The 57671-nt window shown below is 67.9% G+C and carries 48 protein-coding genes (2 of these 48 only partly in view); 20 read left to right on the top strand and 28 right to left on the bottom strand.

Features of this window, described 5'->3' with window-relative positions; all coding sequences use genetic code 11:
- From AB0L82_RS11945 to AB0L82_RS11935, 3 genes are all read right to left on the bottom strand, one after another.
- Positions 1-1958: the 5' portion of a DUF4153 domain-containing protein gene (locus AB0L82_RS11945; protein ID WP_364634139.1), read on the bottom strand. The gene continues 322 nt to the left of window position 1, outside the view; only the first 1958 of its 2280 coding nucleotides appear in the window; the start codon lies at positions 1956-1958; its stop codon lies off the left edge, out of view.
- Positions 1959-2299: 341 nt separating this feature from the next.
- Positions 2300-3334: an ATP-binding protein gene (locus AB0L82_RS11940; RefSeq protein ID WP_364634137.1), complete on the bottom strand. Its 1035-nt coding sequence runs from the start codon at positions 3332-3334 to the stop codon at positions 2300-2302.
- A 59-nt stretch (positions 3335-3393) separates the two neighbouring features.
- Positions 3394-4083 carry a response regulator transcription factor gene (locus AB0L82_RS11935; RefSeq protein WP_364634135.1) on the bottom strand — a complete coding sequence of 230 codons (690 nt, stop codon included), beginning with the start codon at positions 4081-4083 and terminating at the stop codon, positions 3394-3396.
- 156 nt (positions 4084-4239) lie between these two features.
- Here AB0L82_RS11935 and AB0L82_RS11930 point away from each other — a divergent pair, with 156 nt between their 5' ends.
- The 5 genes from AB0L82_RS11930 (at position 4240) to AB0L82_RS11910 (ending at position 8059) form a co-directional block, all read left to right on the top strand.
- The gene (locus AB0L82_RS11930) at positions 4240-4791 is read left to right on the top strand and encodes a hypothetical protein (RefSeq protein WP_364634134.1); all 552 of its coding nucleotides are present in this window, start codon (positions 4240-4242) and stop codon (positions 4789-4791) included.
- Between the two features lie 193 nt (positions 4792-4984).
- Positions 4985-5545, top strand: a complete 561-nt coding sequence (locus AB0L82_RS11925; protein ID WP_364634132.1) for a copper chaperone PCu(A)C — start codon at positions 4985-4987, stop codon at positions 5543-5545.
- Positions 5538-6773, top strand: a complete 1236-nt coding sequence (locus AB0L82_RS11920; RefSeq protein ID WP_364634130.1) for a Dyp-type peroxidase — start codon at positions 5538-5540, stop codon at positions 6771-6773. Before AB0L82_RS11925 ends, AB0L82_RS11920 begins: the two co-directional genes overlap by 8 nt.
- A gap of 124 nt (positions 6774-6897) precedes the next feature.
- Positions 6898-7701 (top strand): class I SAM-dependent methyltransferase, encoded by an 804-nt coding sequence (locus tag AB0L82_RS11915; RefSeq protein ID WP_364634129.1) that lies wholly within the window; start codon positions 6898-6900, stop codon positions 7699-7701.
- Positions 7702-7723: 22 nt separating this feature from the next.
- Entirely contained in the window at positions 7724-8059 is a 336-nt protein-coding gene (locus AB0L82_RS11910; RefSeq protein WP_364634127.1) for a YnfA family protein, read from the top strand.
- A gap of 115 nt (positions 8060-8174) precedes the next feature.
- Here AB0L82_RS11910 and AB0L82_RS11905 read toward each other — a convergent pair whose 3' ends face one another.
- On the bottom strand, positions 8175-8807 hold the full coding sequence (locus AB0L82_RS11905; protein WP_364634126.1) for a TetR/AcrR family transcriptional regulator: 633 nt from the start codon (positions 8805-8807) through the stop codon (positions 8175-8177).
- Between the two features lie 108 nt (positions 8808-8915).
- Between AB0L82_RS11905 and AB0L82_RS11900 the strand changes: the two genes are divergently transcribed.
- On the top strand, positions 8916-10361 hold the full coding sequence (locus AB0L82_RS11900; protein ID WP_364634124.1) for an MFS transporter: 1446 nt from the start codon (positions 8916-8918) through the stop codon (positions 10359-10361).
- A complete protein-coding gene (locus AB0L82_RS11895) occupies positions 10358-11110 on the top strand; it encodes an SGNH/GDSL hydrolase family protein (protein ID WP_364634122.1) in 753 nt (250 codons plus the stop codon). The genes AB0L82_RS11900 and AB0L82_RS11895 overlap by 4 nt, the downstream gene beginning before the upstream one ends.
- Before the next feature lie 85 nt (positions 11111-11195).
- On the opposite strand, the gene AB0L82_RS11890 is transcribed toward AB0L82_RS11895, so the two are convergent.
- Positions 11196-11546, bottom strand: coding sequence for a hypothetical protein (locus AB0L82_RS11890; RefSeq protein WP_364634120.1), 351 nt, complete (start codon positions 11544-11546; stop codon positions 11196-11198).
- Between the two features lie 183 nt (positions 11547-11729).
- On the opposite strand from AB0L82_RS11890, the gene AB0L82_RS11885 reads away from it, so the two are divergent.
- Positions 11730-12719, top strand: coding sequence for a glycosyltransferase family 9 protein (locus AB0L82_RS11885; protein ID WP_364634118.1), 990 nt, complete (start codon positions 11730-11732; stop codon positions 12717-12719).
- 43 nt (positions 12720-12762) lie between these two features.
- Here AB0L82_RS11885 and AB0L82_RS11880 read toward each other — a convergent pair whose 3' ends face one another.
- Entirely contained in the window at positions 12763-13089 is a 327-nt protein-coding gene (locus AB0L82_RS11880) for a metalloregulator ArsR/SmtB family transcription factor (RefSeq protein ID WP_364634117.1), read from the bottom strand.
- A 215-nt stretch (positions 13090-13304) separates the two neighbouring features.
- On the opposite strand from AB0L82_RS11880, the gene AB0L82_RS11875 reads away from it, so the two are divergent.
- Both AB0L82_RS11875 and AB0L82_RS11870 read left to right on the top strand, forming a co-directional pair.
- Positions 13305-13961, top strand: a complete 657-nt coding sequence (locus AB0L82_RS11875; protein ID WP_364634116.1) for a M23 family metallopeptidase — start codon at positions 13305-13307, stop codon at positions 13959-13961.
- 129 nt (positions 13962-14090) lie between these two features.
- A complete protein-coding gene (locus tag AB0L82_RS11870; RefSeq protein ID WP_364634114.1) occupies positions 14091-15134 on the top strand; it encodes a hypothetical protein in 1044 nt (347 codons plus the stop codon).
- Here AB0L82_RS11870 and AB0L82_RS11865 read toward each other — a convergent pair.
- The 3 genes from AB0L82_RS11865 to AB0L82_RS11855 all read right to left on the bottom strand — a co-directional run bounded on the left by AB0L82_RS11865 (position 15085) and on the right by AB0L82_RS11855 (position 17049).
- Positions 15085-15438: a hypothetical protein gene (locus tag AB0L82_RS11865; RefSeq protein WP_364634112.1), complete on the bottom strand. Its 354-nt coding sequence runs from the start codon at positions 15436-15438 to the stop codon at positions 15085-15087. The genes AB0L82_RS11870 and AB0L82_RS11865 overlap by 50 nt on opposite strands.
- A 73-nt stretch (positions 15439-15511) precedes the next feature.
- Entirely contained in the window at positions 15512-16036 is a 525-nt protein-coding gene (locus tag AB0L82_RS11860) for a flavoprotein (protein ID WP_364634110.1), read from the bottom strand.
- Positions 16037-16065: 29 nt separating this feature from the next.
- Positions 16066-17049: a zinc-binding dehydrogenase gene (locus tag AB0L82_RS11855; RefSeq protein ID WP_364634108.1), complete on the bottom strand. Its 984-nt coding sequence runs from the start codon at positions 17047-17049 to the stop codon at positions 16066-16068.
- A 246-nt stretch (positions 17050-17295) separates the two neighbouring features.
- Between AB0L82_RS11855 and AB0L82_RS11850 the strand changes: the two genes are divergently transcribed.
- On the top strand, positions 17296-17631 hold the full coding sequence (locus AB0L82_RS11850; RefSeq protein ID WP_364634107.1) for an RNA polymerase-binding protein RbpA: 336 nt from the start codon (positions 17296-17298) through the stop codon (positions 17629-17631).
- Between the two features lie 117 nt (positions 17632-17748).
- On the opposite strand, the gene AB0L82_RS11845 is transcribed toward AB0L82_RS11850, so the two are convergent.
- From AB0L82_RS11845 to AB0L82_RS11805, 9 genes are all read right to left on the bottom strand, one after another.
- A complete protein-coding gene (locus AB0L82_RS11845) occupies positions 17749-18528 on the bottom strand; it encodes an ABC transporter permease (protein ID WP_364636012.1) in 780 nt (259 codons plus the stop codon).
- Positions 18529-18605: 77 nt separating this feature from the next.
- Complete coding sequence (locus AB0L82_RS11840; RefSeq protein ID WP_364634105.1) at positions 18606-19598, bottom strand: ATP-binding cassette domain-containing protein; 993 nt, start codon at positions 19596-19598, stop codon at positions 18606-18608.
- Positions 19595-33259 (bottom strand): amino acid adenylation domain-containing protein, encoded by a 13665-nt coding sequence (locus tag AB0L82_RS11835; protein WP_364634103.1) that lies wholly within the window; start codon positions 33257-33259, stop codon positions 19595-19597. The genes AB0L82_RS11840 and AB0L82_RS11835 overlap by 4 nt, the downstream gene beginning before the upstream one ends.
- Before the next feature lie 344 nt (positions 33260-33603).
- On the bottom strand, positions 33604-35220 hold the full coding sequence (gene lnt / locus AB0L82_RS11830; RefSeq protein WP_364636009.1) for an apolipoprotein N-acyltransferase: 1617 nt from the start codon (positions 35218-35220) through the stop codon (positions 33604-33606).
- A 321-nt stretch (positions 35221-35541) separates the two neighbouring features.
- A complete protein-coding gene (locus tag AB0L82_RS11825) occupies positions 35542-37137 on the bottom strand; it encodes an amidohydrolase (protein WP_364634101.1) in 1596 nt (531 codons plus the stop codon).
- 124 nt (positions 37138-37261) lie between these two features.
- Positions 37262-38044, bottom strand: coding sequence for an alpha/beta hydrolase (locus AB0L82_RS11820; protein ID WP_364634100.1), 783 nt, complete (start codon positions 38042-38044; stop codon positions 37262-37264).
- A 49-nt stretch (positions 38045-38093) separates the two neighbouring features.
- Positions 38094-38588, bottom strand: coding sequence for an FxsA family protein (locus tag AB0L82_RS11815; protein ID WP_364634098.1), 495 nt, complete (start codon positions 38586-38588; stop codon positions 38094-38096).
- A gap of 120 nt (positions 38589-38708) precedes the next feature.
- Entirely contained in the window at positions 38709-39371 is a 663-nt protein-coding gene (locus tag AB0L82_RS11810) for a response regulator transcription factor (protein WP_364634096.1), read from the bottom strand.
- Between the two features lie 43 nt (positions 39372-39414).
- Positions 39415-40632, bottom strand: a complete 1218-nt coding sequence (locus AB0L82_RS11805; RefSeq protein WP_364634094.1) for a histidine kinase — start codon at positions 40630-40632, stop codon at positions 39415-39417.
- Positions 40633-40692: 60 nt separating this feature from the next.
- Here AB0L82_RS11805 and AB0L82_RS11800 point away from each other — a divergent pair, with 60 nt between their 5' ends.
- Positions 40693-41460: a TSUP family transporter gene (locus AB0L82_RS11800; RefSeq protein ID WP_364634092.1), complete on the top strand. Its 768-nt coding sequence runs from the start codon at positions 40693-40695 to the stop codon at positions 41458-41460.
- A 36-nt stretch (positions 41461-41496) separates the two neighbouring features.
- Here AB0L82_RS11800 and AB0L82_RS11795 read toward each other — a convergent pair whose 3' ends face one another.
- Entirely contained in the window at positions 41497-42468 is a 972-nt protein-coding gene (locus AB0L82_RS11795; protein WP_364634090.1) for a helix-turn-helix domain-containing protein, read from the bottom strand.
- Positions 42469-42646: 178 nt separating this feature from the next.
- Here AB0L82_RS11795 and AB0L82_RS11790 point away from each other — a divergent pair, with 178 nt between their 5' ends.
- The 3 genes from AB0L82_RS11790 to AB0L82_RS11780 all read left to right on the top strand — a co-directional run bounded on the left by AB0L82_RS11790 (position 42647) and on the right by AB0L82_RS11780 (position 46698).
- Complete coding sequence (locus tag AB0L82_RS11790; protein ID WP_364634088.1) at positions 42647-44182, top strand: TldD/PmbA family protein; 1536 nt, start codon at positions 42647-42649, stop codon at positions 44180-44182.
- Between the two features lie 21 nt (positions 44183-44203).
- Positions 44204-45598, top strand: a complete 1395-nt coding sequence (locus AB0L82_RS11785; protein WP_364636006.1) for a TldD/PmbA family protein — start codon at positions 44204-44206, stop codon at positions 45596-45598.
- Between the two features lie 284 nt (positions 45599-45882).
- Entirely contained in the window at positions 45883-46698 is an 816-nt protein-coding gene (locus tag AB0L82_RS11780; RefSeq protein WP_364634086.1) for an alpha/beta fold hydrolase, read from the top strand.
- 91 nt (positions 46699-46789) lie between these two features.
- On the opposite strand, the gene AB0L82_RS11775 is transcribed toward AB0L82_RS11780, so the two are convergent.
- Positions 46790-47617 carry an alpha/beta hydrolase gene (locus AB0L82_RS11775; protein WP_364634084.1) on the bottom strand — a complete coding sequence of 276 codons (828 nt, stop codon included), beginning with the start codon at positions 47615-47617 and terminating at the stop codon, positions 46790-46792.
- 13 nt (positions 47618-47630) lie between these two features.
- Positions 47631-48242, bottom strand: coding sequence for a TetR family transcriptional regulator (locus AB0L82_RS11770; protein ID WP_364634083.1), 612 nt, complete (start codon positions 48240-48242; stop codon positions 47631-47633).
- Positions 48243-48392: 150 nt separating this feature from the next.
- On the opposite strand from AB0L82_RS11770, the gene AB0L82_RS11765 reads away from it, so the two are divergent.
- Both AB0L82_RS11765 and AB0L82_RS11760 read left to right on the top strand, forming a co-directional pair.
- Entirely contained in the window at positions 48393-48782 is a 390-nt protein-coding gene (locus tag AB0L82_RS11765) for a hypothetical protein (protein ID WP_364634082.1), read from the top strand.
- A gap of 118 nt (positions 48783-48900) precedes the next feature.
- Positions 48901-50130 (top strand): trypsin-like peptidase domain-containing protein, encoded by a 1230-nt coding sequence (locus tag AB0L82_RS11760; protein WP_364634080.1) that lies wholly within the window; start codon positions 48901-48903, stop codon positions 50128-50130.
- Between the two features lie 53 nt (positions 50131-50183).
- Here AB0L82_RS11760 and AB0L82_RS11755 read toward each other — a convergent pair whose 3' ends face one another.
- A complete protein-coding gene (locus AB0L82_RS11755) occupies positions 50184-50459 on the bottom strand; it encodes a helix-turn-helix transcriptional regulator (RefSeq protein ID WP_364634078.1) in 276 nt (91 codons plus the stop codon).
- Between the two features lie 77 nt (positions 50460-50536).
- Here AB0L82_RS11755 and map point away from each other — a divergent pair, with 77 nt between their 5' ends.
- A complete protein-coding gene (gene map / locus AB0L82_RS11750) occupies positions 50537-51304 on the top strand; it encodes a type I methionyl aminopeptidase (RefSeq protein ID WP_364634077.1) in 768 nt (255 codons plus the stop codon).
- 83 nt (positions 51305-51387) lie between these two features.
- Positions 51388-52680 (top strand): hypothetical protein, encoded by a 1293-nt coding sequence (locus AB0L82_RS11745; RefSeq protein WP_364634075.1) that lies wholly within the window; start codon positions 51388-51390, stop codon positions 52678-52680.
- On the opposite strand, the gene AB0L82_RS11740 is transcribed toward AB0L82_RS11745, so the two are convergent.
- The 6 genes from AB0L82_RS11740 to AB0L82_RS11715 form a co-directional block, all read right to left on the bottom strand.
- Complete coding sequence (locus tag AB0L82_RS11740; RefSeq protein ID WP_364634074.1) at positions 52677-53867, bottom strand: TetR/AcrR family transcriptional regulator; 1191 nt, start codon at positions 53865-53867, stop codon at positions 52677-52679. The two genes, AB0L82_RS11745 and AB0L82_RS11740, sit on opposite strands and share 4 nt — an antisense overlap.
- Positions 53868-53920: 53 nt before the next feature.
- On the bottom strand, positions 53921-54751 hold the full coding sequence (locus AB0L82_RS11735) for an SDR family oxidoreductase (protein ID WP_364634072.1): 831 nt from the start codon (positions 54749-54751) through the stop codon (positions 53921-53923).
- Positions 54752-54783: 32 nt separating this feature from the next.
- Positions 54784-55194 carry a MaoC/PaaZ C-terminal domain-containing protein gene (locus AB0L82_RS11730; RefSeq protein WP_364634070.1) on the bottom strand — a complete coding sequence of 137 codons (411 nt, stop codon included), beginning with the start codon at positions 55192-55194 and terminating at the stop codon, positions 54784-54786.
- Positions 55191-55649, bottom strand: a complete 459-nt coding sequence (locus tag AB0L82_RS11725; protein ID WP_364634068.1) for a MaoC family dehydratase N-terminal domain-containing protein — start codon at positions 55647-55649, stop codon at positions 55191-55193. Before AB0L82_RS11725 ends, AB0L82_RS11730 begins: the two co-directional genes overlap by 4 nt.
- A gap of 1 nt (position 55650) precedes the next feature.
- Positions 55651-56838 (bottom strand): lipid-transfer protein, encoded by a 1188-nt coding sequence (locus AB0L82_RS11720; protein WP_364634066.1) that lies wholly within the window; start codon positions 56836-56838, stop codon positions 55651-55653.
- Positions 56839-56959: 121 nt separating this feature from the next.
- Positions 56960-57400, bottom strand: coding sequence for a hypothetical protein (locus tag AB0L82_RS11715; protein ID WP_364634065.1), 441 nt, complete (start codon positions 57398-57400; stop codon positions 56960-56962).
- A gap of 6 nt (positions 57401-57406) precedes the next feature.
- On the opposite strand from AB0L82_RS11715, the gene AB0L82_RS11710 reads away from it, so the two are divergent.
- Positions 57407-57671: the start of an enoyl-CoA hydratase/isomerase family protein gene (locus tag AB0L82_RS11710; RefSeq protein ID WP_364634063.1), read on the top strand. It continues 455 nt past the right edge of the window; only the first 265 of its 720 coding nucleotides appear in the window; the start codon lies at positions 57407-57409; its stop codon lies beyond the right edge, outside the window.

Below are 57671 nucleotides of genomic sequence, written 5' to 3'. Positions count from 1 at the left end.
AGCGCGATCCAGAGTTCGAACACCTCCACCAGCACACGCAGCACGGTGAAGCCGTACGCCTGCTGATAGGTCCACATGCGATGCAGCGCCGAAGCCACGATCACCATGGTCAGTACGCTCACCGCGGACACCGCCACGCGCAGCCACAACCGGTCGCTCGGCGTGCGCTGTGCGGCGGTGCGCTGCACGATCGCGATCACCCCGAGGGTGAGCAGGCTGACGATCGACAATTGCCAGAAGCCATTGCGCGCGTATTCGGCGTAGGTGAGATCGGCGGTGCGCTGCACGTAGCCGTCCCCACCGAACAACACCGCCAACTGGGTGCCGACGAACACCGCGAACAGCACCGTCAGCGCGCCGAGCGGCAGACCCCATTCGGCTTTGGAGAAGCGTCGGACACCTTGCGCGCCAACGGTATCGGGACCGGAGAGCAGATCATCGAGCACCTCACCGGCCACCGAATCGCCCCGCGCGGCAGGCGGCGGTCCCGCCAGCAGGTACAGCGCGCCCGCCACGCCCAGCCCCGCTAGCACGAACAAGAACCCCCACGACCACACATCGGCCGGATCGAGCGAAGGGATCAGACCCGAGACCAATCGCGCGAAGACCGCGTCCGCTCCCGCCAGCAATGGCACGAACACCACCAGCAGTCCGAGCGTGACCAGCACCGACCAGCCCGCCCGGCGACTCCCCGCGCGCCGTGCGGACTCCCGCCGGCCCGCCCATCGATACAGCCACGGCAGTGCGGTCAATGCCCCGTACGGGACAGCCAGCACATCGAAGATCGTCCCGTAGGCCGTGCGCCGCCCCACCACCGCGAGCGATGCCGCCATCGCCGCGCCCAGCAGGCACAGCACGAACAACCAGTTCGCCGCCCGGAACGTCCCGACCGCCACCAGCAACACAGCCAGCAGCACCCACCACATACGAGCCGACCGCAACACCCGATCCGCCGGCCATCCGCCGATCACGGGCATCCGGCTCCATATCCCGGCAGGCTGCGGCGAGTCCCCGTGCGAGACGCCGGGATTCTCCTGCGACACTCCCCGGTTCGCAGCATCTCCGACACTCTCGCGCGACGCTCCGGAGCTGGCGTGTCCGGAATTCTGTTGCGGCGCAGCAGTGTTCGCGGCACCGCCGGACGCACCCGTCGGATCGACAGCAGCAGCGTTCGTGGCACCGCCGGACGCACCCGTCGGATCGGCACTCGAATCCGGTACCGCGGCACGCGCCTCCGATGCCGTATTCGACACCGACTCTCGCGCATCGGGACTGGCCTCCTCCGCGGCCGCCTCTCGCCGTGCCCGCCGATCCACCGCGTACACCGCACCACCGGATGCGAGCACCGCGAACAGCCATCCGATCCCGGGCCGATCCAGCGGCACACACACCGCCGCGGCCACGCCCGCCCCCGCAATCGCGGTGAACGTCCCGCGCGGCATCGGAATCACCGCGGACCTGGGCGGCCGCTGCACCGGCGGAACACGCCGCGGATACAACAGCGCCTCGGTTCCGGACATACCCCACGACGCTCCCGGAGCAGCGCCCATCTCACCCGCCACGGGAATCCGCCATCCGGGCGCGGCGGCCGCCGCATCCCAATAGGTCCCCGGATCCACCGCAGGAACGGCCCCCGGGTGCGCAGTGTGCGACGGCCGACCCCACGCGGCCGTGTCCCCTTGCGCAAACCCCTTCGAGCCTGCGGACACGAAATCGGAGACGGGCGCGACCGAATCCGGCGCGGTGGGCACGGGATTCGGGGTCGGAACGGCGGACGGTTTGGGCCGGGCCCAGTTCGAGTTCACCGGCGGTGCACCAGCATTGGCAGGCCGCGCATCCGTTCCACCGTCCGCGCCCTCCCGATCGCCCTCGGTGGGTACGGCCCCGGGAACCGCTCCTGCGGCTGCCTCGGCACCGGAGTCCGGGGTGGCCGGATCGGCGTCTGCCGGTTCACTCATGTCGCCGATGCTCTGTGGTTCAGGGTGCTCCGCTGACGGAACATCGGCGGGGGCATCGGTATTCGCGCCAGATGACTCGGCATTCGCGCCAGGTGACGCGAATGGGGCGGTGGCGGGAGGCGCAGACGCGGCGGTGTTGGCAGACGCGGGTGGAGTGTCGGCGGGATCCGGGGTCGGGTCGGCGGGGGTGGGTTTGTCTGGCATTCGGGTGCCTCCGATGGGCGTGCGGTACCCGCCCGGGCACCGTGGGTGATCCGGGTGGGTGGTGAATGGAGTTGGGTGGAAACGGTGTGCGGGTGGGTCGGATGGGCGCGGCCGGAGGTGCCGGGTGGCGCGGTGGGTCAGGGGTTGGGGAGGGTGAGGCGGATGCGGGAGCCGGGGGGCGCGACGGCGATGGTGCCGCCGTGCAGTTCGACTATCCAGCGGGCGATGGCCAGGCCCAGGCCGGTGCCGCCGCCGTTGGTGCGTCCGCCGCGGGTGAAGCGTTCGAAGGCGCGGGCGCGGTCGGCGGGCGGGATGCCCGGGCCGTCGTCCTCGACCTCGATGACGGTGTGATCGCGCAGGGCGTGGGCGGTGACGCGGACCTCGCCGTGGGCCGGACCGTGCCGGGTGGCGTTGTCCAGCAGGTTGAGCAGGACCTGGTGCAGGCGGGCGCGATCGGCGTGCACGGTCAGGCCGGGGGTGGCGGCGATGGTGAAGCGGACGGGCCGGTCCACCGCGGCGGCCATGACCTCGGCTTCGGCGACAACGTCTTTCAGCAGCGGTTCGAGGGGTAGCGCTTCGCGATCCAGGGAGACCGCGCCCGCTTCGACGCTCGACAGCGCGAGCAGTTCGGTGACCAGCAGGCTCAGGCGTTCGGTCTGAGCCAGGGCGGTACGCAGCGTCTCCGGATCCGGTTCGGCGACCCCGTCCACCAGGTTCTCCAGCACCACACCCAAAGCCGTTATGGGAGTGCGCAATTCATGGGAGACATTGGCGATGAAATCGCGGCGCTGCTGATCGGCGGCGGCCAGATCGGCGGCCATCTGATTGAACGCCTCCGCCAGCTGCCCCACCTCATCACGGGAGGTGGCGCGCACCCGGCGCGAATAATCGCCCTGCGCCATGCGTTTGGCGGCCGCGGTCATCTGCCGCAGCGGCAGCGTCATCCCGTGCGCGAGCACCTGGGACAGCACCAGCGCCAGCAGCATGGAGGCCACCGTGGTCTTGGGTGGCAGCCAGCCGATGCGCAGTGCGAAGAACGCGAACGCCACCGCACCCGAGCACACCATCACGATGGCGAGTTTGAGTTTGATCGAGCGCATGCGATCCAGTGGCCGCGGTAATCGCGCCGATAACCAGTCCGCGCGCTCACGCATGGTCGTACCGCTGTCCATCACACCTCCCCCTGTTCGCGCGGCGTCGACCGCCGCACCGCGCACCCCCCGTGCCCGGATCATCGTGCCTCGAGCGCGTAACCGACGCCGTGCACGGTACGAATCAGATCCGAGCCGAGCTTGCGGCGCAAGGCTTTTATGTGACTGTCTACCGCGCGGGTGCCGGACGCGTCGGGCCAGCCCCAGATTTCCGAGAGCAGCCGATCGCGGGCCAGCACCGCGCGCGGGCGGCGCGCCAGATGCACGAGCAGCTCGAATTCCAGTGGTGTGAGCTGGGTTTCGGCCTCGGCCCGCCATACGCGACGCTGATCGGTATCGATGCGCAGATCACCGACGACGATGGTGGCCCCCGGGGTGGCGGTGCGCTCCACCCGGCGCAGCAGGGCGTGAATGCGCGCGGTGAGCACGCGCAGCGAGAACGGTTTGGTCAGATAGTCGTCCGCGCCGACCCCGAGCCCGATCAGCACATCGGTCTCATCGGTGCGGGCGGTGAGCATGAGCACCGGCACGGGCCGATGCGCCTGAATCCGACGGCACACCTCGAGCCCGTCGAAGCCGGGCAGCATCACATCGAGCACCACCAGATCCGGCAGCAGTGATGCCGCGGCGGCCACCGCGGCCGGACCGTCATGCGCCAGCTCCACAGTGAACCCCTCGGCGCGCAGCCGGGCCGCGATCGATTCGGCGATGGTCGGCTCATCCTCGACCACGAGAATCCGCCGCGCACTGCCCTGCTGGATCGATTCCATGGAGGTGACATTAGGCAGTGCGCGTGGAGATGGTTCGCACCGCTTGTGAAGATCCTGTGGAGACCCCCGTCACCGGCCGCGCGAGCGGGGCGAACCGGGCATCGGAAAGTCCGGCCTGGACACCGGTTCTGATACGACCGGTCGTAGTATGACCGGGTGCACTCACCGACGGATCACACCGCGCGCCTGCGCGGCGCTGCCGTCGGGGCCGCCTCGGGAGCCGTCGCCCTCTTCGCGCACGGGCTCGGCGGCGGAACCACCGCGCCCGCGGGCTCCGCGCTGGCACTGCTGTTCGCGGCCTGCGCGCTGATCGGGGTGATCGTGGCCTCGGTGCGACCGCGCTACGGGCTCACCTCGCTGATGGGGATGCTGGCCGCCGGGCAGGGTATCGGGCATATCGCACTGTCGATGTCACCCGGGCATCACCATCACGCGGCATCTCCGAGCATGCTGACCGCGCATCTGATCGCGATCCCGGTCGGGGCCATGGCGATTCGCGCCGCCGAAGCCGGTATGCGACGCGCGGTCACCAGCGTGCGGCGATTCATTCTCACCCTCGGTCTCGCACCCGTACCGGCGGAGCGGACCGCACGCACCACCTCCACAGATGAGCGAGCCACTGTCCGGCTGCTGCTGGTGAGTCCCGGAATCGCGCGGCGCGGGCCACCCGCGCGGGCGCGTCTTCTCTCTCACCTCGCCCCGGCGTAGCAGCATTCTTCGCGGGCGCATCATGCGGTGTTCCGGCATCGTGCGCCTGCGCACCCCGCAGCACCCGCCCACGGGTAGCCGACCGTCGTTCCGACCGTTCGCGCCCCCGGGTAGGCCGTTCGCACAACCGCTTTCGGTGTTCGCACGTTTCGGGTCGAATCTTCCGCCGCTTTCTCATCGAACGGAGTATTTGGTGTCCGTATCTGCCGCAGGCCGCGCGCCGCGTATCGCCCGCCGCCTCACCGCCATCGCCGCCATCTCGGCCCTGGCCGTTTTCCCCGTCGCCTGTTCCTCCGATTCCGGATCGAGCACCTCCACCGGTAAGGCCGCGGACAAGGTGACCATCAAGGATCAGTGGATCAAGGCCGCCGACAGCGGTATGTCCGCCGCGTTCGGCACCCTCGAGAATTCCAGTGATCACCCCGTCCAGCTGGTGGCCGCGTCCAGTCCGGCCTCGGCGCGGGTGGAGATCCACGAGGTCGTCGCCGATGCCGCCGGTGGCGATAAGACCATGCGCCCCAAGGAAGGCGGGCTCGCCATCCCCGCGCACGGATCGGCCACGCTAAAGCCCGGCGCGGAACATCTGATGTTCATGGATTTGAAGCAGCCGCTGCGCACCGGTTCGGACACCGCCATCACCCTGGTGTTCTCCGATGGCTCCAGCACCACCGTCACCGCGCAGGTGCGTGATTTCGCCGGCGGTAAGGAGAATTACGCACCCGCCTCCGGCGACAACTCCGCGCACGGTGGCTGAGCGGGCACAGCCGCCGCACCCGTCCCGCGTGACCCGGCGGCGTTTACTCGGCGGCGGGGCCGCGGTGGCGGGTGTCGCGGGCGCGGCCGGCATCGGCTGGGGCGCGGCCTCGGCCACCCATCGCGAACACGATCGCGATCCCGGACTCGAGACGGTGCCGTTCCACGGCCAGCATCAGGCCGGAATCGCCACGGACGCACCGGCTTCGGCCGCGTTCGTGGGCTTCGACCTGAACCCGGGGCTCGATCGCGAGGACATTATCGGACTGCTGAAGATCTGGACCGATGACGCGGCCCGGCTCACCCAGGGCATTCCGGCGCTCGCCGATACCGAACCGGAATTGGCGCAACGCCCGGCGCGGCTGACCGTGACGGTCGGCTTCGGGCCGGAACTGTTCACCGTGGCCGGACTCGACGCCGAACGACCGGCCTGGCTGAAACAGTTGCCACCGTTCAAGATCGATCAATTGGATCCGGCGTACACCGGCGCGGACCTGCTGTTGCAGATCTGCGCCGAGGAGCCGACCACGGTCGCGCACGCGGTGCGGGTGCTGTCCAAACATGTGAAATCGCTGGTGCGGGTGCGCTGGGTGCAGCGCGGGTTCCGCAACGCCCCCAAGGGGCAGACCATGCGCAATCTCATGGGCCAGGTGGACGGGACGGTCAATATCGCCCCGGGCACAGTCGATTTCGATCGGCTCATCTGGGATGACGGGGCCGCGCGACCGTGGCTGGCGGGCGGCACCTCCCTGGTGCTGCGCCGCATCGCCATGAAGCTCGACACCTGGGATGAACTCGATGCCGACGGGCGGGCCATCACCATGGGGCGGCGCGACAGCAACGGCGCACCGCTCACCGGGACCACCGAATTCGACGAACCCGATTTCGCCAAGGTGGACCAGTACGGCATTCCGGTGATCCCGCCGTCCTCGCATATCGCTCGCGCGCATCACGCGCACGACACCGAGCGATTCCTGCGCCGCGGCTACAACTACGACGATGCACCCGCCCCCGGGCAGGTGTCGAATTCGGGATTGTTGTTCGCGGCCTTCCAACGCGATGTCGACGCCCAGTATCTGCCGGTACAGGCCCGCCTCGCGGAGTTCGACGCCCTGAACCAATGGACCACACCCGTCGGTTCGGCCGTCTTCGTCATCCCGCCCGGCGTGCCCGCACCGGGCGGATACCTCGGCCAGCAGCTCTTCGACGCCGCCGCGCGGCAACGCTGACCCGGTCGGCCGGACCGCACTGAGGGGCGGTCCGGCCGCATGGTCAGCATCCGATTGGCAATCGCAAGTCGAGGACGCGGCGTACGCTCAGCTGACCAGCAATACCGTGCCGGAAGGTCGCGTCATGTCAGCCGATGACAGTGTGTTCACGGGGGTCGTGGCGAAGTTCTACGAGACCTATCTGGTGCCATTGATATTCGAGCCGTACGCATTGCCCGCCGTGCGACTGCTTTCCGCACCGGATATCTCCGAGGTATTGGAGATCGCGGCGGGCACCGGTGTGGTCACCCGGGCGCTGGCACGCGAATTGGCGGCCGGAACAGCCATTGTGGCAACCGATCTCAATCAGGCCATGCTGGACCAGGCCGCGGCGATCGGCACCGCGCGACCGGTCCGATGGCAGCGGGCCGATGCCCAGGCACTCCCCTTTCCGGATGCGAGTTTCGATGCGGTGGTGTGCCAATTCGGTGCGATGTTCTTTCCCGACCGGACCGGGGCGTACGCCGAAGCGCGCCGGGTACTGCGGCCGGGCGGACAGTTCGTCTTCAGCACCTGGGATCGCATCGAGGTCAATGAATTCGCCGATACGGTCATCACCGCGATGGCGTCGATATTCCCGGAGGATCCACCGCGATTTCTCGCACGCACACCGCACGGGTATCACGAAATATCCGCCATCACCGCGGATTTGGCGCGAGCGGGATTCACCGATCCGCGCATCGGCACGGTCACCGCGCGCAGTCGGGCCGAATCGGCGCGCATTCCGGCCCTGGCCTACTGTCACGGCACTCCACTGCGCGATGAGATCGAAGCCCGGGGCGAGCTGGATGTCGCGACCGCGGCGGCCGAGCGCGCGTTGACCGAGCGATTCGGGACCGGTGTGGTGGACGGGATGATCCGGGCGCATCTCATCAGCGTTGGCCGGTAATTCGCTGTTCTAGGGTGAGCGCATGACCGTGTTGCGTTCGATCGCGCTGTTCGCACTGGCCGCCGTCGCCGAAATCGGTGGGGGCTGGCTCATTTGGCAGGGGGTGCGGGAGCATCGCGGGTGGGCGTGGATGGGGGCGGGGGTTATCGCGCTGGGGTGCTACGGGTTTGTGGCGACGCTGCAACCGGATGCGAATTTCGGGCGGATTCTGGCGGCCTACGGCGGAGTGTTCGTGGCCGGATCACTGCTGTGGGCCATGGTTTTGGACGGATTCCGGCCGGACCGCTGGGATGTGATCGGCGCGCTGGTGTGCCTGGTGGGTGTCGCGGTCATCATGTATGCGCCACGCTCCACGTGAAACAACCGTTGACCTGCGCGCATTCGTGCATTTCGTGCAAAATCGCAGTCTGCGAAGGACATTCGGGTTTCGCGCCGGTCAGCGCGATGCCGAGGATCGTTTCACGCGAATGCGTTCAGCGCGTTGATGATCCGATGAGCAGATCGATGAGGGTGCGCGCGGTCGGAATCGCGGAGTCGTCGCCGAGCCGGGCGGCGGTATTGGCCGCGGACACCAGCGCGTCGAACTGGAAGGCGAGGGCGTGCGGATCGTGCCCGAGCGCGTAGCCCTGCTCCTGCGCGCGACCGATCTCCTTCTCCAACAGGGCGAACCAGTCCGCGCGATCGGCGGCGAGCGCATCGCGCACCGGGCCCGGGCGACTGTCGAATTCCGAGAGTCCGGCTACCCGGAAGCAACCGCCCGGCAGCACCGGTTCACCGATGTAGACGAACCAGTTGTCCAGTAGTGCGCGCAGGCGGTCGATACCCCCGGGGACCGAGAGCGCGGACCGCACCACATGATCGATGAATACCTCGCGGGCGGATTCGACCGCGGCCAGTTGCAGATTCTCCTTGGTGCCGAACAGCGTCGCCACACCGCTCTTGCTCACCCCGAGATCGGTGGCGAGCCGCCCGAGACTCAACCCGGTCAGCCCCTCCACGGAGGCGACATCGGCGGCGTGCCGGGCGATGGAGGCGCGGGCGCGCGCTCCCTTCAGCAGGCGCTGATCGGAAATCTGCTGTTCAGCGGGGTGCACGGGCTCATCCATTCTTCCAGTCTCGCACTAACTCTTGCTTAAACGCACGATCGGTCGTACTTTTCAACAATACGAACGATCGTGCGTAAAGTTTTGATCCCGCCTCTCGGAAGCACTCCCATGACAGAGACCTCCGCGCGACACTCCCCCGCGCCACCGGAATCCGGCCGATCCCCGTCACCCGCCGTCACCACCGCACCCGCCGACCGCTCCAGCCGCCGCGCCCTACTGGTGGCCTGCGGTGCGGCTTTCATTGCCTTCCTCGACCTTTCGGTCGTGAACATCGCCTTCCCCGCGATCGGACGCGACTATCCCGGCACCGCACCGGCCACCCTCACCTGGGTGGTCAGCGGCTACGCGGTCGCCTTCGCCGCACTGCTCACCCCCGCCGGACGACTCGCCGATTCCCTCGGCCGCGGACGCGTATTCCTCGGCGCGCTGGCCGGATTCGCACTCACCTCCCTGCTGTGCGCACTCGCACCCGGTGCCGAATGGCTCATCACCGGACGCTTCCTGCAGGGCGCGACCGCGGCATTCCTCATCCCCGCCGGACTGGGATTGGTGCTCAGCGCCACCCCGCCCGCCCGCATCGGCATGGCCATGGCGGCCTGGACCGCCGCGGGCGGATTCGCCGCCACCGTCGGACCCGCGGTCGGCGGTGCGCTCGTGGACTGGTTCGGCTGGCGTTCGGTCTTCGTCATCAATGTGCCGATCGCGCTGGCGCTCATCGCCTTTGGACTGACACTCACCACGAACGAAGAACGTCACCGTGACGGGCTGCCCGATCTGCTCGGCACCGCCGCCACCGGACTCGGCATCGGCGCGGTCGTGGCCGCGGTCACCCAGGGCCAGCAGTGGGGCTGGGCCGATGCGCGCACCCTGGCCGCCGGAATCGGCGGACTCGTCCTGCTGGGTGTGGCGCTGTGGCGTTCCCGCCGGCATCCGCGCCCGGCCATCGCCGTGACACTGTGGCGCAGTCACCGCTACGCGCTCGTCAATGCCGTCGCGTTCGTCTTCGGCGCGGCCATGTTCGCCTGGCTGCTGGCCGGACCGCTCTGGCTGGACAGCATCTGGCACTACTCGGTGCTCAAATCCGCCGGGGTCATGACGGTCGGGGCCATCGCCTCGATGGTGACGGCCGTGATCGCCGGGCGCGCACCCGAATCCATCCAGCGCTGGCTGGGTGTGCTCGGCGCGGTGCTGTTCGCCGCGTCCGCGTTCTACATGTGCACCGATATCTTCGATGCCACACCCGCACTCTGGAAGGGCTGGATACCCGCCGGAATCCTGGGCGGCGGCGGAGTCGGCATGGTCATCACGGTACTGGGCACCGCCGCCGCGAGATCGCTACCGCCGCAACGCTTCGCGGCCGGGGTCGGCATGAATCTGACCGCCCGCCAATCCGGCGGCGCACTCGGGGTCGCGGTACTGGCCGCCATCTTCGCCGCCCGCCCGGACGATCCGATCGCCGCCTTCCACACCCTGTTCGCGGTCTGCGGGGTCATCGCCCTGATCGCCGCCGCACTCGCCGCCCTGCCCGCCCGCACCGAGGAAGTGAACCTGTGAGCGCCAACGATATTCGCAGCGTGGACACCGATATTCGTCGCGTGCGTGACGACAATCGCGGCGCGGACACCCGCACCCCGCGCACTCGGATCGGGTTCGACGATCCCTATCTGCTCACCGATCCCACCGCGCGCGAATTGTTCGCGGTAGTGCCGTGGCGGCGGTTCGCGGTCATCGGCGATTCCACCGCGGCGGGCACCGGCGATCCGTCTCCTGGCCACGAAAACGTGTCCTGGGCCGATCGTCTGGCGCGGTGGTTCCGGTCGGCGCATCCGGACACCGAGTACCTCAATACCGGCCAGGTGGGCGCGACCATTCCCGAGGTCCGCGCCGAACAGCTCGGCGCGCTGCGCGCCTTCGGCCCGGATCTGGTGCACATCACCTGCGGCGGCAATGACCTCATGCGCCGCGACGGCGATGTCGGCGCGGTCGAACGCGATCTCGACGCACTGTGCGCCGAGGCCGCCGCGACCGGTGCGCGCCTGTCGATGTTCACCCTGGCTGACGCCTTCACCGGGCCATTGCGCCCGCTGCGCCCGCGTTTCGCCGGGTTCGCCGAGAGTGTGCGGCGGGTGGCGGCCCGCCATGACGCCATCCTCACCGAGTTCTGGCAGCATCCCGCCCGGCTGCGCCAGGACTGGCTCAGCGCCGACAGCATTCACCTGACCATGGCCGGTCAGGCCGTCGTCGCCGCCGAACTGGCGAAATCGTTTGCCCGCCACGCCGACTCGAGGCACGGCGGCGAATAGGTCATCGCGCGGGCGTCATCGGAGGGCCCGCGTCATATCGAAAAGCCCCGGTCACCGCACAATTCGGTGCCGGGGCACTTCGGGGTCAGTGCCAGAGCGCGGCGATGAAGACGTTCAGAATCGCCAGCCCACCCGCGGCATGGGTCATCCACGGCACCGCCTTACCGCGTTTGGCATCGGCGCGGCCCATCTCCGCGAACGCCGCGACCAGAACGGCCACAACGAGTTTGGTGATGATCTTCGGCATATTCGGATCCTTGCCGAGCGAATCGATCGACTCGGCCAGTCCGACCAGGATCACGCCGGTGATGAGCTGTGCGCGCGCACCCCACACCATCAATTCCGACACTCGGGGCTGCGAGGCGACATATCCGCCGACCACCGCCGCCATCCCGAGCAGATGGGACACAACCACCAGGTTGTAGACAACGTCCATGGCTGTACACGCTAATGGATCGGCTCACGTCAACGACAGCCGGTAGTACCGAAAAGCGCCAGCTGATCGGGTACGGCACAGGTTTTGCCACCCCGTCGGCCGGGTAGTCCTCCTCCAGTGGCTCTCCGTGCTGTACCGGGAGAGCCCTCAATGTGTGAGCAGTGACGCTTAGGGAGAACGCAGGTGGCGGTTGTACTCGTGCTGCGGGCACGCGGACTGGGTGATCTACTCACCGCGGTCCCCGCATTGCGCGCACTACGCCGGGCCCGGCCCGAGGACCACATCGCACTGGCCGCACCCCATCGACTCAAACCCATCGTCGACCTCATCGCCTCCATCGACGAAATGATCCCGACCGCCGATCCCGCCGGAATCCGCTGGGACGGAGCACCGCCCGCACTCGCGGTGAATCTGGACGGAGCGGGCGCGGACAGCATCACCGAGGTGACCCGCGTACACGCCGATCGCGTACTGACCTATCGGAACCCGGCCTTCCCGGAGGTGGCCGGACCCGACTGGCAGATCGATATGCACGATGTGGACCGCTGGTGCCATCTGCTCGAATCCGCGGGGATCAGCGCCGACCGCCGCAATCTCGGATTGGTGCCGCCGGTGGCGGGTACCAGCCATCGCGATTGCGTGGTCGTGCACATCGGTGCGGGAGCCGCGGCGCGGCGCTGGCCACCGGATCGATTCGCGGCCGTGGTGCGGCATCTGCTGGTGCAGGATCGCGATGTGGTGCTCACCGGCGATGAGACCGAACGCGATATCGCCCTCGGGGTGGCGGCGCGCGCCGGACTGCCCATCACCCATGTGCTCGCGGGCCAGCAGAACCTCATCGAACTCGCCGCGACGGTCGCCGAGGCCGCGCTGGTGGTGTGCGGGGATACCGGAGTCGCCCATCTGGCAACGGCTTTCGGCACCCGGACGGTCCTGCTGTTCGGGCCGACACCGCCCAGTCGCAGTGGACCGCCGCCGCATCTGCTGGGCAGGCATGCGGTGCTGTGGGCCGGACAGGTCGGCGATCCGGACGCGTCCACCATCGATCCCGGACTGTTGAAGATCAATGTGCCCGAGGTCGTCAACGCCATCGACAAGCAACTGCGCAAACGGCCGTGGCCCGGCACCGGACTGGATCGGCGGGCGCAGCAGGCCTATCGGCGCGTGGGCTGAACACTCCCCAGACAAGGAGAGCGCTTCTATATAGGGAAGCGCATCAGGTGTCCGCGATATCGGCGCGCGCACTGGACAGCGCCGCCGAATACGCCGCGATGGCACTGGGCCAGAACTGTTCGAGATAGTCACGGGCATCGGCCAGACCACGCGGGTCCAGGGTGTACAGGCGGCGCGTGCCCTCGGGCTGTGCCATCACCAGCCGGGCCTCGCGCAGCACCTTGAGATGTTGAGATACCGCCGAGCTACTGACCCCGACCAGGTCGGCGAGCTCACCGACCGATCTCGGCCCCTGCGGTAGCGCCTCGAAGACCGCGCGCCGGGTAGGGTCGGCCAGTGCGCTCAGCACTCTCACTCCGTTAGCGGGCACTTAAATAGAGTGCCCGGCGAAGTTGATCAGGTCAATACACGCTGAAACGCCCGATACCGAGGTCATAACGAAATTACCGCCGTGTCGTTATCTACCCGTGACAATCGACCTGGCGTTTTGTACCAACGTGACGGTAGTAACAGGGTTTGTGGACCGGTTATTACCTCCCATACGTTCGATGCATGCCCGTAACCGTTCCGTTATCTCGAAGCCTCATGAGGGCCAGCCGGTACCGGACGGCCGCAACTCGTGCAGTGGCCGTCTCCGCAGTCGTCTGTGCCTCCGTGAGTGCGCTGGCCGCCGCAGACCCGAACACCGATACCCCCGACGGCAATGCCTCGGTTATCGCCGCTGCCGCCCCGCAGAACGCGAAGTTCACCGCCTTCACCCCGTACGAAGCCCAGATGCCGCAGTTCGTGCCGCCGGAGGTCACCGACTTCCTGCGCAACCTCGGCGTCGAGCAGGCTCGTCCCAAAACCGTCCGTCCCGTGGCAGGTCCGCTGACCTCCGGGTTCGGGGTGCGCTGGGGTGCCATGCACGCCGGTATCGACTTCGGCGACGGCTTCGGCTCGCCGATTCGCGCCGTCACCGACGGCACCGTCATCGAGGCAGGCCCCGCGTCCGGTTTCGGCCTGTGGGTGCGGGTACAGCAGGATGACGGCACCATCGGCGTCTACGGCCATATGCAGGACATCCTGGTCAATGTCGGCCAGCAGGTGCGCGCGGGCGATGAGATCGCCACCGTCGGCAGCCGCGGCTACTCCACCGGACCGCATCTGCACTACGAGGTGCACACCTCCCCGGGCGCTGCCATCGATCCGCTGCCCTGGCTCGCGGGCCGCGGCATGGATGTCGGCACCGCGACCGACTGAGCGGCACAGCGAAATAGCAACGCCGAGAATCGATGAGGGGTTCTCGGCGTTTCTAGTACCCGGGTATTACGTGCGAACCCCACCGCCGGGGGACGCCCGGTGCGGAACGGCGCTCATAGCGTCACCGATATGACCACCAGCGTCGCCGAAATCCGCACCGCCGCTCCCGCTTCCAGCCCGCGGCCGTGGCATCGCCCCCTGCTCGCCATGACCGTCGTCATGTCCGCGCTGGCGCTATTCGCGCTGTGCGCCATGGCATTCGACGATCGGATGCTGCTGCACGAATCGGTATGGCTCAAACCGCTCAAATTCGCGGTCGCGTTCGTCGCGTACTCGATCACCCTGGCGTGGTTGCTGCGCTTCCCGCATCGCGGGCAGCGGCTCACCTGGTGGATGGGAACGATCTTCGCCGTCACCGGAATCCTCGATGTCGGATTCATCGTGATGCAGGCCGCGCGCGGCACCTTCAGCCATTTCAATACCGAAACCGATGCCTTCAACACCATCGGGCAGCAGATCTTCATGACCGGTGTGCCCGGACTGTTCCTGGCGAATCTGGTGATCGCGGTGACGCTGAGCTGGCAGCGGGTCACCGATCGGCCCGTCAGTCGTGCCATCCACGCCGGGCTCGCGCTCGCGGTGGCCGGTATGGGCGTGGCGTACATGATGGGCTTCAGCGGTAAACAGGAATCCACCGACGCCTACGGCAAGCCGATCGAACTCTCGGCGGGGCACACCTTCGAGAACGGACAGCCGCCGGTGCGCGACGGTGTCGGAAGCATGCCGATCACGCATTGGAGCACCGTCGGCGGCGATCTGCGCATCGCGCACTTCCTGGGCCTGCACGCGATTCAGATACTGATCGTGGCCGCGCTGCTGCTGGCCCGGCTGGCCCCGCGCACCCGCTGGCTGCGCACCGAACGCGCTCGCGCCGATCTGATCTGGGTGTTCGCCCTGACCTACGCGGGACTGTTCGGCGTCATCGCCTGGCAGGCGCTGCGCGGTCAGGCACTCATCCATCCCGATTCCGCGACCCTGCTCGGCTTCGGAATCACCGCCGCGGTACTGCTACTGGGGACCGCCCTGGTCTACGCGATCCACGGCCGCGCCACCGCACCGGTGGTCAGCGCAGCCGCTCGGCATCGCGCGTCAGTTTCACCAATATCGCGGTGAGCTCGGACAGTTCGATGGAGTCGGCCCCCTCCTCGACGGCGGTGGCCACATCCTCGGCGGCACAGCGCGCGGCGAACCAGCGATCGGACAGATCGCCTACCTCCTGCGCGCTGAGCACCACCGAATCCTCGGGAATCCCGCTCCCCTTCAGGCTGTTCCGCGCCTCATAGGCGCGCTGCCTGCATGATTGCCGGCAATACCGCCGACGCCGCCCCACCTCCGAATCGGCGATCTCCCTCCCACACCACTGGCAGGACAGTTGCCGCTTGGGGGCGCGATGATCTGAGGTAGGAGTACGCGTCACGCAGCACACGATAGCCGGATCGATCACCCGTACCGCGGCAACACCACAACCCACCTCCTCTTTTTCCACCGGATCACGCCCGTGTGCGCAGTCCGGGATGCTCGAGCACCGCGCGCCATGCCGCCGAAAGCGGAAGTGCCGCACCCGGTTCTGCGGGCACGATGGTGACCCCGCTCTCGGCGAGGGTGCGCAGGGCCCGCCGAATCGGCAGGAAGTTCAACTGCCCTCGACTCGAATATGGAACGGCCACAACGGGTTTCCCATCCCCGACGGCTTCGATGAGCAGACCGAGCGCGAGCGTGTCCGAAATGCCCACCGCCCATTTGGCTATCGAATTACCGGTCAGCGGAGCCGCGATCATGGCGTCCGCGGGCGGTAGCAGATCCGGTGTCCCCGGTTCCTTGTATTCGCTGCGCACGGGCCATCCGGTCGCGGCCGCGAGGGCGTCGGGATCGATGAACTTTCTCCCCGATGGGGAGGCGATCACACAGACTTCCCACCCCTCGCCCCGCGCCATATCCACCAGGGCCGCAACCTCGCCCGCCCGCGAGGAGCCGGTGACGATCGCGTACAGCACCGGTGCACCTTGATCATTCATATGACCAGCATGAGCCACCGGGCACGCGGCTATGGGACGAGCACGAGCTTGCCGGGCCCGTGGCCGTTGATCCCGTCGCGATGGGCCTGCGCCGCCTCGGTCAGGGGGTACACGGCGTCGATCAGAATGCGCAGTTCGCCCGCACGCGCCGCCAACTCCGCGCGCGCGGCATTGCGGACAGCGAACCCCGCGTCCTGACCCGGGCCGTAACCCAGTGCCTTGATACCGGCTTCGATATGACGATCCGACGCCGCGATCGAGGCAATGCGCCGCGGATCGGCGACCACCGCCAGCGAGACATCCAGGGCCTCGTCGCCTCCCGCGCAGTCGATGGCGGCGGTGATGGGCCCGGGCGCGACGGCCCGCACACGATCCAGCAGTCCGGGTCCGTAGGCCACCGGTATGGCCCCGAGGCCAAGCAGCAGTTCATGATTCGCGGTGCTCGCGGTGGCGATGACGATCGCGCCCGCGGCCACGGCCAACTGCACGACCAGCGATCCGACGCCGCCCGAACCGCCGTGCACGAGCACGGTGTCGCCCGGGCCGACACCGGCCGCGTGCAGTGTGTGCATTGCCGTGGTGCCGGTGAGCATCAATGCCCCGGCTTCGGTCCAGCCCAGTTCGGCGGGCTTGGGGATCAGCGAGTTCACCGGTGCGGTGACGTAATCGGCGTAGGCGGCGGTGACGGGATAGACGATCACCTCCGCGCCGACCTCGATATCGCGCACGTCCGCACCGATCGCGGTGACCACGCCCGCGCATTCGAGTCCGAGCCGGGGCAGCTCCTCGGCGAGCCCGGCGGCGTCCTTCTCGTCCTCGTCCACCTCGTGGAAAGCGCCGCTGTAGAGCTTCCAGTCGATGGGGTTGACCCCCGCCGCCCGCACTCGCACGACGACGCCGTCCGCGTCGGGCAGCGGTACCGGGGTCTCGACGACCTCGAGCACGTCCGGCAATCCGTATCCGGTCGGCCGTACGGACCGGGCTACGGTGTCCATTCTCTGATCTCTGCTCATGAACTCAGTCTCGAATCCGAGTGGCATGATGTCTACTGCATACTTCGCAGTCCATGATTGCGTTGAACGCAATCCACCCTCGGCGCATGGCATGTGACACGCCGTGGCGAAAGCGTCGCCGACGGGCGAGTAGAATGGCAGGGTTCTCCCCCCACGGGAACCGAAGCCCGCGCCCCTGCGTTAACTGTGCAGAAGCGTTGACATGAAGTTTTGAACGTTGCCGATAGGCGAGAAGGGACCGCACCCATGGCAGATCGCGTACTCCGGGGCAGTCGACTTGGAGCGGTGAGCTACGAGACCGACCGCGACCACGACCTGGCGCCCCGTCGGATGGCGCGGTACAAGACGGAGAACGGCGAGGAATTCGATGTTCCGTTCGCCGATGACGCCGAGATTCCCCCGACCTGGTTGTGCCGCAACGGCCAGGAGGGTGTGCTCATGGAGGGCACCACACAGGAGCCCAAGAAGGTGAAGCCGCCGCGCACGCACTGGGACATGCTGCTGGAGCGTCGCAGCAAGGAGGAGCTGGAAGAGCTCCTGCAGGAGCGGATGGATCTGATCAAGAGCCGTCGCCGCGCCTGATCCGCGGTAAATACTCCGCGCTACGAAAGTGGCCGAGCCCCCCTCCCATTCGGGAGGGGGGCTCGCCTGTTATATCTTACCGGCCCGCCACCCTTGGCGGGCCGAATTGGTTGCTACTCAGTGGCTGGCGACCTTGCGATACTGCAACAGCGCCAACGGAACCGCGATCGCGAGGATGCCGATCGAGCACAGCGACGCGTACATGATGCAGTGGTCGGCGGGCCAGCCCTGGGCGGGAGTGAATCCCGGGGGCGAGCCGTTGCCGAAGAGTTTGCGCCCGGCCGCCGAGACCGCGGTGATGGGATTCCAGGCGGCGACGGTGCGCAGCGGACCGGGCAGGGTCTCCCCGGAGATGAAGGCCGAGGAGATGAATGTCAGTGGGAACAGCCAGATCAGGCCCGCGCTCTGCGCCACCTCCACGCTCGGTGACATGAGTCCGGTCAGCGCCCCAACCCAGGACATGGCGAACGCGAACAGCAGGATGACCGCGAAAGCCAAGACGGCGTTGATGACTCCGTCATTGATGCGCCAGCCCACCGCGTACCCGCAGCCCACCATGACCGCCAGGGCCAGGATATTGACCACGAGATCGGAGAGCGTGCGGCCCATCAGCACCGCCAGCCGGGACATGGGCAGGGTGCGCATCCGGTCGATAATGCCCTTGTGCAGGTCGTTGGCCAGGCCGACGGTGGTGAACGCGGCATTGAATGCCACTGTCTGGGTGAAGATTCCGGCCAGCAGGAATTCGCGGTACTGACCGCCGCCCAGGGACGCGCCGAAGATGTACGCGAACAGGAAGACGAACATGAGCGGCTGGATCGTGGCGGTGACCAGCAGGGTGGGCACGCGCAGGATGGTCAGCAGATTGCGGTAGGCGACGATGGCGCTGTCCCGAATCGCCCTGGGCAGCAATAGGAGCGCGGTGTTGTCCGTGCTCGGCGGCTTGTTCGGCGCCGGGGCTTCGGCGGTGGTGGTCACGACAGAATCTCCTCTTGCACGGTATCGGTGCTGCGGGCGGAGGTTTTGCGCTCCGCGGATTTGCCGGTGAGGGAAAGGAATACGTCGTCGAGGCTGGGCCGGTGCACATCGGCGTCCAGGATGCAGACGCCCGCGTCGTCCAGGCGGCGCAGTGCCTCGACCATGGTGCGGGTGCCGTCGCCGACCACGACGGTGACCTGATCCATGGCGGCGTCCGCACTGGGTTCGCCGATTCCGACCTGCGCCAGAATCTGTTTGGCGGGTGTGGGGTCCTGTCCGGCCGCCAGGGTGACGGTGAGTTTGTCACCGCCGATGGAGGTCTTGAGTTCATCGGCGGACCCGCGCGCGATCACCCGGCCGCGGTCGATGACGGTGATGCGGTCGGCGAGCAGATCGGCTTCCTCGAGGTACTGGGTGGTGAGCAGCACCGTGGTGCCGTCGTCCACCAGATCGCCGATGACGCGCCACATATCAAGGCGCCCACGGGGATCCAGTCCGGTGGTGGGTTCGTCGAGCACGACCACGGGCGGTTTGCACACCAGTGCGCCCGCCAGGTCGAGTCGCCGGGCCATACCGCCGGAGTAGGTGCCCGCACGCCGCCCAGCCGCGTGTTCGAGGCCGAGCGCGGCGAGCAGTTCGGTGGCACGCTGGGCGGATTCCTTATGGCTCATGCCGTACAGCCGCGCCACCATGCGCAGGTTCTCGAAGCCGGACAGGTTGGCGTCGATCGCCGCGTACTGGCCGGACAGCCCGAGCCGGGTGCGGGCGCGCGCCGGATTCTTGAGCACGTCCACCCCGGCCACCCACACCTTGCCCGAACTCGGGGCTAGCAGGGTGGTGACGATGCGGACCGTGGTGGTCTTGCCCGCGCCATTGGGTCCGAGCAGGCCCATCACGGTGCCGGACGGGATTTCCAGATCGATCCCGTCCAGCACCCGGACCTTGCCGTAGTACTTGATCAGTCCTTCCACTTCGACCGCGAGACTCATCGGCTCCCCTCCCGCTCGGTGCGGGCGGCGTTGGCGGCCAGATGATCCCGCAGAACCGGTCCGATGACCGCCAGGGATTCGGGCGTGGTCATGCCCGAGTGGCGGCAGCGCACCAGTTGATCGTGTACGACTCCGGTGACGTGCGGTTCCCAGGCTGCGGCGTTGCGGTCCGGGTCGGAGCGGTTGATCTCGTCATCGGCGGCGGTGAAGAAGAGCAGATCGCCGATGAATACGCGGGGTTCGAAGCCGTGTGCGAGGACCGCGCCATTGGCATAGCCGTTGTAGAGACGTTCGAGATGGTCGACGGTGAGCGCGGCGAACGGTCCGGGGCGGTTGCGCAGGAATTCCGCGGCCTCCTGGAGTGTCATGCGCGGGTCGACATCGGTGTCGCCGCCGAGCAGGTCACTGCCGAATTCGCCGATGATGTCGGCGACGCCGGGCACCGCTTCCTCGAGCCACTGATCGGACAGCTGGTAGCTGTCCATGAGCGCGAGCGTTGCCACCTCATCGCCGGTTTCCTGCAGCCGCACCGCGATCTCGTGCGCCAGCAGACCACCGAGCGACCAGCCGAGCAGATGGTACGGGCCGTGCGGCTGTACCGACTTCATGTGTGCCACATAGTAATTCGCGGCTTCACCGATGGTGGTGTGGTCATCGCCGCCGGTGACGTGCGGTGCCTGCAACCCGTAGACCGGGCGGTCGGCGGGCAGCTGGGCGAGCAGTCCGGCGAAGCACCAGGCCAGACCGATGGCCGGGTGCACGCAGAACAGCGGGGCCGCACTGGTTTCGGTCATGGGACGCAGCGGCAGCACCGGTTGCAGTGCGGCCGCCAGGGCCGCACCGGCGTCACCGTCGGCATCGACGAGACGCCGGGCAATGGCGGCCGGGGTGGATTCGCCGAACATGGCCTGCACGGGCAGGTCCACCCCGGCGGCGCGCAGCTGTCCGACCACCTTGGTGGCCAGCAGTGAGTTGCCGCCGAGTTCGAAGAAGCCGTCGTCGACGCCGACCTGTTCCACGCCCAGCACATCGGCGAAGGCGGCGCACAGTGCCGCTTCGGTCGGGGTGGTGGGCGCGCGGTAGCCCTCGCGGGCGGCGAACACCGGTTCGGGCAGCGCTGCCCGATCCAGTTTGCCGACCGGTGAGAGCGGCACCCGGTCCAGCAACATGATCGATTGCGGGACCATGTAATTGGGCACCAGTTCGGCCACGTGCGCGGTGAGCTCGTCGATGCTCGGCGAGGTGCCGTTACGCGGTTTCACATAGGCGACCAGCGCGGTCGAGCCCGCCGGTGTCCGATGTCCGATGGTGGTGGCGAACTCCACGGCGGCATGCCGGGCCAGCGCCGCGTCGATCTCGCCGAGTTCGATGCGGAAGCCGCGGATCTTGACCTGGTGGTCGGTGCGCCCGACGTACTCCAGATCCCCTGCGCGCCCGTTCTTCTCGACCCAGCGCACCAGGTCGCCGGTGCGGTACATGCGCTCGCCCGGTTTGCCGAACGGATTGGCCACGAAGCGCTGTGCGGTGAGCCCGGGCCGCCGCAGATAGCCGCGCGCCAAAGCCGCACCGGCCAACTGCAATTCACCGGTGACGCCGGCGGGCACCGGGTGCAGGCGGCTGTCCAGGACGGTCGCGCCGACACCGCGGATGGGTCCGCCGATGGTGATGTGCCCGTTCGGGCGCATGGGCTGGGACATCAGCGTGACAATGGTGGTCTCGGTGGGCCCGTACACGTTGTAGAGCTTGCGGCCCGGTGACCAGCGGGTCACCAGATCCGGTGGCAGCGACTCACCGCCGACGAGCACATGCCGCAGCGAGGTGACGCCGATGGGATCGACGGTGCCCAGCGCCGAGGTGGTGATGAAGGCGTGCGTAATGCCCTCGTCGATGAACACCCGGCCCAGATCCGCGCCGCCCACCACGCCGGGCGGGCTGATCACCAGGGTCGCCGCACCGCCGAGCGCGAAGAGCAGATCGAGCATGGCGGCGTCGAAACTCGGTGTGGCGAAGTGCAATATCCGGCAGCCCGGTCCGACCTCGAACCGCTGTGCGGTCTCGGCGGCGAAGTTGGACAGACCGCCGTGCGTCACCACGACGCCCTTGGGGACGCCGGTGGAGCCGGAGGTGTAGATGACGTACGCCGGATTGTCCATGCGCAGCGGTGAGACGCGCTCGTCATCGCGGATGGGCGCGTCCGAGGAGGCCAGCACCCGACGCCGGAACGACGGCGCGTCCAGGACGGTCCAGTTCGCGCCCTCGGGCATGCGCTCGCGGTGCGCGGAGAGCGTAATGCCGATGGCCGCACCGGAATCGAGCAGCATATGGCTGATGCGCTGTTCCGGATAGTTGGGATCGACCGGTACGAACGCGGCTCCGGCCTTGGCGATGGCCAGGGTGACGGCCACCGATTCCGCGGAGCGCGGAATGCCCATGGCGACCAGGGTTTCCGGGCCGACGCCGTAGCCGATGAGCACCCGGGCGAGCCGGTTGGTCCAGCGGTCCAGAGCGTCGTAGGAGATCTGGGTGCCCGCCGCGCGCACGGCGATGGCCTGCCGGTTGAGGTTGGCCGCGGCCTCGAACACCTCCGGGAAGGTGATCGGCAGACCGGGCTCCGCACCGCGCACCGGGGCCAGCGCCGACCATTCGCCGGAGTCCAGGAGTTCCAGATCCCCCACGGCCAGTGCCGGATTCGCGGCGGCCGCGCCGAGCATGCGCACGAACCGGTCCGCGAGTCGCTGTGCGGTGCCCTCGTCGAAGAGGTCGGCCGCGTAGTTGACCGAGACGGTGATGCCGTCGGGTTCGCGGCGCGGGGTCCAGGCTTCGGTGAGGGTGAATTGCAGATCGAATTTGGCGATGCCGGGATCGGCGTCGTCGTTCTCGATGCGCAGACCGGGCAGTTCCAGCACGCGCACGGGCTGGTTCTGCACCGACAGCATGACCTGGAACATGGGGTGATGCGCCTGGGTGCGCACCGGATTGAGCACCTCGACGAGCCGTTCGAACGGTACGTCGGCGTGCGCGAAGGCTTCCAGATCGGTATCGCGGACCGCGCGCAGCAGATCGCCGAAGGCCGCGCCGCCGGTGACCCCGGTGCGCAACACCAGTGTGCCGACGAACATGCCGACCATGCGATCCAGTGCCGGATGTCCGCGCCCGGCGATGGGTGTGCCGACGGTGATGTCGTCCGCGGCGGTGACCCGGTGCAGCAGGGCGACCAGTGCGGCGTGCAGCACCATGAACATGGTGACGCCGTGTTCGGCTGCCAGGGACTGCAATTCGCGATGGGTGAAGGCGTCCAGGGTGCATTCGACGGTGCCGCCGCGATAGCTGGGCACCGGCGGGCGCGACCGGTCGGCCGGTACCGACAGCAGTTCGGGAATGCCGTCGAGGGCGCGCCGCCAGTAGTCGAGCTGGCGGCTGATCACCGAATCGGGATCGCCTTCGACGCCGAGCACATCCTGCTGCCACAGCGTGTAATCGGCGTACTGGATGGGCAATTCGGCCCAGTCCGGTTCGCCGCCGCCCGCGTACGCCCGGTAGGCGGTGGCCACATCGGCCGCGAGCGGTTGCAGTGACCAGCCGTCCATGGCGATGTGGTGCACCACCATGACCAGGACGTGTTCGGATGGTTCGGCCCGGTTGCCGCCGGTGGCGCCGGTCAGGCGCAACAGTGTGGCGCGCAGCGGAACCTGGGTGCCGAGGTCGAATCCGGCGGCGGTGACCCGGCGGATCTCATCGGGCACCTCCTGCGGTTTGACCGCGCGCAGCGGCAGCGAGACCGCGGCGTCGGCGGGTTCGAGCACCTGCTGGCAGGGTTCGCCGTCGATCTCGGGGAAGACCGTGCGCAGCGTCTCATGCCTGCGTTGCACCGCGTGCAAAGCCGCGCGCAACGCCTGTACGTTCAGGTCGCCGTGCAGGCGCAGCGCGACCGGAATGTTGTACGCGCCCAGCGCTTCTCCCTGATCCCCGGAGGCGTTGAACTTCTCCAGGAACCACAGCCGCCGCTGCGCGGCCGAGAGCGGAATCTGCGCGGGGCGGGTGCGCCGGCGCGGTTCCAGGCGGGCGTCGGCGGTGCTCGGACCGGAGTCCAATGCGGCGGCGAGCCCGGCCACGGTGGGTGCGGCGAAAACGGTCCGCACCTCCAGCCGGACACCGGTGGCGGTGGCCAGGCGCGCCACCAATTGGGTGGCGAGCAGCGAGTTTCCGCCGATTTCGAAGAAGCTGTCGTCCGCGCCGAGGTTGTCCGCGCCGACCAGATCGCTCATCACCTGGGCGACCAGGCGTTCGGTATCGGTCTCCGGATCGCGGGAGACCAGTGCGACCACGGCCCGGGGTTGCGGCAGTGCGTCGCGATCGAGTTTGCCGACCGGGGTCAGCGGAATGCGGTCCAGCGGGGTCAGGCTGCTCGGCACCATATGCGCGGGCAGGTGTTCGGCACAGTGCGCCCGCAGCTGATCCAGATCGATAGTGGCCGGATCGACGGGCAGTACGAAGGACACGATGCGCCTGGTACCCGCGATATCGCGAACCTCGGTGTGCGCGAAGTGGATTCCCGGGTGTGCGGTGAGCACGGCGTCGATCTCGCCGAGCTCGATGCGGAAACCGCGCACCTTGACCTGATGGTCACTGCGGCCCAGGTAGTTCAGTTCACCATCGGCGGTCCAGCGCACCACGTCACCGGTGCGGTACATGCGCGCGCCTTCGGGACCGTACGGATCGGCGATGAACCGGGCGGCGGTGAGGTCATAGCGGTCGACATAGCCGCGCGCGGAACCCTGTCCGCCGATGTACAACTCACCGGGAACGCCGACGGGCACCGGGCGGAGTCGCTCATCGAGGACGAGTGCCCGCGCACCGCGCACCAGGGATCCGATGGTGACGGGTTCCCCGACGACCATGGGCCCGGCGATGGTGACCACGACGGTGGTCTCGGTGGGTCCGTACCCGTTGAACATGGCGCGACCGGGCGCCCAGCGGGCCACTAATTCCGGCCCGCACGCCTCGCCGCCGACCATGACCGAGCGCAGATGCGGCAGCGCCCAGCGGTCCCGGTCGATGGTGGACAGTGCCGCCGGGGTCATGAAGGTGTGGCTGATCTCCTCTTCCTCCATGAGCGCGGCCAATTCGTCGCCGCCGTAGATATCGGCGGGCACGATGACCATGGTCGCGCCGGAGCCGACCGCCAGCAGCAGATCGAAGATGGCGGCGTCGAAGCTCGGTGAGGAGAAGTGCATGGTGCGGGCCTCGCGGTCCACTCGCATGCGGTCGCGGATCTCATCGGCGAAATTGGACAGGCCGCCGTGGGTCACCGCCACGCCCTTGGGTTTTCCGGTGGAGCCGGAGGTGTAGATGACGTAGGCGAGGTCCGCGGTCCACAGCGTGGTGGTGCGGTCGGCGTCGGTGATGGGTCCGTCGTCGAGTACTTCCAGATCGTCGAGCAGTTCGGGATCGTCGAGCAGCATCCAGGACATGGCGTGATCGCCCGCGGCCGCGTGCAGCCGGTCGGCGTGTTCGGTCATGCTGATGCCGACCCGGCAGCCGGAATCGGTGAGCATATGCCGCACGCGGTCCGCCGGATAGTTGGGGTCGACCGGGACGAACGCCGCCCCCGACTTCGCGACGGCCAGCACCGACAGCACCGATTCGGCGGAGCGGGTCAGGCCCAGGGCCACCCGGTCGCCCGGGCCGATGCCCTGCTGAATGAGCGCGCGTGCCAGGCGATTCGAGTAGACGTCGGATTCGAGATAGGTGAGCGCGGTGTCACCGAAGCGCAGGAATTCGCGGTCCGCGTTCAGGTGTGCGGTGGCGGCGAAGTACGCGGCCAGACTGCACTGCGGCTCGGGCGCGGGTCCCCAGGCGGGGGTGAGCAATTCGCGTTCGGCGTCGGTGCGGGCGTCGATGGCGCGCACCCGGATCCGCGGGTCGGCGGTGACGGCCTCGAACACCCGGAGCAGGCGGTCGGTGAGGATCTGCACCGACTGCTGATCGAAAAGCTCCGCCGCGTAGACGAATTCGTAGATCCGGTCCTCGGCGGTGCGATCGCCGGGCAGCACCCGCAGTTCGAGATCGAACTTGGCGAGCGCGATATCGAGTTCCTCGGCCTGCAATGCCAGACCCGGCAATTGCAGGGCGGGCAACGGTGTGTCCTGCACGGTCAGCGCGACCTGCAAGACCGGGCGGCTGCCGCCCGCACCGGTGCCGAGCTCCTCGATGACGCGTTCGAACGGCACCTCGGCATTGGCCATGGCCGCGAGTTCGGTATCGCGATCGGCCTGCAGCAGTTCGGCGAAGGTGCGATCCGGATCCACATCCGAGCGCAGCACCAGGGTGTTGACGAACATGCCGACGAGCTCGTCCAGGCGGGTGTCGGTGCGACCGGCCACCGGGGTGCCGATGACGATGTCCCGGCCGCCGGTGACCACGCGCAGCAGCACCGCGAGGCTGGAGCGCAGCACCATGAACATGCTGACGCCATGGCCGCGCGCGAGGTCGGTGAGCCGGTGCTGCAGGTCTTCCGGCACCTCGAACCGCACCACGCCGGAGCGCTGGGTGGGTTCGGCGGGCCGGGCCCGGTCGTAGGGCAGCGGCATTTCCTCGGGCAGATCCGCCAGCGCGCCCCGCCAGTAGGCGAGCTGGGTGGCGGCGGTGCTCTCCGGATCGGATTCCAGGCCCAGGCATTCGCGCTGCCACAGGCTGAAATCGCTGTACTGCACCGGAAGTGGCGTCCAGGCCGGTGCGACCCCGCCGTGCCGGGCGGCGTACGCGATGGCCAGGTCCCGGGTGAGCGGGCCCAGCGACCAACCGTCGGCGGCGATGTGATGCAGCACGATGCCGAGCAGATGCCGTCGATTCCCGGTGCGCAGCAAGGTGATTCGGAGCGGGATGTCCCGGGTGAGGTCGAAGCCGCGGCGGGCGAGCGAGCGCAGTGCGGTGCGCGCGCCGACGTCATCGGTGTCGATGGGGTCCAGCACCGGCAGGCACTGGGCGGTCTCCTGCAGCACCTGGTGTGCGCCGTGTTCGTCCTCGGGGAAGACGGTGCGCAGCACCTCGTGCCGCTCGACCAGATCCGCCAGGGCCGCGCGCAGCGCGGGCACATCCGGATCGCCGTCGATTCGCAGCACGAACGCGATGTTGTAGGCACTGGATTCGGGGGAATATCTATTGAGGAACCACAGTCGCTGCTGCGGCAACGACAGTGGTATGCGCTCCGGGCGCGGGGCATGCACAGCCAGCGCCGCCCGCTGCGTCCGGGGCGCTTCCTGCAATCGGGCGGCCACGCCCGCGACGGTGGGCGCTTCGAAGATGGCGCGCACCGGCAGTTCCACACCGAATTCGGTGTGCAGGGCCGCGGTGAGCCGGGTGGCGAGCAGTGAGTTGCCGCCGACCTCGAAGAAATTGTCTTCCGCGCCTTGGATTTCGGTGCCGAGTACGGTGCCGAAGACGGCGGCGACCTGCAGTTCCATCTCGGTTTCCGGGGCGCGCGAGGGTGCGCCCGCGGCGAAATCGGGTGCGGGCAGCGCCTTGCGGTCGAGTTTGCCGGACGGGGTGACCGGCAGATTCTCCAGCAGGGTCAAGGCCGAGGGCACCATATAGCCGGGCAGCCGGCCCCGCGCGGTCGCCATGACGGCCGCGATATCGACCTCGGTCGCGGCGGTGAGATAGGAGACCAGGCGCGGGATACCGCGTTCGTCATTGTGGACGACGGTGAGCGCGAAGGTGATTCCCTCGTGCGCCAGCAGCACATGGTCGATCTCGCGCAGTTCGATGCGGAAGCCGCGGATCTTGATCTGATCGTCCGCGCGGCCCAGGAAGCGCAGCTGCCCGCTGTTGTCCGCGACCACGAGATCGCCGGTGCGGTACATGCGCTCACCGCGTCGCCCGTGCGGATTGGCCGGGAACGACTGCGCGGTGAGCCCGTGCCGGCCGAGATAACCGCGGGCCAGGCCGGGACCGGACAGGTACAGCTCCCCCGCCACCCCCGGCGGCACCGGATGCAGGCGGCCGTCGAGCACGAACAGACGCATACCGCGCACCGGAAGGCCAATGGGCACGGGCTGACCCGCGATCATCGGACCGGTGGCGGTCGCGGCGACCGTGGCCTCGGACGGACCGTACATATTGTGCATCCGGCGCACGGGCAGTGCTTCCGGTCGCGCCTCGGGATCGGTCCAGATTCGCACCAGATCCTCGGGGCAGGCCTCACCGCCGACGATGACCGCCTCGAGATCGGGCAGATCCCGCGAGGGCACGGTGCCCAGCGCCGCCGGGGTGACGAAGGCGTGCGTCACCCGCTCCTCGCGCAGCAGCGCCGCGAGTTCGATACCGCCGTAGATACCGGCGGGCGCGACCACGATGGTGGCTCCGGCCGCGAAACCGAGCAGCAGTTCCAGTACCGAGGCGTCGAAGCTGGGTGAGGAGAAGTGCAGTGTGCGTGCGGAATCGGTGACGCGGAACAGATGCATCTGCTCATGCGCCAGCGAGGCGATGCCCGCATTGGTGACGACCACGGCCTTGGGCTTACCGGTCGATCCCGAGGTGTAGATGAGGTAGGCGGGTCCGGCGGTGCGCAGCGGGTGATGCCGGTCGGCGTCGGTGAGCGGGGTGAGCGGGAACTGTTCGCATTCGGCGGCGAGTTCGGGCGAGCCGATCAGCAGCCAGTCGACGTAGCTCTTGCGATGCCGCCCACGGTTACCCGGCCAATCGGGCATTTCGCCGCGACGGTCGGGACTGGTGATGCCGAGCATGGCCCCGGAATCGGCGAGCATATGCGCGATGCGATCGGCGGGATAGTCCGGATCGATCGGCACATACGCGGCACCGGTTTTGGCGACCGACCAGACCGCGAGCACACAGTCCAGGCTGCGCGGCAGCGCGACGGCCACCACCACTTCGGGGCCGGCGCCGTGTTCGATGAGCACGCGCGCCAGGCGATTCGAGCGCTCGTCGAGTTCGCGATAGCTGGTGTCCTGCCCCAGGTACCGCACCGCGACCGCGTCGGGCACCCGTTCGGCGGTATCGGTGAGCAGGCGCGCCAGGGTGCTGGCGGGTTCGGCGGGCGACCCCATGATGGGCACCAGTTTGGCGATCTCGCGGGCGTCCAGCATGGGCAGATCGCCCACTGGGACGGCCGGATCGGCGACGGCGGCGGTGAGTACCGCGCCGAAGCGGCGGGCGATGGCCTCGACCGTGGCGTGGTCGAAAACATCCGCGGCATAACCGAATTCGGCGGTGAGCGGCATTTCCTCGGCCGCGGTGCCGAGCGGTTCGTGCACGGTGAGCTGCAGATCGAACTTGGCGACGTCGACCGCCATGGGCAGCACCTCGGCGGTCACCCCGGGCAGATCGAACTTCAGCTCGGGGGTGCTGTCGTAGGACAGCATGACCTGGAAGAGCGGATGCCGGGCCGCGGAGCGTTCCGGGTTGACCACCTCGACGAGGCGTTCGAACGGTACGTCGGCATTGGCGAAGGCATTGAGATCGGTATCGCGGACCTCGGCGAGCATGCGATCGAAGCCGGCGGCCGGATCGACCCGGGTGCGCAGCACCAGCGTGTTGACGAACATGCCGACGAGCTCGTCCAGGGCCGGATCACTGCGCCCGGCGATGGGTGTGCCGATGGCGATATCGGTCGTATTGCACAGGCGCGCGAGCACGGCCGCGAGCGCCGCGTGCAACACCATGAAGGTGCTGACGCCGCGTTCGGCCGCGACGGCGGCGAGCCTGCGGCGGGTGTCGACCGGAATGCTGAACTCCACCCGGCCGCCATCGGTGGAGCGCTGCCGCGGCCGCGGGCGATCCAGCGGCAGATCGAGCTGATCGGGCAGATCCGAGAGCGCGGCGCGCCAGTAGGCGAGCTGTTTGGACAGCGCACTGGCGGGATCGGCCTCATCGCCGAGCAATTCGCGCTGCCAGAGCGCGAAGTCCGCGTACTGCACGGGAAGTGGCGTCCAGTCCGGTGCGACCCCGGTGCTGCGGGCGGCGACCGCGCTCATGATGTCGCGGGTCAGCGGTGCGATGGACCAGCCGTCACCGCTGATGTGGTGCAGCACCATGAGGAAGACGTGCCGGTCCGGTCCGGTCTCGTAGAGTGCGACCCGCACGGGGGCCTGGCTGCGCAGATCGAAGCCGTAGCCCGCGAATTCGGTGGCGAGGGTGAGGACATCGCCCGCAGTGGCGTCGATCGGGTCCAGGGTGAGCGGGATCTCGGCGGCCGGATGCACCACCTGGCCCGGGCCTTCCGGACTGTCCGGGAAGGTGGTGCGCAGGCTTTCATGGCGTTCGAGCACATCGAGCAGACCCGCGCGCAGTGCCGAAATGTCCAGTGGCCCGGTCAAAGCCACGGCCAGGGGCATGTTGTAGGCGGCGGCGTGTTCGGCGAAGCGGTTCAGGATCCACAGCCGCTGCTGGGCCAGGGACAGCGGAATGTGCTCGGGCCGCTGTGCCGCACCGAGTTTCGGTGAGGAGGTCTCGGCCGCGAGCCCCTCCACGCGCGCGGCGAGCGTGCCGACCGTGGAGGATTCGAACAGATCGCGAATGGTGAGTCCCGCGCCGAGCACATTGTTGACGCGCGCGATGGCCCGGGCGGCGCTGAGCGAATTGCCGCCGAGGTCGAAGAAATTGTCGCCGACGCCGATCTCGTCGATGCCGAGCACCTCGGCGAAGATGGCGATGAGCTGATGTTCGAGTTCGGTGCGCGGTCCGGCGCTGGGCCGGGCGGCACGACGCGGGGCGCTGCCCGGATCGGGCAGCGCCTTGCGGTCGACCTTGCCATTGGCATTGAGCGGTAGTTCGTCGAGCACCAGCAGCACCGGCGGCACCATATAGCCGGGCAGGATCCGGCGCAGACCGGCGAGCAGTTCGGCCGAATCGAGCGGTGCGGTGCCGGGTGCGGCGACCGCGTACGCGGCCAGTTCATCGCCGCCGCGACCGCGGCGTGCGACGCAGACCGCGCGCGCGACCCGCTTATCGGACAGCAGTGCCGCTTCGATCTCGCCGAGTTCGATGCGCAGGCCGCGAATCTTGACCTGGAAATCGCTGCGGCCCAGGTATTCCAGCACTCCGGTGCGACCGCCGCGCCAGCGCACCAGATCACCAGTGCGGTACATGCGGGTGCCGGGGGTGAACGGGTTGGCCACGAAACGATCGGCGCTCAATCCGGGGCGGCCGAGGTAGCCGCGCGCCAGCTGGACACCGGCGAGGTAGAGCTCGCCGACGACGCCGGGGGCCACCGGCTGCAAACGCGCGTCCAGAACATAGGTGCGGGTGTTCCACACCGGTGCGCCGATCGGCACATCGGTTGCGCCGGGCGTGCAATGCCAGGCGGTGACGTCGACGGCGGCCTCGGTGGGTCCGTACAGATTGTGCAATTGCGGTGCGCCCGAACCGGTGCCGAGCGCGGTGTGGAATTCGGCGACGGTGGCGGCGGGCAGTGCCTCACCGGAGCAGAACACCCTGGTCAGCCCGGTGCAGCCCGTGACATCGGTATCGGTGAGGAAGACCGACAGCATGGACGGTACGAAATGGGCCGTCGTCACGCCCTTGTCAGCGATGATCCGGGCCAGATAGCCCGGATCGCGATGTCCGTCGGGTGCGGCGATGAGCAGTCTCGCGCCGATCTGCAACGGCCAGAAGAACTCCCACACCGAGACATCGAAGGTGGCGGGGGTCTTCTGCAGCACCACATCGGAGCTGTCCAGCGGGTACGCGTGCTGCATCCAGCGCAGCCGGTTCACGATGGCGGCGTGTGAGATGCCCACGCCCTTGGGCTTACCGGTGGAGCCGGAGGTGAACAGCACGTACGCCAGATGTTCGGCGCGCAGCGGGGCGGTGCGGTCGGCATCGGTGACGGGCCGCGCGCCATGCGCGGACAGGTCGGCGGTGTCGATATCGAATCGGGTTGCCGCATCGGGCAATTCGACCGTGTCCCGGGAGGCGGTGAGCACGCAGAGCGGATGCGCCTGTTCGACGATCTGCTCGATGCGATCGACCGGATGATCCGGATCGAGCGGCAGGTACGCCGCACCGGCCTTGACGATGGCGTACATGCCGATGAGCAGGTCGAGGCTGCGGCGAATGGCCAGGCCGACAACGGTATCGGGTCCGGCGCCGCGCGCGATGAGTTCACGGGCCAGGCGATTGGCGCGCTCGTCGAAGGCGGCGTAGGTGAGCGTCTCGCCCTCGAAGTCCAGGGCGATCCGGCCCGGGCACATGGCGGCCCGATCGGCGAAGAGCCCGGCCAGGGTGCCCTCCTGACGCGCGACCTGGGTCGAATTCCATTCGTGCAGAACGCGTTCGCGTTCGAAATCGGTCAGGGCGGGCATATCGCCGACGGCGGTCTGCGGATCGGCGCGCAGGAACCTGGCCAGATAATCGAGGAACCGGCCGTGGTGCATGGTCAGTTCGCCATCGCTGTACAGGCGCGGATTGGCCTCGAAGTCGATGTGGATGCGATTGCCGACGCCGTTGTACAGGTTGATGGACAGATCCTCGACCGGCCCGGTGGAGAGCACATTGAGCGAGCCCACCAGACTGCCGAACTTCAGCTCACTGTGGAACAGCATGAGATTGACCATGGGGCCGAAGAATCCGCGGGCGTCGCGGGCGTATCCGCTGTCGCGGCGAATGTCATCGCTGCGGTAGCGCTGATGCCGCAGCGCGCCGGTGATCTGCAATTCGACCGCGCGCACGGTATCGGCGACGGTTTCCGGGCCGGTGAAGCGCACCCGCACCGGCACCACATTGGACACCACGCCCGCCGAGCGGCGCAGTGCGACGGTGGTGCGCGCGGAGACCGGAAGGCTCAGCACCACATCCTGATTGCCGGTGACCGCGCGCACGTAACCGGCGAGCGCGGCGACGAAGAGCGCGGACGGGTTGGAGCCGAACGTGGTCGCCGCCTCCTGCACCGCGAGTTCCACCTCGGGGGCCAGCACCGCGGTGGCGCAGCGGCGGCCCGCGTCCGAACCGGCCGCCAGCACATTGGCATTGGAGAGCGTGATGGGTTCGCTGACGCCGTCGAGCTGTTCGCGCCAATAGTCCGCGTCATTGCGGGAGCGGCTGGTCTCGCGGTAGCGATTCTCATCGGCGTAGATGGTGGCCAGCGGGGTGGCGCGGGAGACGACCGGTTCGGTCTGGTTCTCCAGGGCCGAGTAGATCTCGGCGGTGCGGGTGGTGGCGTTCATGGCCCCGTACCCGTCGATGACGATGTGATGCCCGCGGGTGTACCAGAGGTATTCCGAATCCCCGGTCCGCAGCACCACATTGATGGTGAGCGGATCGTTCTCGATATCGATGACCGAGCTGGCGTGATCGTTCATCCACGCCAGGGCCGCCGCCCGCGGATCCGGTTCCTCGCGCATATCGATGCGCCCCCAGCCCGGCCGCCGGGTGTGGTCGATCACCTGGTGCGGCACCCCGTCGATCTCCAGCAGCCGCACATGGCCCACCTCGGTCTCCGAGCCGAACCGCTCGATGGCGTACAGCAGGCGGCCGACATCCAGATCACCGTGGATCTCCACATATTGCGCGATGGTGAGGGGGATGTCGGGCCGGACATGTTGCGCGTACCAGAGGGCCGATTGCGCGGGAGACAACGCGAAAGGTTGAGCCGAGAATTCACCCGAAGAACATTGGTCGACACGATCGGTGGCCAATGAACTCATCAATCACTCCTTCTGCCGCTGTAAGACGCAACTCCCCGAACCCCCGTGCCCCGTCTCTTCGGCTTTCGCGCACGCGCGAGCCTTAGGACGTGATCCACGCCCTATGATTCGGAGCACCTCCCCGACCGGATTGGGGATGATCTCGAGTTGCCCGGCAACGAACGGCGTTGGCGGAGCGCATATTTAGACAGCTACCTCAAAGCAAACCTCGCGATTTTCGCGTTACTCGCAAAAGGAACCGTAGTAAATTCGGGCAAATCGGCCGGTTCGACGGCCTCAGCTACATATCGGCGAATAGTGATCGCCGCAGCGGGACAGCCCTCGTCGCACGTGCCCGCAGTGAATTATTCGGCCGGAAGGGTGCCGGCCACCGCATCAGGATCCGCCGGAGTCGCAGTGGTGGTGCGCCGACGAGTGACGGCCGCCACAGTTGCGGCCGCGGCCAGGATACACAAGATTCGTTCCGGCGCGGGACCTATCCGGGAGGCGAGTGTCGTGTTCGTGCGCAGCGGCAGGGTCGCCACCAGAGCGGCCGGAACGAACTGCTCAGTCTGCTGTTGGATGGCGCCGTCGGCGGTGATCATGGCGCTCACCCCGGTGGTCACCGAAACCACCACGGCGCGACCGTGCTCCACCGCGCGAATGCGCGACATGGCGAGCTGCTGATAGGTCATCTCGCTCTTACCGAAGGTGGCGTTATTGGACGGCACCGTGAGAATCTGCGCACCGGCGCGCACCGCGTCCTCGAAGGCGCGATCGAAGGCGACCTCGTAGCAGGTGGCCACGCCGATGGCGACGGGCGCGCCGCCGCTCGCGGGTGGTACGTGCACCACGCCGTCACCGTTGCCCGGCACGAAATAGCCCGCACGGTCGGCGTATTCGGAGAAATGCCGGAAGAAGCTCCGATAGGGCAGGTATTCGCCGAACGGCTGGATGATCTTCTTGTCGTGCCGCTCCCCCGGACCGCCGTCCGCGGTCCACACGATCACCGAATTGGTGGTGGTGCGATCGTCATTGACGAGCACCGCGCCAACCAGGATGGGGGCCTTGATATCTCGCGACGCCTGCGTGATCTCGGCATAGGCGTCGGAATTGCGCAGCGGGTCGATATCGGAGGAATTCTCCGGCCAGATAACCACATCCGGCTGCGCGGCCTGCCCGGCCGCGACGGCCTTGGCGAGCTCTTCGGTGCGCTTGACGTGATTGTCGAGAACCGCGCGACGCTGGGAATTGAAGTCCAATCCCAACCGCGGCACGCTGCCCTGGATGGCGGCGACCGTGATCGGCCGGTTGCCGTCCTCCGGGCGGGGCAGCGCGGTCCGGAGGATCACTCCGGTGAGGGGAACTATAGCCACAAGCATTGCCGCAGCAACAATTCGGTTCCAGGATATGAGACGCCAACGCCCCGATCTGGGACGATTCGGACGCGCTTGCGGCGTGTCCGTGCTACGCGCTAACTCGATGCCCCACACCGCCGCGGCGGCCAGTCCGGCACCCGTGAGCGCCACCGCGAAACTCACCAGCGGTGCGCCGCCGAGCATGGCGTACGGCAGATACCAGCCGTCGGCCTGTCCGAAAGCCAGTCTCCCCCAGGGGAACCCACCGAACGGAAAACTCGACCGCCCCCATTCGGTGAGCGACCACGCGGTGGCGACCCACAGCGGCCAGCCCGGCAACCGCCCGACCAGTCGCACCAGCATTCCGAACAATCCGACATACACCGAGAGCGCCGTCGAAAGTCCGATCCACGGTACCGGTCCGACATAGATTCCGGTCCACGGGAGCAACGGCAGGAAAAACGCCATCCCGGCGAGGAATCCATACCCGAAACCCCCACGCGGACGGCCGTTTCCGCGCACGGTCAGAATCAGGATCGCGATTCCCACCGGAGCGAGGAACCACAGCGTGCGAGGCGGGAAACTCGCGAACAGCAACAGTCCGGCGATCACCGCCGCGACCATGCGCGCCGGCACCGGATACGCCCGCAGCAAACCGCCCGCCCGGGCCGCTATACCGCGCCCCGCGGCATCGCTCTCCGCGTGATCATCGCCCTCGACAATCGACTTGCTCACGACGCCAATACCTTTCGATCCCGCACCGCACCCCGAAACGTCTTTCCCGATGGGATGCGGATCGCACGCCCGAGATATGGCCTGCCGGTTCGGAATTCATGCCGACCGTACGCGATGTCGAGCGGCGGGCGGTGCACCAGGTCGCGACGCGGGCGGGCCTTCGCCATATCATCGGCCACTGTCGTGCGCGCAGCGCCTTCCGCCGGCCCGTCAGACCGCATGAATTGTGGTCCCGCGGTGCACGGTGGCCAGGCAGCGGGGCAGGGTCGCGTCCGGGGTCAGGGGCGGGAGGCCGGGGACGCGGGAGCGGGGGTCGGTGGACCAGCGCTGGACGGTGTCAGCGGCCGCGGCGACGACCAATTCGTCCGCTTCCCACACCGCGTACGAGGCGGGTGAGCCGGGGACCAGGGTTCCGGCGACGCCGTCACGGACGCCGCCCGCGCGCCAGGCGCCGCGGGTCGCGGCGGCGAAGGCGGCGCGCGGGGAGATCTGGTGGCCGGGGGTGCGGTGGTTGACCGCCGCGCGCAGCGCTTCCCACGGGCTCAGGGCGGTGACCGGGGCATCCGAGCCGATGGCGAGGGAGATGCCCGCGGCAGCCATGGCGGAGAACGGGTTCAGGGTGGCGGCGCGGTCCGCGCCCAGACGGGCGGCGTACATACCGTCCGTGCCGCCCCACGCGGCGTCGAAAGCCGGTTGGACGCTGGCGATTACACCCCAGGCGGCCAATTTGGCGATCTGCTCGGCGTCGACCATTTCGGCGTGTTCGATGCGGTGTCCGCGTGCGGCGAATGCGGGGCCGCCGACCTGGGTGACGACCTGTTCGAAGCCCGCGACGACCGCGTCCATGGCGGCATCGCCGATGACGTGGAAGCCGGATTGGATCCCGGCCTCGGTGCACGCGAGGACATGGGCGGCAATGGCTTCCGCGTCGAGGTAGGAGGTGCCGACGGTGTCCCGATCGGCGTACGGGTCGCGCAGCCACGCGGTGTGCGAGCCGATGGAACCGTCCACGAACAGGTCACCGCCGAGCGCGTGCACGCCCAGTTCCTTGATCAGGGTGCGGGCCTCGTCGGCGGTGCGCACGGCCTGACCCCAATACGCGCGCACCTCCACGCCGTGGTCGAAGGCGAGCAGTTCGCGCACATCGGTCTCACCGGAGATATCGGGTCCGGCGCATTCGTGAACGGCGGCAATGCCATTGGCGGCGGCGTGATCCAGCGCGGCGCGGCGGGCGGCATCGCGCTGCGCGGGTTCCAACGCGCCGAGCGCGGCGCGGCGCACCAGGTGATGCGCTTCGGCGCGCAGCGGTTCACCCCGGGTGAAGCCGGGCGTTCCGGTCAGCGCGGGCACGGCGTCCAGCAGTGCGGTGGAGGCGACGGCCGAATGCGCGTCCACCCGAGCCAGATACACGATGCGCCCCGGCGCGGCGGCGTCGATCTCCTCGAGAGTGGGCGGGCGGCCTTCGGCCCAGGTGGTGTCGTCCCAGCCATCGCCGAGCACCGGTCCGGCGGGGTGCGCGGCGGCGTGCGCGCGCAGCAGTTCCAGGCATTCGGTGAGCGAACGCGCCTGTGCCAGATCGAGTCCGGTGAGTTTGAGTCCCAGCGCGGTGGTGTGCACGTGCGGGTCGACGAACGCGGGTGCGACGAACGCGCCGCCGAGGTCGACGATCTCGGCGTCCGGGTGCAGTGCCCGTCCGGTGCGGTCCGCGCCGACCCACACCACGGTGCCGTCGGTGACGGCCATGGCGGTGGCGTCGGGATTACTGGAGCTGTAGATGCGACCGCCGACAAGCAACTGGGTACTCACGGGTTTCCAGTCTGCCGCACGCGCGGTGTGCACTCGCAACCGCACTCCACCCACCGGACGTACGTCACATCTCGCCCGGCGCTCACGGTGATTCGGACTCGCGCGTGCTGTGCGGGACGCGACATTATTCGGAGGGTTGCGCCTTGGCCGCGAGTTCGGTGATGGCGGCCGCGACCTCGGCGGGATGGGTGAAGGGCAGTTTGTGATCGCCCTCGAGCCAGCGCACCTCGATACTCGGCACCGCGGCATGCAGGATTTCCCCGCCTTCACGCCAGGTCTTGTTGATCCGGGCGGCCTGCGCGTCCCTGCCCTGCGAAGTATGTGTGGCCAGCAGCATGGTCACCGGGCAGTCCAGGGTGCGGTAGGTGTCCAGCAATTTCTGCCGACGCTGATCGACCTCGATGGTGAGATCGGCGAACGCCTTGCCCGGCATGGCGTATCCGTGCGCGCTCATGCGCACCAGCAGCATGGCGAGTTTGGTGCCGAGGCTGTTGAAGGATTCGCGGGTCTTCTTGGGATCGTCGATGAGCGATGCCTGGATGGGGGCCGCGCCGTCCAGCAGCACCAGTCCGGCGATCTGGCCCGGATGCGCGGCGGCGTATTCGACCGCAAGGTCCGCGCCGAGGGACCAGCCGATCAGTATCGGCTGTTCCACATCCAGCGCCCGCAGCACCGCGTCCACATCGGATTCGAAGTCCGCGAACCTGTAAGACTCTGCGGTGGAAGCTTTTCCGTGCCCGCGCAGGTCGAAAGTGATGCTCTCGTATCCGTGCAGTTCCGAGACGACCTGCTTCCACGCGACCTGGGTCGCGCCCGCGCCGTTGAGGAAGACGAGCGCGGGACCCGCCCCGGACCGCGTCACCGGCAGGGTGACCGCGCCATTGCGCACGGTGGTCTCGCTGGACATCGCTATCGGCCCTTCGACTATGCGGGTCTGAACGGCGTTCAGCCTACGGTCAGCGCGGGTCGATCATGCGGCGGGCATCGCCCTGGCCGTCGTCGTAGTACTCGGTGACCACGGTGGCGTCGATGACCTCACCGTCGGGATCGATCACCACATTGCGGTAGCCGTACGGGCCGACCGCGGTGGCGACCCGGGCCAGGCGGCGCGCGGCGAACGCGGCCACCACCGGGCGGATCAGGAAACGGGTGAACGGCACCAGCGCGACCAGGCCGATCAGCGAGGTGAGCAGACCGGGCACGAACATCAGCACCGCGCCGACCGTGACCAGTGCGCCGTCGGCGACGGCGGTGCTCGGGTCCAGTTCACCGCGTGAGGCGCGGCGGAAGTTCTCGAAGACGCGGCGGCCCTGCGAGCGAACCAGGATCAGGCCCGCGGCCGAACCCGCGATGAGCAGCAGAATGGTCGGGAACACGCCGATGAGGTGACCGAACAGAATGAGCGTGGCGATCTCGGCGATGAAGTACGCGGCGAACAATAGTGCGGGCATTAGGCGATCCTTTCGGCGATCTACTTCCCTCAACGGTTCGCGCTGCGAATTCTCTCCCGATGCGTCCGGATTCACATTCGGCTATCAGGGTGTATGCGGTAATGCCAGGTGCCGAGCGGGTCAGGCGTTGCCCGGCCGGACCAGTCCGGTTTCGTAGGCCAGTACCACCGCCTGCACGCGATCGCGCAGGTTGAGCTTGGTGAGCACGCGCCCGACATGGGTTTTGACGGTCGCCTCGGACAGGAACAGGGCCCCGGCGATCTCGGCATTGGAACGTCCGACGGCGATGTGTTCGAGCACCTCGCGTTCGCGGGCGGTGAGCACATCGAGGATGGCGGGATCGCGCCCGGCGGCGGGATCGTCGGCGATGAGACGGTCCAGCAGGCGTTTGGTGACCTTCGGTGACACCACGGCGTCCCCGGCGGCGACACTGCGAATGGCCGAGATGAGGTCCTCGGGCGGGGTGTCCTTCAACAGGAATCCGCTGGCCCCGGCGCGCAGCGCGCCCAGCGCATGCTCGTCGAGATCGAAGGTGGTCATGACCAGAACGCGGCTGCCACAACCGGATTCGATGATTTTGCCGGTGGCGGTGACACCGTCGGTGATGGGCATGCGCACATCCATGAGCACCACATCGGGGCGCAGTTCGGCGGTGCGGGAGATGGCGGCGGCCCCGTTATCGGCCTCCCCCACCACCTCGATATCCGGGTGGGCGCCCAGCACCATCTTCAAGCCCGCGCGCATGAGTTCCTGGTCGTCCACGACGAGAACGGTGATCGGCACATCATCCAATCTATCGGTACGACGGCCGGACCGGCCCCGGCGGCTAGTCCGGGACGGCCCGGTACAGCGGGATCGTGGCGTGCACGGCCCAGCCGCCATTGCCGGTGCGGCCGACGGTGAGGGTGCCGCCGAGCACCGCGATGCGTTCGCGCATACCCACCAGGCCGAGCCCGCTGCCGGGAATCAGGCTCGCGGGGGCGGTGATCCGGGTGGGCAGGGATTCACCGCATTTGCCGTGCGCGCGGGCGCTGGGCGCACCGCCGGAATCGACGATATCGAGCAGGACATCGTTCTCGGCGCGTTCGATGCGGACTTCGGCGCGCGGATCGGGACCGGCGTGCCGCAGGGTATTGGTGAGCGATTCCTGCACGATGCGGTGGATGCCGAGGCTGACTTCCGGTGTGACGGTATCGATTTCGCCGCACAGCTCCAGGGAGACATCGAGTCCGGTATCGCGCATCATGCGCACGACTTTGGCGATGCCCGCGGTGCCGTGCTGCGGAAGTTCTTCCGGCGCATGCTCGATGCGCAGCAGCTCCACGGTGCGCCGCAGCTCGCGCAGCGCGTCGCGGCCGGTTCCGGCGATGGTGGTCATGGCCTTCTCGGCCAGATCGGGGTTGTCCCGCAACGCGAATCGCGCACCGTCGGCCTGCACGATGATCACGCTCACCGCGTGCGCGACCACATCGTGCAGTTCACGAGCGATGCGCGTGCGCTCGGCGGCGACGGCATCGTGCGCACGCCTTTCCTTGTCATAGTCGGCAACCGCCAACCGCGCGGCCACCTCGGCGTCATAGGCGTGCCGCGCCCCCACGAATTCGGCGAAGGTCCAGCACAGCGCGTAATACAGCGCCGTGAACGCCAGATCACCGCCCTCGGGATTGCCGATCAGCAGAAAAGAAAGCGTGCTGTCGAAGACCAGCAACCCCAGATACCAGAGTCCTTCGCGGCGGCCCACATACGCGACCAGCGTGTACAGCATGACCCCGAGCCCCAGCAGCGCCGGATGCACCGACGAATCATCCCCGGCCCAATGCGTGATCGTGGTACTCGTGGAGATCAACACCAATACCAGCGCCGCCCCGCGCGGATAGGTCCGCCGGAAAATGATCGGCACCACCAACAGCACACCCAGCACCAGGTAGGCGACCTTATTCCTGGCCTCCCCCACCGCCAGCACATCCAAGGTCAACAGCAACAGGGCCAGTATGGAATCGGAGATGAGTGGCTTCCCTCGCAGCCACAAGCTGAACCGGCGCACCCCCACACCCTAGAGGTAGTCGGTTTGCTCGCGGTTCACGAAGTCTGGTTGGGTCGCGGGGTGGGTGTTGCGGACTGGGCGGTTTTGCTGACGGCGGCTACCGCCGCGGGGTGGGTCGATGCCGTGGTCGGCGGCGGGGGTTTGATCGTCTTGCCTACGCTGTTCGTGGTGCTGCCCGGGCTCGCGCCGCAAACCGCGTTGGGCACCAATAAGATTGCCGCGTTCTCCGGCACCACGGCCGCGGTGATCACCTTCGCCCGCAAGGTGCCGATGCGCTGGAAGCTGCTGATTCCCGGCGCGGTCATCGCCGCCATCGCGGCGGCGTGCGGGTCGGCACTGGTCGCCCTGATCGACCGCAAATACTTCATCCCGATCGTCATGGTGGTGCTGATCGGCGTCGCCATCTTCGTCACCATTCGCCCGTCCGTGGGCGTCACCATGGCCACCCATCCCCCCACCCGTCGCAAAACCCTGCTGGTCGTGGGCCTGGCCGCCGGTCTCATCGGCCTCTACGACGGTGTCCTCGGCCCGGGCACCGGCACCTTCCTCATCATCACCTTCGCCACCCTGCTCGGCACCGAGTTCGTCCGCGCCGCCGCCATGGCCAAGGTCATCAACTGCGGCTCCAACCTCGGCTCCCTGATCTTCCTGGCCGCCACCGGCCACGTCCTCTGGGCACTGGGCCTGTCCATGGCCGTCGCGAATGTGGCGGGCTCCATCGTGGGTTCGCGCATGGCCCTGGCCAAGGGCGCGGGCTTCGTCCGCATCGTCCTACTGGTCGTCGTCGTAGCCATGGTGATCCGCCTGGGCTGGCAGCAATTCGGCTGATCCCCGTCGTGCCGCGGAGGCACGACGGGGCCGGGGTCAGACGTAGGCGTTTTCGCGGACTCGTAGGTCGCCGGCCGGTTCGGGGTCCGGGTCGGATGCGGAAGAGTTGCCGCGCCAAGAGGATTCGCCGCCGGAGTCGGGGGTGGATTCGGGGGTGACGCAGGAGCCGGTGGGCAGGTGGTGCACCGGGTCGGGGGTGACGCGGCGGAGCATGGCGGCGCCGAGGTGGCGGACCGGGAGGTCGGTGCGGCGCACGGGTTCCGTGGTCACGTAGGACGGGCGGGGGTCTTCGGTGCGGGGCGCGGGGGTCTGGTCTACGCGCGGGGCGGCCGTCATGGCGTGCGAATGGCTGGCGTCCGGATCGGCGCTGGCTATCGCGGCGGGGGGCGGGGCGGAGAGCCAGGGGGCCAGGACTTTCGAGGTGGTTTCCTGGATTTTGCGTTGCAGCTCATCGGGATCGCTGATGGCGCTGGTTTGGAACAGGACCGTCAGGGCGCCGGAGACCGCGCCGACGACCGCGCCCACCAGGGCGGCCGCGCCGACCTCGTCGAGTTCGTCGGGGAAGGCGGTGCGGAGTTGGCGGGCTATTTCCTGTTGCGCCGAGAGCTGGGCGTAGGCGGCGCGACCCGAGACGGCGGGAACGGTGCGCGAGACCTGGGCTCGCACAACGGCTATACGGGCGGCGAGAGTATCGCCGAGGTGCTCGCCGGGGTTATCGCCGGCCGCGCGTAAGGCACGTAGCAACACCTCGACGGGGCGTTCGTCGGGACGGCGGGCGGCGATGGCGCGGGCGGCCGCGCTCACCCGATCGTCGGGTTCGGGAAAGAGGAGTTCCTCTTTGCTGGCGAAGTAATTGAAGAACGTCCGGGTGCCGACTTCGGCGGCGGCGGCGATATCGGCGACGGTGGTCGCCTCATAACCTCTGCTTTCGAACAATTCGACGGCGGCCTCGTAGAGGGCACGGCGGGTGCGTTCTCGTTTGCGGTCGCGGAGCGCTGATGGCGGCACGCGGGCAGACGCTACGCCATTGCGACCGAAAAACCCGGTATGTACTGGGCTTGTCGCCCGCGTTTCATGCTGTGCTTCTTCACACTCCGTGCATTCTTGCAGCGTGTGCAGGTTTGCACGGTGTGAACTTCATTGTGTCCCAGTGTGTTGTTGAAGCGCCGGTACGCGACCCTCTAGCGTGGTGCGGGTGAGCATCGCAACCAAGGTCGTGGATCCCGAGTTCCGCGCGCTGCCGCTGACCGCGCTCGCCGATGCCGCTCTGACGGCGGCGCGAGCGGCCGGGGCGGAGTATGCGGACCTGCGGGTGCATCGACTCACGCAGCAGAGCATCCGGTTACGCGACGGGCGCGTCGAATCCGTGCGCGACAGTACCGATCTCGGTTTCGCGGTGCGCGTGATCGTCGACGGCACGTGGGGATTCGCCTCGCACGCGGATCTCACCCCGGAGTCGGCGGTACAGGTGGCGCGGCGCGCCGTGACGGTTGCCAGCACATTGCGGGGACTGAATCGCGAGCGTGTCGAGCTCGCCGATGAGCCGCGGTATGACGGCGTGGAATACGTCTCCGAATACGATATCGATCCGTTCGCGGTGCCGACACCGGACAAAGTCGCACTGCTGCTGGACTATTCGGAGCGGCTCAAAGCAGCCGACGGCGTGGATCACGTGACGGCGAATGTGCTGCAGGTGAAGGAGCAGACCTTCTACGCCGACACCTTCGGCTCGCGCATCACCCAGCAGCGTGTGCGCCTGCACCCGGAGATCGAGGCCATCACCGTCGATCCGTCGGCGGGCGTATTCGAAACCATGCGCACCCTCGCCGCCCCGGCGGGTCGCGGCTGGGAGTACGTCACCGGCGCGGACGGAACCTGGGACTGGAACGGCGAACTCGCGCAGATCCCCGGATGGCTGGCCGAGAAGGTCAAGGCCCCGACCGTCACCGCCGGACCCACCGATCTGGTCATCGACCCCACCAATCTGTGGCTGACCATTCACGAATCCATCGGCCACGCCACCGAATACGACCGCGCCATCGGCTACGAATCCGCCTATGCGGGAACCTCCTTCGCCACCCCCGACAAACTCGGCACGCTGAAATACGGCACCCCGATCATGCACGTCACCGGTGACCGCACCCAGCGGCACGGTCTGGCCAGCGTCGGCTGGGATGACGAGGGCGTCGCCGGACAGCAATGGGATCTGGTGCGCGAGGGCACCCTGGTCGGCTATCAACTCGACCGCGTCTTCGCACCCCGCCTGGGCCTGGAGCGATCGAACGGCTGCTCGTACGCCGATTCGGCACACCATGTTCCGATCCAGCGCATGGCGAACGTCTCCCTGCAACCCGATCCCGAACGCGATACCACCACCGCCGAACTCATCTCCCGCGTCGAGAACGGCATCTATATCGTCGGCGACAAATCCTGGTCGATCGATATGCAGCGCTACAACTTCCAATTCACCGGCCAGCGTTTCTTCCGCATCCGCGACGGCGAACTCGCCGGACAGCTGCGCGATGTCGCGTATCAGGCCACCACCACCGACTTCTGGGGTTCGATGGAAGCGGTCGGCGGCCCCTCCACCTGGGTGCTGGGCGGTGCGTTCAATTGCGGCAAGGCCCAGCCCGGTCAGGTGGCGGCGGTCTCGCACGGTTGCCCGTCGGTGCTGGTGCGCGGGGTCAATATTCTCAATACCCGCGCCGAAGCCGGACAGTAGGAAAGGACCGACACGGTGAGTGTGCTCCCCGCCCCCGAGGTCGTCGAACGCGCGCTGCGGTCCTCGCGCGCCGATGAGGCCATGGTGATCGTCACCGACGCGCATGAGGCGTCGCTGCGCTGGGCCGGAAACTCCATGACCACCAATGGTTCCTCGATAGCGCGGGACTGGGCGGTGGTCTCGATCTTCCGCGATGACGCCGGTGCGCGCGTCGGCAGCGTGAGTTCCACGAGTGTGGACCCGGCCGATATCGAGGCCGTGGTGCGCGCCAGCGAGGAGGCCGCGCGCACCGCCGAACCCGCGCGCGATGCCATGCCGCTGCTGGATCCGCAGATCGTGGATCACGCGACCCTCGATGCCATGCTGGATTGGGAGGGTGAACCCGGCAGCACCGATATCTCGGTCTTCGCCGAACTGGCCCGCGATCTCGCACCCGGTTTCGACGGCAGCGATCAGCTGTACGGATTCGCGCATCATCAATTACATTCCACCTGGCTGGGTACCTCGGCCGGGATTCGGCGGCGCTGGGTGCAGCCGACCGGATCGGTGGAGATCAACGGCAAACGCGGCGCCGGAGCGGATTTGGCGAGCGCGTGGGTCGGTGCGGGCACCACCGATTTCGCGGATGTGGATGTGCCCGGCCTGCTCGCCGAGCTGTCCCGCCGCCTGGATTGGAGCAAGCGGCGGGTGGACCTGCCCGCCGGGCGCTACGAAACCCTGCTGCCGCCATCGGCCGTCGCGGATCTGATGATCTATATGGCGTGGACCATGGAGGGCCGCGGCGCACACGAGGGCCATACCGCGTTCTCCCGCGCGGGCGGCACCCGAATCGGGGAGCGGCTCACCGATATTCCGCTCACCCTGTATTCGGATCCGAGCGCGGCCGGGCTGGAGTATCGGCCGTTCGTCGCGACCCCCGCGTCCTCGGAATCGCTGTCGGTGTTCGATAACGGGCTCACCGCGCAGCGCGCGAACTGGGTGCGCAAGGGCGTCATCGAGAATCTGGTGTATCCGCGCGCCACCGCGGCCGAATTCGATGCCACCGTCACGGTTCCCGGCGAGAACCTGCTCATGACGGGCGGCGGGGACGCGTCCCTCGCGGATATGATCGCGCGCACCGAACGCGGGCTGCTGCTGACCTGCCTGTGGTACATCCGCGAGGTGGATCCGGCGACACTGCTGCTCACCGGACTCACCCGCGACGGGGTGTACCTGGTCGAGAACGGTGAGGTCACCGCCGCGGTCAATAACTTCCGCTTCAACGAATCACCCTTGGATCTGCTGCGCCGGGTCAGTGAAGCGGGCCGCAGCGAGATCACCCTGCCGCGCGAATGGAAGGACTGGTTCACCCGGACCTCCATGCCCGCCTTGCGAATTCCCGATTTCCACATGTCCTCGGTGAGCCAGGCGACCTAGCCGGTGACGGCTGTGTTCGGCGCGGGTCGGCGACCCGCGCCGTATTCGGTCCGGACGACGGTCCGCTCCCCGGTTACCCATTGGTGCGCTTCGAATTTCGAGCCGATCCACCAGTCGCTCCCCGCTGATCGCGACACGCCACGGCGCGGGTGACGCGCCCAGCGAACACGCCGCAGACGGCGAACACACGCCAAATCGGCTCCGCCACGCAATGATTCCTTCTGCTAGCTATCCGGCTGTACCGGCATTACCTCTTCCAGCGTTCGCACCAGAAGGACCGAACCATGAGCACCTCGACCGTTATCTCCAAGGACGGCACCGTCATCGCCTACGACAAGATCGGCGGCGGCCCGGCCGTCGTCCTGGTCGACGGCGCGTTCTGCCACCGGGGCATGGGGCCCAGCACCCCGGTGGCCAAGGAGCTTTCGGACAGCTACACCGTGTACACCTATGACCGGCGCGGACGCGGTGCGAGCGGGGACACCCCGCCGTACGACCCGCAGCGCGAGATCGAGGATCTCGCCACGGTGGCCGCCGAAGCCGGTGCGCCCGTGAGCATTTGCGCCTTCGCCTCCGGCGTGCCGCTCGCCCTGGAGGCGGTGCGGCACGGATTGGCGGTCGACAAACTCGGGCTCTATGAATTCCCCCTGGTCACCGATGATTCCCGCACGCCGATCCCGGCCGACTACCAGCAGCGCCTGATCGATCTCATCGCCGCCGAAAAACGCGGCGCGGCAATCAGATACTTCATGCGCGCCGCCATCGGAGCGCCCGCCCCGGTGACGGCGGTCTTCCCCCTCATGCCCGGCTGGTCCGGACTCACCAAGACCGCGCATACGCTGCCGTACGACGCCCGTTTCCTGGCCGACGCCCTGGACGGCAAACCCATCCCCGCCGATCGCTACGACTACATCACCGCCCCCACCGCCGTGTTCGCGGGCTCCAAGAGCCCGCAGTGGATCAGGCACGGCAATACCGCACTGGCGCAGGCCATTCCGGGCGCGTACTACGCCGAACTGCCCGGTCAGACCCGCCAGGTCAAGGCCAGGCTGTTCACGCCCACGTTGAAGACGTTCTTCGCGGCCAGGCCGTCCCGCTGACGATCCCGAGCCGGTTCCACACCGGCACAGCGGGTTTCGGACCGGATCGGAGCCGGTGATCCGCACCCCGCGCGCTGATCACCGGTTCCGATCAGCCTGCCGCGCGAGTGGCAGTGGCCAGTGCGGTCCATTCGAGGATGGTGTCCGCCACCAGCTTCGGATCGTCGTACATGGGGACGTGGCCGACATCGGGCAGCGTGCGCCAGGTCGCGGACGGCGCGTAGCGACGCCAGTTCGGGGCGTAGCGGTCGTACGGGAGGATGCGATCGCTACCGCTCCAGGCGATCAGTACCGGCAGATCCAGCGGACCGTAGGGCTCGTATTCCGTCGCGATAATGCTCGGGAAATCCTCGATCGCGGTGCATTGCAAGGCGTTTCGAGCGGCCAGAATCGCATGCTCGGCGCTGACCCGATCGCCGTGCTCGCATACGATGCGCATGGCCTCGCGACGCAGTGCGGGCACCCGCATCACCACCGGCAACAGCGGTGCGCCCAGCCGCTGCCGACGGCGCATGGCGCGGAATATGCCCGGCACCCGGGTCTCGGTGGTCGACCACGCTCCGGCCGGGGACAGCGCGACCACACTGCGCGCCCGGCCCCGGCGCGCCAGCTCCATGGCCAACCAGCCGCCCAGGGAGTTTCCCGCGATATGCGCCGTCTCGAATCCGGCATCGTCCATGGCCTTTTCGAGCCAATCCGTGCCCTTCGCGATCGTGTACGGGCGCGGCCAGCCGGGAACATCGATCATTCCGGCGTGCCCGGGAAGGGTGGGCGCGAACACATCGTGATGTTCGAACAGCAAGGGCGCGACCGTATCCCAGCAATGCCAACTGCTGGTGCCGCCGTGCAACAGCAGTAGCGGTTCCCCCTGCCCGCCTCGCAACGCGGTCGTCGAATGGGTATCGGGGTTCGTCGGCATTGACGAGTCCTTTCTACGGTGGATCGAGCAGGGCCAGGCGCATGAGCTGACCGAGTGAGCGTGCGGAGTGCTCCGGGGTGTCCCCGGGCTGGATCATGTGGCTGAACAGCAGCCGGACCAGGCTGTTGACGAAGAATTCCAGGTCGATATCGGTGCGCAGCAGGGGTTTCCAATGCTGTTCCACATTGGCCAGCGCCAGCTGGGTCGCGGCGGCCAGGTACGGCCCGGAGCGAATGGTCACCAGCGAGAGCATTTCGTCGGGAGCCTCGGGCGCGGCGCCCAGCACCACCGCCGAGAGTGGATCCTGGGCCTGGGTACGCAGCAGGAATTCGGCGACCGCGGTGATGGCGGCGACCGGATCGGCGCGATGCTCCTCGAACACCGCGGCCGCACCGGTCAGGTAGCGCGAGGTGTTCTCCCAGGAAATGGCCTCCAGCACAGCCGCTTTGGAGCCGAATTCGTTGAACACGGTGCGCCTGCTCACCCCGGCGCGGGTGGCGATATCGGCCATCCGAACCGCGTTCCAGCCGGTGCTGCCCGCCAATTCCATGGCGGCGTCGATGATGCGCTGCCGGGCCAGCGCACGGGAGGCCGCGCGCAGGGAGGGTGTCTCGCTGCTGTTCACGGCGTACATCCTTCCCTGTCCACATGATCACGCCTTCCTTCACCCGCCGGTTGACAGTCGCACTCCACGCATTGAATAGTTGCACTCTGTTGTTCTCAGAGTGCACGCACCGCACTCGACTGTCAACAAGATGCACGTTAAGGAGGTTCCGTGTCGCTGCCCGCCGACCTGGCCGACCGCCTGACGATCCCGCTCATAGCCGCACCGATGACCGGTGTCTCCGGTCCGGAGCTGGTCGCCGCAGCCTGCCGGAACGGGGTGATCGGAGCCTTTCCGACGCATAACGCGGCCGATTCCGAGGAACTGGACGACTGGCTCACCCGTTTGCGCGCGCTCCCGGCCGACGCCGCCCCGATCGCGCCCAATCTGGTGGTGCACCGCACCAACGCACGCCTGACCGCCGATCTGGACCGGCTGCGCGCACATCGGCCCAAAACCCTGGACTTCGTGGAGTCGCTCCCGCTCAACGCCTCCGGCAAGGTCGATAAGAAGGCGCTGCGCGCACCGTACTGGTCCGGTCGGGACCGCCAGGTCAACTGACCGCGGCCGCCAATCGACTCCGATCACATTGCGCTACCGGCGAACAGGATGCCGAGACGCTCGCGCGCGGGCATCCTGGGAGCAGGCAACGTAATCATGTAATCGGGTGGTGATGACCATGGCCGACGACTCAACTCTCTCCCCGACCGCCAGTTCGGACGGAACCGGGCAACCGGACTTCGACGCGACGGGTTCGAGCGCACCCCGGGCAGCGAACAAGGGGGCCGCCCCGAACACGGGACGATTGGGCGGCGCGGGCAATTCGGCCGACGGCATCGGCACGAATGCCGAGACCGGCGCGGCCAATAGCTCCGGCGCGGCCGCTGACAATGGCGCGGCCGCCAGCTCGGACGCGACCGCACACGAACGCGCAGCCCTCAGCGCGGGCGCTGCCACCGACAAAGGCGGAACCGCCGATGCCGATGCGGTGGCGGAAGCCGCCGCGCTGGACGCGTATTCGCGCACGGTGATCAGCGTGGCGCAGGCGGTGACCCCGCATGTGGCGAGCGTGCAGACCCGGCGCGGTGGCGGATCCGCCGTGGTTTACACCGATAACGGGTATCTGCTCACCAATGCGCACGTGGTGGGCTCGGCCAAGAACGGGGTGGTCGTCTTCGCCGACGGCGTGGAATCCCGCTTCGATGTGGTCGGGGTGGATCCGCTCTCGGATCTGGCGGTGCTGCGCGCTCGCGGTGGCGCACCCGCGGCCGTATCGATGGGTGACGCCGACAATCTCGTGGTCGGGCAGCTCGTGGTGGCGGTCGGCAGCCCGCTCGGCCTGGCCGGATCGGTGACGGCGGGCGTGGTCAGCGCGCTGGGTCGCTCGGTACCGGTCGGCAATGGACGAGCCGCGCGGGTCATCGAGGATGTGATCCAAACCGATGCCGCCCTGAATCCGGGCAATTCCGGTGGCGCACTGGCGGATTCGGCGGGCCGGGTGGTGGGCATCAATACCGCCGTGGCCGGAATCGGCCTGGGCCTGGCCATTCCGATCAATGTGACCACCCGCCGCATCATCACCACCCTGCAGCACGAGGGCAAGGTACGCCGCGCCTACCTGGGCATTGTCGGCGTACCCGCACCGCTACCGGAGGCCGTCGCCGAGCGCACCGGCCAGAACGCCGGTCTGCGCATCGTGGAGATGGTGCGCGGCGGCCCCGCCGAACGCGCCGGATTGCGGCGCGGCGATCTGGTACTCAGTGTGGCCCGCCGCGAAGTGCGTGACGCACAGGGCATTCAACGCCAGCTCTTCGGTGATGCCATCGGCCGCACCCTGCCGGTCACGGTGCTGCGCAACGGCGCGATGGTCGACGTGATCGCCGTGCCGGTCGAATTGACCGTGGACTGAATCGGATTCGGACGGGCGGACCGCCGTCAGCCGATCCGGTCGGCGGCCTGGGCCTAGGAGGCGGTGCGCCGCGCCGATTCCACGACGGCGGGCTGCCAGTTATCGGCCAGTTCCTCCAGCGAGATGCCGAGGGCGCGGCTCAGAGCGACCACGGTGCCGAAGGCGGGGGTGGGCATGCGACCCGATTCGATCTTGCGCAGCGTCTCCGGGGAGATGCCCGCGTCGACGGCCACCTCGACCAGATCCCGGTCGCCGCGTGCGGAGCGCAGCGCCGAACCGAGCCGCCGACCGGCTTCTACCTGGGCGGGGGTCAAAGGGAGTCGTACCATGCTCGCCACCTTACGGTTGGTATAAAAATACCGCAACCCGCTATGGTCGGTATTAAAATACCAATCCGGAGGTTGTCATGGTGGAACTCAAATCCGCGGCGGAGATCGATCGCATGCGGGTAACCGGCGAATTCGTCGCGAACGTCCTGTCCGAACTACATGAGCGCGCACGACCGGGGGTGAATCTGCTCGATCTGGAAGCCCATGTGCGCGAACGCATTCGAGAACGCGGTGCGGTGTCCTGCTACTGGGACTACTCACCCTCGTTCGGGCGCGGCCCATTCCGCAATACCGTCTGCCTGTCGGTGAACGACGCGGTGCTGCACGGACTTCCGTTCGACTACACCCTCGCCGACGGTGATGTGCTGACGGCGGACCTCGCGGTCGGCATAGACGGCTGGGTCGCCGACTCCGCCGTCACGACCATCGTCGGCACCCCGGACGCGGCCGACGCCCGCCTGGTCCGCGCCACCGAGGAGGCCCTCGACGCCGCGATATCCGTTGCGCTGCCGGGCAATCGGATCGGCGATATCTCCGCCGCCATCGGCGGTGTCGCCGAGTCCTACGGCTATCCGGTGAACACCGAATTCGGCGGCCACGGCCTGGGCCGCACCATGCACGAGGATCCGCACATCCCCAATACCGGTCGTGCGGGCCGCGGCTTCATCCTGCGCCCGGGCCTGACCATCGCCATCGAACCGTGGTTCGCCCGCACCACCGATCGGATCGTCACCGATCCGGACGGCTGGACCATTCGCTCGGCCGACGGCTCCCGCACCGCGCATTCCGAACACACCATCGCCATTACCGAATCGGGCCCGCGCATCCTCACCGTCGCCGCCTGACACCCGCCCGGTCCAGCGCCTTTTCGCTGGACCGACGGGGTGTCGCGCGGTTGGGCGGGCAACCGGACAATATTCTCAGCGCAATGAGGACCCGGGTGCTCGTCGGAACGCTCGCCGCCACCATAATTCTGGTGGCCGCCCATGCCCCGATCGCCGTCGCGGCTCCGGTGGGCACGCTCGAGGACACCGTCGATACCGACGGGGACGGGCTGCCGGACAATTGGGAGAAATACGGGCTGGACGCCGACGGTGACGGTGTCGCCGAGGTGGATCTGCCCGGTATGGGCGCGGACCCGAATCACAAGGACATCTTCGTCGAGATGGACTACATGACGGGCAAGGAGCCCTCGGACGCGGTGCTGGACCGGATCACCCAGGTGTTCGCGACCAGTCCGGTCACCAATCCGGATAAGAAGACCGGCATCGGCATCCATCTCGATCTCGGCACCCGGGGTGCGCCGATTCCGCCGCCGCGCCAACCGGCGCGCGATGCCGATACCGGTTCGGCGAACTCGCCGGCCTCGGGCTCATCCGGATCGGCCGTGTCGCCCGGTCCATTGACACCGAAAAGCGCACCGCCACAAGGTAAATACGATCTCGGCGGCGGAAATCAGGTCCCCGCCGCCGAGGACCTCAACCCCATGCTCGCCGGACTGCGACAGTTGAAGGATCAGTACTTCGCGCCGGAACGACAGCATGTCTTCCACTACATGGTCTGGGTCAACGGCTATGACGGCGGCTGTTCCAGCGGTAATTCACCGCAGCTGCCCGGTGACACCTTCATCGTCGCCTTCAGTCCGGCGGCGGTGTGCAGTTGGGGACCGACCCCCACCGACGATGAACTCGTCGGCACCTTCGTGCACGAGCTCGGCCATAATCTGGGCCTGCAGCACGGCGGTCATGACGGGGTCAATTTCAAGCCCAATTACCTGAGCGTGCTGAACTATTCGTTCCAGACCGGCGGTGTCCCGCGCGGTGACGGCACCAACTATTTCGGCTACTCCGCACTCGCGCTGCCGGATCTGAACGAGGACCACCTGGACGAATCACTGGGCCTGGGCGAGGGGGCCGCCGGGTGGCGCACCTCCTACTACTGCCAGAAGTGGGCGCAGTGGATGGTCACCACCCAGCAGACCGCGGATAAGCGCATCGACTGGAACTGCGACGGCATCTTCGGCCCGGCACCGGTCGCCACCTCGATCAACAAGGACGAGGTGCGCGGTGTGCTCACCACCCAGAACGATTGGACCGCACTGGTGTACAACGGCGGCCTGATCGGTTCGGCGATCAAATATCAGGGCCAGGTCGCACCCGGTCCGGCCGAACTCGACAGCACCACGGCCAAGGAGATCGCCGAGCACCGCCGCCCGCGCTAAGCCTCCGCGCGGCGGGAGCCGCCGAGCAATCCGGCCCCGATACCGGATACGGCGAGGTGTATGTCCGGAATCCGTTGCAGATGCGGTGTCGAGGCGATGTCATTGACCATGATCTGCGCGGCCTGCACCCGAATGCGGGCCGTGACCGGATCCAGCTCCGGATGCGAGCGGCGCAGCAGATGCACCCATTCGGTGATGTACGCGCGCTGCGACAGCCGCGCCCGCTCCCGCTCCACCTCGGGCAGATATTCGGCCTCGGAGACGAGAGTCCGGATGAGATAGGGGTTTTCGAACGCGAATTCGCTGTAGCTGCCCAGCAATCGCACCAGTCCGTCACCGGGATCCGAGGCGGTGGACAGCGCGCGATGCATACCCATGCGCAGCCATTCGTCGCCGCGCACCATCGCGGCGGCCAGAATATCGGTCTTGCCCGGAAAGTGGTTGTACACACTGGGTCCGGCGATGCCGACCGCCGCGCCGATATCGTCGACGCTGACCCCGGCGAAACCGCGTTCGGCGAACAGTCTGACCGATTCGGTGAGAATCGCCTCGCGCCGCGAATTGGCAGCCAGCGCAACCGAATCCGCGCGCCCCGCACGCAGGACCGGTACCGGGGCGTCGACCACGACCGCGATGAGTTCGCGCAGTAGCGCGGTGAATTCGGGCTCCGGCAGCGAAAGGCTATGGAACGAAATGCTGTCCGCGACCGCCAGGGCACACCAGGCCAGGAGATCGGCCTGGGCGGCATCGAGTTCGGGCCGTCGCCGCCGCAGCACCTCGGCGAGCTTCACACCGATGCGCCGGGCATCGGCGCGGAACTCCGCGCGATCGGCCGCCGACAGATGCCGGGCCTCGCGCTGCCACAGCACCCCGACCTCGCGATGGGCGAGCGCGAACGCCGCGAGTACACCCGCGATATCGTGCGGCGGCTCCCCCATCTCGTCGATGGCGGCATCGACCTTGGCGAGCGCCCCGCCGATAACCGTGGCGAGCAGCCCCTGCTTACCCCGGAAATGCCGGTACAGCGCGGACGGCCCGATGGCGACCGCCTCGGCCACCTCGCTCATGCCGATATTCTGATATCCCTTGCGGTAGAACAGATCCGCCGCCGCCGACACGATCAGCTCACGCCGGTTCGCCGGCCGGGTGCCACGGGCCGGACGGACCACGTCCGGCCCGTTCACCATTGCATCACTCCTTCAGGACACCGCTCGGCGGCGATGTGCGCGTGCTGCGAATCCTAGATGTTGAACCCGCCGCCGCAGACCAGGGTCTGCCCGCTGACGTAGTTCGATTCCGGAATGCAGAACAGGTACACCGCACCGGCGGCCTCGGCGGGCGTGCCACCGCGACCCAGTGGGACCATCTGCTCCATGGCCGAGAGCAGTCCGGGATTCACCCCGACCTTGATCTCCTTACCCTGCACATCGATGGTGCCGTCGCCGCCCGCGGGCGTTTCGGTGAGGCGGGTCTTGATCACGCCGAACGCCACCGAGTTCACGGTGACGTTGTAGCGGCCCCACTCCTTGGAGATCGCCTTGGTCAGACCGTTGACCCCGGCCTTGGCCGAGGAGTAGTTCGCCTGTCCGGCATTGCCGCCGGTGCCCGCGAGGCTGGAGATATTGACGACCTTGCGGCACGGCACGGGCTCACCCGCGGCCTTGGCCTTCTTGACCGCCGCCGCGATCACCGGCTGGGCGGCGCGCAGAATCCGGAACGGGGCCTTGAGGTGTACGTCGAGAATGGCGTCCCACTGTTCATCGGTCATCTTCTGGATGACCGAATCCCAGGTGTATCCGGCATTGTTCACGATGATGTCGAGTCCGCCGTAGGTGTCCACGGCGGTCTGCACGAAACGCTCGGCGAACCCTTCCTCGGTGACGCTCCCGGTGCACGCCACGGCCGCCCCGCCCGCGGCCTCGATCGCGGCGACGGTCTCCTTGGCGGGTTCGGCGTCGAGATCGTTCACCACGACGCGTGCGCCCTCGGAGGCGAGTTTCAGCGCGATCTCGCGGCCGATACCGCGCCCCGAGCCGGAGACAATGGCGACCTTGCCATCAAGAGTTCCCATGGGAGACAAAACCTTTCGATTGGTGGTGGAAGTCAGAGGGCGACGACGGCGTCGCCGGTCAGGGTGACGGTGCCGTCGTCCAGCGTGACGACGAGTTCGACGGTAGCGCGCCGTTCCCCGTCGACCGCATCGATGGCGACGACCCGGCCGGTGGCGGTGGGCTTGCCCAGTACCGGGGTGATGGCGGCGAATCGCACACCGTAGGACCGGATCGACGATTGCGCGACCCAGCCGGTGAGCAATCGGCCGAGATAGGCCATGGACAGCATGCCGTGCGCGAAAACATCGTCCAGCCCAGCGGATTTCGCCACATCGAGATCGATGTGCATCGGGTTGTGATCGCCCGACGCGCCCGCGAACAGGGCCAATGTGGTGCGCGAGATGGGCCGGATCCTCAGGGGCGGCAGTTCGGTGCCGACCCCGACGGGTTGCGTGAGGGTCATTTGCCTACTCCCGGATTGCGAACCACGATAACCGATTTCAGCTCGGCGACGGCCGCACCGTCGGCCCGGGTGACTGCGGTTTCCTTGACGATGAATTCGAGCGCGCCACCCTTCTTGCTGTACACATCGGTGATGCGCGGCGTAGCGGTCAGCACGTCACCGGCCACCGCCGCCGAGTGATAGACGAACGACTGCTCACCGTGCAGGACGAAGCGCAGATCCACGCCCGCCGCCGCCAAAAAGGTGAAGGGGTCCGGGTTTTCGAGTTCGATGGAGAACAGGAAGGTCGGCGGTGCGGGCAGATCGCGATAGCCCGCCGCCTGCGCGGCGTCGAGATCGGTGTAGACCGGATCGGTCTCGCCGATCGCTTTGGCGAAGAACCGCAGCCGACCGGCGTCGATGGTCAAAGTCGTTGCGGGCAGCTCGGTTCCGATGATCGCGGGATCGACGGCCATCTCAGCTCACCTTCTCGTACAGGGTCACCACGGCCGCGCCGCCGAGGCCGATATTGTGCTGCAGCGCCAATCGCACATCGCCCTCGACCTGTCGCGCCTGCGCCTGGCCGCGCAACTGCCACACCAGTTCCGCGCACTGCGCCAGCCCGGTCGCGCCGAGCGGATGCCCCTTGGACAGCAGCCCGCCGGAGGGATTGGTGACCACGCGGCCGCCGTAGGTGTTGTCGCCGTCATTGACGAACTTCTCCGCCGTCCCCTCCGCGGTGAGACCGATCGCCTCGTAGGTGAGCAGTTCATTGGCGGTGAAACAGTCGTGCAGTTCGACCACGCGCAGATCCTCGGGCGAAACCCCGGATGCCTCGTACACCTGCTGTGCGGCGGCCTTGGACATGTCGTAGCCGACGATCTTGGTCATATCGTGCTCGGTGAAGGTCGACGAGAAGTCCGTCGCCATCGCCTGCGCCCGGATGATCACCGAGGCGTCGATATCGTTGGCGCGGGCGAACTCCTCGCTGACGATGACCGCGGCGGCCGCACCGCAGGTCGGCGGGCAGCACTGCAATCGGGTCAGCGGACCGTAGATATGCGGGGACGCCAGCACCTCCTGCACCGTCACCGGATCCCGGAACACCGCGAACGGATTGTTCGCCGCGTGCCGGCGGGATTTCACCGAGATCTTGGCGAAGGTCTCCGGCGAGGTGCCGTACTTGTCCGCGTACTGCCGGCCCGCACCGCCGAACATCTGTGCGGCGAAAGGAGATTCGTCGCGTTCCTGAATCTGATCCATGACCGCGTCGAAGCGTGCGAACGGGCTCGGCCGATCGGTGTATCCCATCGCGAGCGCACCGCGCTGCATCTGTTCGAATCCGACCGCCAGCACCGCGTCGGCCGCGCCGGACTCCACGGCCTGGCGCGCCAGATACAGCGCCGAGGATCCGGTGGAGCAGTTGTTGTTCACGTTGATCACCGGGATCCCGGTCTGCCCGAGCCCGTAGACCACGGCTTGTCCGCAGGTCGAGTCGCCGTACACATATCCGGCGTACGCCTGTTGGATCCTGGCGTACTCCACCCCGGCGTCGAGCAGGGCGGCCTGTGCCGCCTTCGTGCCCATGACGTCATAGGTCTCACTGCGACTTGGCGTGGTGAACGGGATCATCCCGACACCGGCCACGACGGCGCGTCTACTCATGCCATTCCCATTCCGTTGACTAACGCTGATTCACTTAGTGAATACCGTCGGCAAGACAACAGTCAAGGAGAAGTTCTTCCGCACCGAACATGATCGGGCGGCACTAGAGACGATTCACATCTCAGCGATCGAGGAGTGCGATGAGTTCGGCCCTGGTCGCGGGCCACGCATCCCGGCGCGGTTGCGCGGGACGCGGCTGGATCGTCTGGGTGAGCGCGAGTCCGCGCATGGCGTCGAGCGCCACCGCGATGCGATGGGTCCATTCGGCCCGCGGAAGATGTTCGGGGGCAACATCATCGGCGATCGCCGCGAAGGCCGCTGACAGCGCCGGTTCGAACGGGGCCAGCGCGGCATAGAGCTCCGCATCGTCCACCGCCGCGATCCACACCTTCACCCATACCGCGAACAATTCGCTGGTGAACGCGGTCCACAGCACATCGAGCAGGGCCGGGGTGCGCTCCTGCGGCCGGGCCGCGATCGCCGCGGCGGCCGCCGCGTGCAGCTCCGCCGCCATGCGCCGCCCGACCTCGTCGAGCGCGGTGGTGATCAGGTCGATCCGCACCGGGAAATGGTGTGCGATCGCCCCGAATCCCGCAATGCCATCACCGATGCCCTGTTCACCGAACTGATCCGGCAACTCGAATCGATCGCCGCGGATTCGAGCGTGCGAGCGGTCGTGGTGACCGGAGCGAACGGAACATTCAGCGCCGGTGGCGATTTCGAGACGATCGGCGATCTCGGCCGCACCTCCGAACAGCAGGTGGCGGAGAATCTCGCGCGCACCATGTGTGCCGCCGAACGGCTCTGGGCACTGCCGCAGCCGACCATCGCCG

Source organism: Nocardia sp. NPDC052001, from assembly GCF_040680615.1.
GTDB lineage: Bacteria > Actinomycetota > Actinomycetes > Mycobacteriales > Mycobacteriaceae > Nocardia.
The sequence above is the reverse complement of the archived record's forward strand: the minus strand, read 5'-3'. Positions and strand labels throughout refer to the sequence as shown.

Coding starts and splice junctions, on each gene's coding strand:
- AB0L82_RS11940 (WP_364634137.1), bottom strand. CDS start 3,334: ATGGACAGCGGTACGACCATGCGTGAGCGCGCGGACTGGTTATCGGCG.
- AB0L82_RS11935 (WP_364634135.1), bottom strand. CDS start 4,083: ATGGAATCGATCCAGCAGGGCAGTGCGCGGCGGATTCTCGTGGTCGAG.
- AB0L82_RS11915 (WP_364634129.1), top strand. CDS start 6,898: ATGTCAGCCGATGACAGTGTGTTCACGGGGGTCGTGGCGAAGTTCTAC.
- AB0L82_RS11910 (WP_364634127.1), top strand. CDS start 7,724: ATGACCGTGTTGCGTTCGATCGCGCTGTTCGCACTGGCCGCCGTCGCC.
- AB0L82_RS11905 (WP_364634126.1), bottom strand. CDS start 8,807: ATGGATGAGCCCGTGCACCCCGCTGAACAGCAGATTTCCGATCAGCGC.
- AB0L82_RS11900 (WP_364634124.1), top strand. CDS start 8,916: ATGACAGAGACCTCCGCGCGACACTCCCCCGCGCCACCGGAATCCGGC.
- AB0L82_RS11890 (WP_364634120.1), bottom strand. CDS start 11,546: ATGGACGTTGTCTACAACCTGGTGGTTGTGTCCCATCTGCTCGGGATG.
- AB0L82_RS11875 (WP_364634116.1), top strand. CDS start 13,305: ATGAGGGCCAGCCGGTACCGGACGGCCGCAACTCGTGCAGTGGCCGTC.
- AB0L82_RS11870 (WP_364634114.1), top strand. CDS start 14,091: ATGACCACCAGCGTCGCCGAAATCCGCACCGCCGCTCCCGCTTCCAGC.
- AB0L82_RS11860 (WP_364634110.1), bottom strand. CDS start 16,036: ATGAATGATCAAGGTGCACCGGTGCTGTACGCGATCGTCACCGGCTCC.
- AB0L82_RS11855 (WP_364634108.1), bottom strand. CDS start 17,049: ATGAGCAGAGATCAGAGAATGGACACCGTAGCCCGGTCCGTACGGCCG.
- AB0L82_RS11850 (WP_364634107.1), top strand. CDS start 17,296: ATGGCAGATCGCGTACTCCGGGGCAGTCGACTTGGAGCGGTGAGCTAC.
- AB0L82_RS11840 (WP_364634105.1), bottom strand. CDS start 19,598: ATGAGTCTCGCGGTCGAAGTGGAAGGACTGATCAAGTACTACGGCAAG.
- AB0L82_RS11835 (WP_364634103.1), bottom strand. CDS start 33,259: ATGAGTTCATTGGCCACCGATCGTGTCGACCAATGTTCTTCGGGTGAA.
- lnt (WP_364636009.1), bottom strand. CDS start 35,220: ATGGTCGCGGCGGTGATCGCCGGACTGTTGCTGTTCGCGAGTTTCCCG.
- AB0L82_RS11820 (WP_364634100.1), bottom strand. CDS start 38,044: ATGTCCAGCGAGACCACCGTGCGCAATGGCGCGGTCACCCTGCCGGTG.
- AB0L82_RS11815 (WP_364634098.1), bottom strand. CDS start 38,588: ATGCCCGCACTATTGTTCGCCGCGTACTTCATCGCCGAGATCGCCACG.
- AB0L82_RS11780 (WP_364634086.1), top strand. CDS start 45,883: ATGAGCACCTCGACCGTTATCTCCAAGGACGGCACCGTCATCGCCTAC.
- AB0L82_RS11775 (WP_364634084.1), bottom strand. CDS start 47,617: ATGCCGACGAACCCCGATACCCATTCGACGACCGCGTTGCGAGGCGGG.
- AB0L82_RS11760 (WP_364634080.1), top strand. CDS start 48,901: ATGGCCGACGACTCAACTCTCTCCCCGACCGCCAGTTCGGACGGAACC.
- AB0L82_RS11755 (WP_364634078.1), bottom strand. CDS start 50,459: ATGGTACGACTCCCTTTGACCCCCGCCCAGGTAGAAGCCGGTCGGCGG.
- map (WP_364634077.1), top strand. CDS start 50,537: ATGGTGGAACTCAAATCCGCGGCGGAGATCGATCGCATGCGGGTAACC.
- AB0L82_RS11745 (WP_364634075.1), top strand. CDS start 51,388: ATGAGGACCCGGGTGCTCGTCGGAACGCTCGCCGCCACCATAATTCTG.
- AB0L82_RS11740 (WP_364634074.1), bottom strand. CDS start 53,867: ATGGTGAACGGGCCGGACGTGGTCCGTCCGGCCCGTGGCACCCGGCCG.
- AB0L82_RS11735 (WP_364634072.1), bottom strand. CDS start 54,751: ATGGGAACTCTTGATGGCAAGGTCGCCATTGTCTCCGGCTCGGGGCGC.
- AB0L82_RS11730 (WP_364634070.1), bottom strand. CDS start 55,194: ATGACCCTCACGCAACCCGTCGGGGTCGGCACCGAACTGCCGCCCCTG.
- AB0L82_RS11725 (WP_364634068.1), bottom strand. CDS start 55,649: ATGGCCGTCGATCCCGCGATCATCGGAACCGAGCTGCCCGCAACGACT.
- AB0L82_RS11720 (WP_364634066.1), bottom strand. CDS start 56,838: ATGAGTAGACGCGCCGTCGTGGCCGGTGTCGGGATGATCCCGTTCACC.